At 43.2% G+C, this 57,671-nt stretch carries 48 protein-coding genes (1 of these 48 running past the window's edge); 29 read left to right on the top strand and 19 right to left on the bottom strand.

Annotated elements, in window-relative coordinates; all coding sequences use genetic code 11:
• Positions 1-1,221 carry the 5' portion of an ATP-binding cassette domain-containing protein gene (locus tag JMX50_RS10960; RefSeq protein ID WP_201629545.1) on the bottom strand. The gene continues 807 nt to the left of window position 1, outside the view, so only the first 1,221 of its 2,028 coding nucleotides appear in the window; it begins with the start codon at positions 1,219-1,221; its stop codon lies off the left edge, out of view.
• 567 nt (positions 1,222-1,788) lie between these two features.
• On the opposite strand from JMX50_RS10960, the gene erpA reads away from it, so the two are divergent.
• The 8 genes from erpA to JMX50_RS10920 all read left to right on the top strand — a co-directional run bounded on the left by erpA (position 1,789) and on the right by JMX50_RS10920 (position 10,408).
• Positions 1,789-2,169 (top strand): iron-sulfur cluster insertion protein ErpA, encoded by a 381-nt coding sequence (gene erpA / locus JMX50_RS10955; protein ID WP_201564242.1) that lies wholly within the window; start codon positions 1,789-1,791, stop codon positions 2,167-2,169.
• A 391-nt stretch (positions 2,170-2,560) separates the two neighbouring features.
• On the top strand, positions 2,561-4,135 hold the full coding sequence (gshA, locus tag JMX50_RS10950; protein ID WP_201629544.1) for a glutamate--cysteine ligase: 1,575 nt from the start codon (positions 2,561-2,563) through the stop codon (positions 4,133-4,135).
• Positions 4,136-4,188: 53 nt separating this feature from the next.
• Complete coding sequence (locus JMX50_RS10945) at positions 4,189-4,701, top strand: disulfide bond formation protein B (protein WP_201629543.1); 513 nt, start codon at positions 4,189-4,191, stop codon at positions 4,699-4,701.
• Positions 4,702-5,169: 468 nt separating this feature from the next.
• Positions 5,170-5,793: a copper resistance protein NlpE N-terminal domain-containing protein gene (locus JMX50_RS10940; protein ID WP_201629542.1), complete on the top strand. Its 624-nt coding sequence runs from the start codon at positions 5,170-5,172 to the stop codon at positions 5,791-5,793.
• A gap of 181 nt (positions 5,794-5,974) precedes the next feature.
• Entirely contained in the window at positions 5,975-7,462 is a 1,488-nt protein-coding gene (gene mpl / locus JMX50_RS10935; RefSeq protein ID WP_201629541.1) for a UDP-N-acetylmuramate:L-alanyl-gamma-D-glutamyl-meso-diaminopimelate ligase, read from the top strand.
• A gap of 449 nt (positions 7,463-7,911) precedes the next feature.
• The gene (locus JMX50_RS10930; protein ID WP_201564232.1) at positions 7,912-8,166 is read left to right on the top strand and encodes a GlsB/YeaQ/YmgE family stress response membrane protein; all 255 of its coding nucleotides are present in this window, start codon (positions 7,912-7,914) and stop codon (positions 8,164-8,166) included.
• 313 nt (positions 8,167-8,479) lie between these two features.
• Complete coding sequence (gene def / locus JMX50_RS10925) at positions 8,480-9,034, top strand: peptide deformylase (protein WP_201629540.1); 555 nt, start codon at positions 8,480-8,482, stop codon at positions 9,032-9,034.
• Between the two features lie 198 nt (positions 9,035-9,232).
• A complete protein-coding gene (locus tag JMX50_RS10920; protein WP_201620081.1) occupies positions 9,233-10,408 on the top strand; it encodes a type III PLP-dependent enzyme in 1,176 nt (391 codons plus the stop codon).
• A gap of 109 nt (positions 10,409-10,517) precedes the next feature.
• Here the strand turns inward: JMX50_RS10920 and JMX50_RS10915 are convergent, their stop codons facing one another.
• From JMX50_RS10915 to dnaJ, 3 genes are all read right to left on the bottom strand, one after another.
• Entirely contained in the window at positions 10,518-11,453 is a 936-nt protein-coding gene (locus JMX50_RS10915; RefSeq protein WP_201629539.1) for a hypothetical protein, read from the bottom strand.
• 116 nt (positions 11,454-11,569) lie between these two features.
• Positions 11,570-12,400, bottom strand: a complete 831-nt coding sequence (dapB, locus tag JMX50_RS10910) for a 4-hydroxy-tetrahydrodipicolinate reductase (protein WP_201629538.1) — start codon at positions 12,398-12,400, stop codon at positions 11,570-11,572.
• 166 nt (positions 12,401-12,566) lie between these two features.
• Positions 12,567-13,697: a molecular chaperone DnaJ gene (gene dnaJ / locus JMX50_RS10905; protein ID WP_149490309.1), complete on the bottom strand. Its 1,131-nt coding sequence runs from the start codon at positions 13,695-13,697 to the stop codon at positions 12,567-12,569.
• Positions 13,698-14,128: 431 nt separating this feature from the next.
• Here dnaJ and JMX50_RS10900 point away from each other — a divergent pair, with 431 nt between their 5' ends.
• A complete protein-coding gene (locus JMX50_RS10900) occupies positions 14,129-14,782 on the top strand; it encodes a DUF2939 domain-containing protein (protein ID WP_201629537.1) in 654 nt (217 codons plus the stop codon).
• Positions 14,783-14,923: 141 nt separating this feature from the next.
• On the opposite strand, the gene JMX50_RS10895 is transcribed toward JMX50_RS10900, so the two are convergent.
• Positions 14,924-15,988 carry a disulfide isomerase DsbC N-terminal domain-containing protein gene (locus JMX50_RS10895; RefSeq protein WP_201629536.1) on the bottom strand — a complete coding sequence of 355 codons (1,065 nt, stop codon included), beginning with the start codon at positions 15,986-15,988 and terminating at the stop codon, positions 14,924-14,926.
• Between the two features lie 524 nt (positions 15,989-16,512).
• A complete protein-coding gene (locus JMX50_RS10890) occupies positions 16,513-17,217 on the bottom strand; it encodes a pseudouridine synthase (RefSeq protein WP_201629535.1) in 705 nt (234 codons plus the stop codon).
• A 196-nt stretch (positions 17,218-17,413) separates the two neighbouring features.
• Here JMX50_RS10890 and JMX50_RS10885 point away from each other — a divergent pair, with 196 nt between their 5' ends.
• The 4 genes from JMX50_RS10885 (at position 17,414) to JMX50_RS10870 (ending at position 20,493) form a co-directional block, all read left to right on the top strand.
• Positions 17,414-18,010 carry a YigZ family protein gene (locus JMX50_RS10885; protein ID WP_201629534.1) on the top strand — a complete coding sequence of 199 codons (597 nt, stop codon included), beginning with the start codon at positions 17,414-17,416 and terminating at the stop codon, positions 18,008-18,010.
• Between the two features lie 168 nt (positions 18,011-18,178).
• On the top strand, positions 18,179-19,312 hold the full coding sequence (locus JMX50_RS10880; RefSeq protein ID WP_201629533.1) for a YheT family hydrolase: 1,134 nt from the start codon (positions 18,179-18,181) through the stop codon (positions 19,310-19,312).
• 55 nt (positions 19,313-19,367) lie between these two features.
• Positions 19,368-19,910: an acyl-CoA thioesterase gene (locus JMX50_RS10875; protein ID WP_201564213.1), complete on the top strand. Its 543-nt coding sequence runs from the start codon at positions 19,368-19,370 to the stop codon at positions 19,908-19,910.
• Between the two features lie 205 nt (positions 19,911-20,115).
• Positions 20,116-20,493: a DsrE family protein gene (locus JMX50_RS10870; RefSeq protein ID WP_201629532.1), complete on the top strand. Its 378-nt coding sequence runs from the start codon at positions 20,116-20,118 to the stop codon at positions 20,491-20,493.
• Positions 20,494-20,630: 137 nt separating this feature from the next.
• On the opposite strand, the gene JMX50_RS10865 is transcribed toward JMX50_RS10870, so the two are convergent.
• The gene (locus JMX50_RS10865; RefSeq protein WP_201629531.1) at positions 20,631-21,386 is read right to left on the bottom strand and encodes an HNH endonuclease; all 756 of its coding nucleotides are present in this window, start codon (positions 21,384-21,386) and stop codon (positions 20,631-20,633) included.
• 204 nt (positions 21,387-21,590) lie between these two features.
• On the opposite strand from JMX50_RS10865, the gene JMX50_RS10860 reads away from it, so the two are divergent.
• Positions 21,591-22,634 carry an NAD(P)H-dependent flavin oxidoreductase gene (locus tag JMX50_RS10860; RefSeq protein ID WP_201629530.1) on the top strand — a complete coding sequence of 348 codons (1,044 nt, stop codon included), beginning with the start codon at positions 21,591-21,593 and terminating at the stop codon, positions 22,632-22,634.
• A gap of 69 nt (positions 22,635-22,703) precedes the next feature.
• Here JMX50_RS10860 and JMX50_RS10855 read toward each other — a convergent pair whose 3' ends face one another.
• The gene (locus JMX50_RS10855; protein ID WP_201629529.1) at positions 22,704-23,651 is read right to left on the bottom strand and encodes an alpha/beta fold hydrolase; all 948 of its coding nucleotides are present in this window, start codon (positions 23,649-23,651) and stop codon (positions 22,704-22,706) included.
• A 261-nt stretch (positions 23,652-23,912) separates the two neighbouring features.
• Between JMX50_RS10855 and JMX50_RS10850 the strand changes: the two genes are divergently transcribed.
• Positions 23,913-25,493, top strand: coding sequence for an MATE family efflux transporter (locus JMX50_RS10850; RefSeq protein WP_201629528.1), 1,581 nt, complete (start codon positions 23,913-23,915; stop codon positions 25,491-25,493).
• A gap of 39 nt (positions 25,494-25,532) precedes the next feature.
• Here the strand turns inward: JMX50_RS10850 and JMX50_RS10845 are convergent, their stop codons facing one another.
• Entirely contained in the window at positions 25,533-26,240 is a 708-nt protein-coding gene (locus JMX50_RS10845) for an aspartate/glutamate racemase family protein (protein ID WP_201629527.1), read from the bottom strand.
• Positions 26,241-26,522: 282 nt separating this feature from the next.
• Here JMX50_RS10845 and JMX50_RS10840 point away from each other — a divergent pair, with 282 nt between their 5' ends.
• The 7 genes from JMX50_RS10840 to JMX50_RS10810 all read left to right on the top strand — a co-directional run bounded on the left by JMX50_RS10840 (position 26,523) and on the right by JMX50_RS10810 (position 33,507).
• A complete protein-coding gene (locus JMX50_RS10840) occupies positions 26,523-26,777 on the top strand; it encodes a DUF2798 domain-containing protein (protein ID WP_201629526.1) in 255 nt (84 codons plus the stop codon).
• Positions 26,778-26,892: 115 nt separating this feature from the next.
• A complete protein-coding gene (locus tag JMX50_RS10835; RefSeq protein WP_201629525.1) occupies positions 26,893-28,050 on the top strand; it encodes a DUF2157 domain-containing protein in 1,158 nt (385 codons plus the stop codon).
• Positions 28,040-29,221 carry a DUF4401 domain-containing protein gene (locus tag JMX50_RS10830; RefSeq protein ID WP_201629524.1) on the top strand — a complete coding sequence of 394 codons (1,182 nt, stop codon included), beginning with the start codon at positions 28,040-28,042 and terminating at the stop codon, positions 29,219-29,221. The genes JMX50_RS10835 and JMX50_RS10830 overlap by 11 nt, the downstream gene beginning before the upstream one ends.
• Positions 29,218-29,805, top strand: a complete 588-nt coding sequence (locus JMX50_RS10825) for a GDYXXLXY domain-containing protein (RefSeq protein ID WP_201629523.1) — start codon at positions 29,218-29,220, stop codon at positions 29,803-29,805. Before JMX50_RS10830 ends, JMX50_RS10825 begins: the two co-directional genes overlap by 4 nt.
• Positions 29,806-30,195: 390 nt before the next feature.
• Positions 30,196-31,173 carry a zinc-binding dehydrogenase gene (locus JMX50_RS10820; protein WP_201629522.1) on the top strand — a complete coding sequence of 326 codons (978 nt, stop codon included), beginning with the start codon at positions 30,196-30,198 and terminating at the stop codon, positions 31,171-31,173.
• 293 nt (positions 31,174-31,466) lie between these two features.
• Positions 31,467-32,447 carry a zinc-binding dehydrogenase gene (locus JMX50_RS10815; protein ID WP_201629521.1) on the top strand — a complete coding sequence of 327 codons (981 nt, stop codon included), beginning with the start codon at positions 31,467-31,469 and terminating at the stop codon, positions 32,445-32,447.
• Positions 32,448-32,502: 55 nt separating this feature from the next.
• Positions 32,503-33,507, top strand: a complete 1,005-nt coding sequence (locus JMX50_RS10810; protein ID WP_201629520.1) for a YhdH/YhfP family quinone oxidoreductase — start codon at positions 32,503-32,505, stop codon at positions 33,505-33,507.
• Between the two features lie 77 nt (positions 33,508-33,584).
• Here JMX50_RS10810 and JMX50_RS10805 read toward each other — a convergent pair whose 3' ends face one another.
• Positions 33,585-34,577: a hypothetical protein gene (locus JMX50_RS10805; protein ID WP_201629519.1), complete on the bottom strand. Its 993-nt coding sequence runs from the start codon at positions 34,575-34,577 to the stop codon at positions 33,585-33,587.
• A gap of 134 nt (positions 34,578-34,711) precedes the next feature.
• Positions 34,712-36,304: a glutamine-hydrolyzing GMP synthase gene (gene guaA, locus JMX50_RS10800; protein ID WP_227671035.1), complete on the bottom strand. Its 1,593-nt coding sequence runs from the start codon at positions 36,302-36,304 to the stop codon at positions 34,712-34,714.
• 627 nt (positions 36,305-36,931) lie between these two features.
• Between guaA and JMX50_RS10795 the strand changes: the two genes are divergently transcribed.
• The 4 genes from JMX50_RS10795 (at position 36,932) to JMX50_RS10780 (ending at position 42,644) form a co-directional block, all read left to right on the top strand.
• On the top strand, positions 36,932-38,695 hold the full coding sequence (locus JMX50_RS10795) for an FAD-binding oxidoreductase (RefSeq protein WP_201629517.1): 1,764 nt from the start codon (positions 36,932-36,934) through the stop codon (positions 38,693-38,695).
• An 80-nt stretch (positions 38,696-38,775) separates the two neighbouring features.
• A complete protein-coding gene (locus JMX50_RS10790) occupies positions 38,776-40,455 on the top strand; it encodes a glycerol-3-phosphate dehydrogenase/oxidase (RefSeq protein ID WP_201629516.1) in 1,680 nt (559 codons plus the stop codon).
• Between the two features lie 51 nt (positions 40,456-40,506).
• A complete protein-coding gene (locus tag JMX50_RS10785; protein WP_201629515.1) occupies positions 40,507-42,075 on the top strand; it encodes an FGGY-family carbohydrate kinase in 1,569 nt (522 codons plus the stop codon).
• Between the two features lie 71 nt (positions 42,076-42,146).
• Complete coding sequence (locus JMX50_RS10780) at positions 42,147-42,644, top strand: cupin domain-containing protein (RefSeq protein WP_201629514.1); 498 nt, start codon at positions 42,147-42,149, stop codon at positions 42,642-42,644.
• A gap of 35 nt (positions 42,645-42,679) precedes the next feature.
• Here the strand turns inward: JMX50_RS10780 and JMX50_RS10775 are convergent, their stop codons facing one another.
• The 3 genes from JMX50_RS10775 to JMX50_RS10765 all read right to left on the bottom strand — a co-directional run bounded on the left by JMX50_RS10775 (position 42,680) and on the right by JMX50_RS10765 (position 46,866).
• Positions 42,680-43,837, bottom strand: coding sequence for a MalY/PatB family protein (locus JMX50_RS10775; protein WP_201629513.1), 1,158 nt, complete (start codon positions 43,835-43,837; stop codon positions 42,680-42,682).
• A gap of 348 nt (positions 43,838-44,185) precedes the next feature.
• On the bottom strand, positions 44,186-45,973 hold the full coding sequence (locus JMX50_RS10770; protein ID WP_201629512.1) for an NACHT domain-containing protein: 1,788 nt from the start codon (positions 45,971-45,973) through the stop codon (positions 44,186-44,188).
• Between the two features lie 80 nt (positions 45,974-46,053).
• Positions 46,054-46,866, bottom strand: coding sequence for a crotonase/enoyl-CoA hydratase family protein (locus JMX50_RS10765; protein WP_201629511.1), 813 nt, complete (start codon positions 46,864-46,866; stop codon positions 46,054-46,056).
• Between the two features lie 242 nt (positions 46,867-47,108).
• Between JMX50_RS10765 and rlmF the strand changes: the two genes are divergently transcribed.
• Positions 47,109-48,161 carry a 23S rRNA (adenine(1618)-N(6))-methyltransferase RlmF gene (rlmF, locus tag JMX50_RS10760; RefSeq protein ID WP_201629510.1) on the top strand — a complete coding sequence of 351 codons (1,053 nt, stop codon included), beginning with the start codon at positions 47,109-47,111 and terminating at the stop codon, positions 48,159-48,161.
• 118 nt (positions 48,162-48,279) lie between these two features.
• On the opposite strand, the gene JMX50_RS10755 is transcribed toward rlmF, so the two are convergent.
• The 5 genes from JMX50_RS10755 to dnaA all read right to left on the bottom strand — a co-directional run bounded on the left by JMX50_RS10755 (position 48,280) and on the right by dnaA (position 56,367).
• Positions 48,280-48,888: a manganese efflux pump MntP family protein gene (locus JMX50_RS10755; protein ID WP_201629509.1), complete on the bottom strand. Its 609-nt coding sequence runs from the start codon at positions 48,886-48,888 to the stop codon at positions 48,280-48,282.
• 140 nt (positions 48,889-49,028) lie between these two features.
• A complete protein-coding gene (gyrB, locus tag JMX50_RS10750) occupies positions 49,029-51,614 on the bottom strand; it encodes a DNA topoisomerase (ATP-hydrolyzing) subunit B (RefSeq protein WP_201629566.1) in 2,586 nt (861 codons plus the stop codon).
• A gap of 608 nt (positions 51,615-52,222) precedes the next feature.
• Entirely contained in the window at positions 52,223-53,473 is a 1,251-nt protein-coding gene (recF, locus tag JMX50_RS10745) for a DNA replication/repair protein RecF (RefSeq protein WP_201629508.1), read from the bottom strand.
• Positions 53,474-53,554: 81 nt separating this feature from the next.
• Positions 53,555-54,730: a DNA polymerase III subunit beta gene (dnaN, locus tag JMX50_RS10740; protein WP_201629507.1), complete on the bottom strand. Its 1,176-nt coding sequence runs from the start codon at positions 54,728-54,730 to the stop codon at positions 53,555-53,557.
• Positions 54,731-54,921: 191 nt separating this feature from the next.
• Positions 54,922-56,367 carry a chromosomal replication initiator protein DnaA gene (dnaA, locus tag JMX50_RS10735; RefSeq protein ID WP_201563823.1) on the bottom strand — a complete coding sequence of 482 codons (1,446 nt, stop codon included), beginning with the start codon at positions 56,365-56,367 and terminating at the stop codon, positions 54,922-54,924.
• A gap of 621 nt (positions 56,368-56,988) precedes the next feature.
• Here dnaA and rpmH point away from each other — a divergent pair.
• Both rpmH and rnpA read left to right on the top strand, forming a co-directional pair.
• A complete protein-coding gene (gene rpmH / locus JMX50_RS10730) occupies positions 56,989-57,123 on the top strand; it encodes a 50S ribosomal protein L34 (RefSeq protein WP_007394757.1) in 135 nt (44 codons plus the stop codon).
• Between the two features lie 200 nt (positions 57,124-57,323).
• Positions 57,324-57,671: ribonuclease P protein component (rnpA, locus tag JMX50_RS10725; protein WP_201629506.1), on the top strand; the 348-nt coding region annotated here is incomplete at its 3' end.

Here is a 57,671-nt window from a genome sequence, read left to right as displayed (position 1 = left end):
TAGGCGGCGTAGCATTTGCATCGGCGTCGCTGCCGCATCCAAAGCATCCATTTGATGCTGGTTAAAATAACCGAGCTTTAGGGTATCAGAAACGCGATAGCTGCCTGATAAAATACCAAGCTCGCCGACCAAGGCTTTAATCAAGGTCGATTTACCAGCGCCATTCATCCCAAGCAAGCCAATACGCGTATCCGGCGTCACTTGGATATTGGCATTATGCAGTAGCGCGGTATCGGTATAACCAATATCGGCATTGCTCAGCTCAATTAAGGGCGAGCTCATATTTGCCGGCTCATAAAAGCGGAACGAGAACGGATTGTCCGCCATCATCGGTGACAGCTCTGCCATACGCTCAAGCTGCTTAATACGGCTTTGCGCCTGTTTGGCTTTACTGGCCTTGGCACGGAAGCGACGAATAAAGTCATCCAAATGCGCTTTGGTCGCTTGCTGCTTTTCAAACGCTTGCTGCTGCTGCGCCATGCGCTCATGACGGGTGCGAATAAACTGCTGATAGTTACCGGTATAAAGGGTGATTTTTTGTTGCTCGACGTGCAGAATATGACCGACGGTGGCGTCCAAAAACGCTTGGTCATGCGAGATGACGATAACCAAACCGCTAAAGGCATTAATCCACGTTTCAAGCCAAAGAATGGCATCCAAATCCAAATGGTTGGTTGGCTCATCAAGGAGCATTAAATCTGCGCGGCTCATCAAGGTCTTGGCAAGGTTTAAACGCATACGCCAACCACCGGAAAAGCCTTCGACGGGCAGCTCATGCTGGCTGGTATTAAAACCAAGACCCGCCATGATTTGTGCCGCTTTGGTCGGGGTACGATAGCCATCAATCTCATCAAACTGCTGATGTAATACGCCAATTTGGTCGTCACTGACACTGCTCAAATCATTTAACGCCGCATTAATCTCATACCACTGCTCATCGCCACTTAAGACGTAATCAATCGCCGTTTGGGTACTGGCGCCCACTTCCTGCGCCATATGCGCCACATGCCAGCTGTCAGGAATACTGATTTCGCCTTTATCAAGCGTCACTTCGGTATCACCGGTGCCCATACGTGTCAATAATAAGGCAAACAAGGTCGATTTGCCTGTGCCGTTATTGCCCGTTAAGCCAACTTTATGGCCCGGATGTAGCTGGAAGCTTGCCCCTGCAAACAACTCACGACCATCACGGCGAACACCAACGTCTTTAAATTCGATCATATAATTTCTTCATCTCAACAATAATGTAAAACTTAAGGCAATAAAAAACACACGTCTGGCATGTTTACTGGCGGCTATTATTTCAAACGCTTGCCGCATAGGCAAACAATTAAATAAGTATTTTAAATTCAAACCTTTATACTGCTAAAAACCGCTTATTATGATAATGAGGCGTAGACTATTTAAAAGTTTGCAGTTTCAATCACTTTTTTAGTCGTGAACGCTGTTGTTACCCTTGACAAATCAATCATTAGCCCAATTATGCTATACTAGTAAAACACTATTGACATCATGCAGTTAAGTGCTAATAGCCATGATAGTATGGGCTTCAGCGTATGCCACCATGACAGCTCGATATGAGCGTCTAAAGTCTTAAGCCAAATATGCATACCCCAAACTATGAGTGTCTATATGAATGTCTAAATGTCAAATAGTGACCCAATCTCATTAATGTTACCGTAGCCTATGCGTATCAGCCGCTACGGATCAGTCGCCCTATCCTGTATAAATAGACGACCTCGCATCAATAAAAAACAATATCATTTGATTTTAGCAACTGAGGTAGATATGAACGAATCAACCAACCAATTTAACCCAAGCGCCAGCCAGCCCGTCGACCCAACTGCCTTGAGCTTAACTGACAGTGCGGCTCAAAAAGTACGTCGTCTGCGTGAAGAAGAAGGTGACAGCGAGCTTATGCTACGCGTCTATGTGACCGGCGGCGGCTGTTCTGGTTTCTCTTACGGATTTAGATTTGACAGCGACTTAGGCGAAGACGACGCCAACTTCGATAATGGCGATGTGACCTTAGTGGTCGATTCGCTGAGCTATCAGTATCTACAAGGCTCTACGGTTGACTATACCGAAGGCTTAGAAGGTGCGCGCTTTGTGGTTGCCAACCCCAATGCCACCACTTCTTGTGGTTGTGGTTCATCGTTTTCTATCTAAATCACTGTTTTTTAAATCAATGATTTTTCTTCATTTTATTAAGGCACCTATCTTATCGTTAGGTGCTTTTTAGTCTACGCTTTATGAGTAATAGATAATATTAGATAGTTTGATATTGATAAAGCGGTCATGACGCACCATACAAGCTATAAGAAAGTAAAGCCCAAGAAGTACAACCGACCCTCTTTATCTTAGGTTTTTGCGGCTATTTTATCGCCAGTTTTTGCATTAAAACTGCTCGAATTGAACACCGGAAAAGCTTACTGTATTTGTAATTGCACGTGGTTTTTAGGGTCGCTTTGGGCTAAACTGACCTGATTCTCTAACCCCTTTTTGCGGTCGGACCGCCTGTGTTTCGACCGAACATAACTAATAACAACAGATGACTATTATGAGTAATATTGCGAGCAGCTTTGTCGATTTTGAAATTCCAAACTGGTTTGACAGTCAGCACCTAGCGGGTATGCTCCGCGGTATCGAAAAAGAAGGGCTGCGTGTTAAACCTGATGGTTATTTGGCGCAAACGCCGCATCCGACTAAGCTTGGCTCCAAGCTTACCCATCCGTTTATCACCACGGATTATTCAGAAAGCCTGCTTGAGCTTATCACTGACCCCAAGACCTCGCCAAAAGAAACCTTAAACATGCTGCGCCAACTGCATTTATTGGTCTATCAAGGTATGCCTGAATGTGAGTTGATGTGGCCATTATCCATGCCGTGTATGCTGTCGTCCAATGATGAAGATATCCCACTGGCCGATTATGGCAGCTCTAATACCGGTAAGTTGAAAACGCTATATCGTAGTGGACTTGGCATCCGTTATGGTCGCCGTATGCAGACGATTGCTGGTTTACATTATAACCTATCGTTTGGCGATGATTTATTTGCCGCGTGGCAAGCGCAAACGCCAACCGCACAAGACCTGACCCTGACAGAATTTAGAAACGATAAGTATTTGGGACTGATTCGTAACTTTAAACGTCTGACCAGTTTAGTGCTGTATTTATTGGGCGCAAGTCCCAGTGTTTGCCCTTGCTTTGTGTCAGGGGTTGAGCATGACCTTGAGCTGCTCAATGATTCGACCTATTATAAGCCGACTGCGACCAGCCTGCGCATGGGCAAGCTTGGTTATACCAACAGCGTACAAGAACATCTCGATATCCGCTATAACAATTTACCCGAGTATATCAAGGGGCTACGCCGCGCGATTCAAACCCCGCATGCAAGCTTTGAGAAACTGGGTTTAAATGATGCCGATGGCAACCCGATTCAAATCAATGATCATATTCTACAAATAGAAAATGAATACTATAGCCCTATCCGTCCAAAACAAATCGCCGAAAGTGGCGAGAGCCCAACCGAAGCGCTTGAGCGTCGCGGCATTGCTTACGTTGAGTTTCGCGCCATTGACCTTGACCCTTATAGCGATATTGGTATTCGCTTATCTAGCGCCTGCTTTTTAGAAGTGATGGCGCTATATTGCTTGCTGAGTGATTCGCCAGAGCTGCTGCCTGCAGAAGAAGAAGCGTTGGCTGTTAATCTTGAGCGCGTGGTCAACGAAGGTCGCCGTGAAAACTTACAGATTATTAATAACGGCGCTGAGCAAACTCTAGAAAGCTGGATGCTCACCCATTTAAGCCGGATGCAACCATTGGCAGCACTACTTGATGCACATTATGGTGGTAATGACTATCGTGCGGCGGTTGCCTTGATGCAAGGTAAAGCAGGACATTCTGAGTCAACCATCTCAGCGCAAGTTAACTCTGATAGTAAGCGTTTGGGCAGTTTATGGCAGCTTGGCTTTACTTTAGCGCAGCAGCATCGTGAATCGTTATTACAGCAGACTTTGAGTCCAAACACGCAAGCCAAATATGAAGTACTTGCCGAAAAATCTATCCTACAGCAAGCTGAACTTGAAGCCGCTGAAACCGAAGATTTTATGGATTTCTTACAGCAATATCGCTAAATTTTTATAATTTTACCCTTCATCAATAACCACTTTATAAGAGTATGCGCCCCATGCGACAGCTGACCACTTACCGTAATCTGCAAGTGTTTTTAGTGATAATGACCGTAATAGGCATGAGTTTTGCGTTGTTTTTTTTGCAGCGTTATATGGGGTTTTCGCCTTGTCCGCTGTGTATCTTTCAGCGTATTGGGCTGATGGTGATGGGCGGCTTTGCGCTCATCGCGGCGGTATTTAATCCAAAATCAATGGTGACACGCTTGCTACTATGGCTGGGTAGCTTGGCAGGTATTGGCTGGGCCGCGACAGTAGCAGGGCGTCATGTCTGGCTACAGCATCTACCGGCTGACCAAGTACCGTCATGTGGCCCAGGTTTAGATTATTGGCTCGATACCCTCCCTATGCAGCAGGTATTAAAAGAAGTGTTTGCCGGTTCTGGTGAATGTGCTTCTATCGACTGGACGTTTATGGGGCTGAGTATTCCCGAGCAATCATTAATTCTATTTAGTATTTTGATATTAACGCATGTGCTTATATTGTGGCGTATCATTCGTCCTGCGCGCTAGCGTGCTTTTATAAGCCGTTTCGCTTTAATGAATAACCAACTAAAACCGTTATGCTTAATCACGCTGACGGTTTTTTTGCGCTTATTTTGTATCTTATTTTGCAGCTGATAAAGGTGTTTATTCGCCCTTATGATTATAGAGTTTACCTAAAGAGCCTCCTTAGTCACTTTTACACTTTGATATCTTTGCAGGGTTTATTTACCCTATTGGAATAAGAGACGGCTTTATAACGCTTTAATCGTATATAGAAAGCGTTGTAATGCGAGTGTTTATAGTGCTGGAACGCGCTACTATTTATTTACCCGCTTACTCTTCTCACATAAATTAACGAAGTCAAGGTCGCACACTTTAGCTATTGCCGTTAAGCTTGTTTTTCTTATCTTCTTTGATTTCTCTCAAAGCTTTAGCTCATTTATTATACTGATAGCGTCTGACCATACTATTTAAAAAACTGTTTTTGGTAATACTATGATAACTTTTTGGTCTACTTCCCTCTCTACTATTACGGCTATCAGACGCTGTATGCGCCCATTATTGGCGTTACCCGTCTGTTTGCTGCTGATGAGCTGTGACAGTGCGTCCTCATCTACCAATAATAAAACGACGCAAGGTGCGCCGATTAACGGTACGCAGCAAGCTGAGGTGCCAAACGATGAGTCTCAAAAGAGCAGTGCTAACAAGGTAGCAGATAAGGCAAATAGCGAAGAAGGCACCTCGCTTATTGCGGCGGCCAATATAAATGATAATGCTCGTCGTACGCCGATGATTTCTGCATCAAATAACGAAAGCACGCTACAGGCAACCTTAATGGGTGATTATGGCGGCATCGTGCCATGCGAATCTTGCGCTAATATCGCTATTACCCTAAACCTATTTTCTGATGGCTCCGTACTAAAAACCAGTATATTTAATCACGCAGAGCCTGCGCGCGCGCCTTTGCTAGAATCTGGCGTCTATCGCCAAGATGACGATATGATTACGATTGTCTATGAGAGAAAAAATATCGAAACCTACCATATCAAAGACAACCTTTTGATTAGGTTGGACGCAGATAAAAATCCTGATGATGACTATAGCTTGGCGCGCAAATAAACGCGTCAATGGATAAGCACATAACGCCTACTTGCTAGGCGTTTTTTATTGGTCATCTTCTAGTGTTTACTTTACAATAAGCCTTTGTCTATTGAGCTGTCTACCGAACTGTCTGCTGCACTAATATGTGTTGCCTGATATTCAAGCTCAATCCCCTTTTTTAAGCTCGTACGGAACGTCTATGCATATTCATATTCTTGGTATTTGTGGTACTTTTATGGGCTCGCTGGCATTATTGGCGCGCGCGCTCGGGCATACGGTCACGGGTTCAGACGCCAATGTTTATCCGCCGATGTCCACCCAACTTGAAAATGCAGGCGTCACGATTGCCGAAGGCTATTTGGTCGAACATTTGCAGCCAGCGCCTGATTTGGTGGTGGTTGGCAATGCGATGAAACGTGGTATGGGTGTCATCGAGTATATGCTAGATAGCGGCCTGCGCTACACCTCAGGCCCACAATTTTTATCTGAGCAAGTGCTGCAATCGCGCCACGTCATCGCGGTGGCAGGTACGCATGGTAAGACCACAACGACGACCATGCTGGCATGGATACTACATTATGCAGGTATTGATGCAGGGTTCTTGATTGGCGGCGTACCACTGGTCGATACCACTGATGAGCATTTACAGCAAGTCTTTGCCCATAGCAGCTACTTGGGCGCTGAAAAAAATAATGATGACGCAGAAAAAACAGGCTACTTTGTTATCGAAGCCGATGAATACGATTCGGCGTTTTTTGATAAGCGCTCAAAGTTCGTCCATTATCGTCCGCGTACGGCGATTTTAAACAACCTTGAGTTTGACCATGCCGATATTTTCGCCGACCTAAATGCCATCCAAACCCAGTTTCACCATATGGTGCGCATGATTCCAAGCACGGGCAAAATTATCATGCCAGCGGCGACTATCAGTTTAGAAGACACCTTGGCAAAAGGCGTTTGGACACCGATTTGGCGTACTGCCGTGCTGGATTCAGCGGCAGATAACACCAATAAAGAAGAGCAGGCGTTAAAAAATAACAGCGACTGGCAAGCTGAACTTATCAGCGCCGATGGCGGTCAATTCAATATTAGTTTCACGGCTGATAAAGAAGCTAAAGCGCTCGTCAATTGGTCAATGAGCGGCATTCATAATGTCAATAATGCCTTGGTTGCGGTCGCCGCCGCTTATAACGTTGGTGTCGACGTCAAAACCGCCTGCGCCGCATTGTCAGCCTTTGCCGGTATCAAACGCCGTATGGAGCTGATTGGCGATATAAATGACATCTTGGTGTTTGATGATTTTGCCCATCATCCGACCGCCATTACCACCACCTTAGATGGTGCAAAAAAGAAACTGGCAGACAGACGCGTTTGGGCGATTATTGAGCCGCGTAGCAACACTATGAAAATGGGCATTCATCAAGACAGCTTGGCTGAGTCCGCTGCCCTCGCCGACCATACGTTATGGTATGAGCCTACCGGACTTGAATGGGGCTTAAGAGAAGTGATTGAAAATGCCAATATGGTAAATCCAAATATGGGTAACCAACAGGTACTTTCTAGCGTCGATACTATTATCGAGCATATCAGTACCCATGCTAAAGCGGGTGATGCTATTGTGATTATGTCCAATGGCGGTTTTGAGGGCATCCATCAGCGTCTATTGACAGCTCTACGCACCCAATAAGACTTTGTTAAAAAACAAAAGGCATTGAAAATGCTTTTTAAAAGCGCGGTTCGTTAAACGAGCGGCGCTTTTTTTATGTCTGATTATCTCCAATAAAAATCCTACCTCGTTTCTATCACTTCTATCACTTCTATCGATTAATTTCCCCTAACTTATCCCCCTAACTGGCCTATGTTACTGCGTTCCATTAAATAAAACCTCCCTCTTAGAACGCTGTACATTAGCACTACTAACTATTAATTCTGTTAGCGACTTTACTACCTTTGTAACCTACTGTTTACCTATCTCATCTGCTTAATAGCAAATATGGCTTTTTCCTCACATAGCCCGTACACAGATAACATTTTGTCCTTACTTTTTGGTTTCAGGAATGACTACAATGAATCCATTAAAAGAAAGCAATATAAATAAGTAACACATTATAAATGGCAACATATTAGGAGAATAAAATGAGCTTTATTTGGATGATTATTGTAGGTCTGGTCGCAGGTTTATTGGCACGTGCTATCAAGCCAGGTAGCGACCCTATGGGTTGGATTATGACCATCGTTTTGGGTATCGTTGGTGCGATGCTGGGTGGTTTTGTTGCAGGCTTAATCGGTATCAATGCTGATGGCGGCTTTATCGGTCTTATCTTCTCAGTAATCGGTGCGATTATCTTACTGTTTATCTATGAGATGATTATGAGTAAGCGTAACGTATAATATTATTTTAGTTTTGATGTATTTCAATTTAAATGGATTTTAATTTAGATGTCAGCTGACTTAGCTACCAATTTAATTGAGCATTTAACAAGCTACATCGTAAAGAAATAATAAACAAAAGGTCTTGCTCGATGCAGGACCTTTTTTATGGCGCGGTTTTTATTTTTTACATTCTGTCTTAACGATTAATTATAAGTTTTGCTTATGTTATCAAATAAGGATATAAAGCGTCGTGTATTGATAAGCATTACTTTTGTCCCCATTTATCTTATAATATCAGACCTATTTTATCTTTATCATTGAGGTAAGCCCTATGGCGTTACTCCCTATTTTAAGTTATCCCGACCCGCGCTTGCGCACGATTGCCAAGCCTGTCAAGGAAGTCACGGCTGAAATCAAAACCTTAATCGCCGATATGATTGAGACGATGTATGATGCCCAAGGTATTGGTTTGGCAGCAAGCCAAGTCGATCGCCATATTCAGCTAATCGTGATGGATTTATCTGAAGATAAAGACAGCCCAAGGGTATTTATTAATCCTAAAGTCACGCCATTGGTAGAAGAAAAGCAGCCATACGAAGAGGGTTGTTTGTCGGTACCTGAAGTCTATGATAAGGTTGAGCGTCCGAATAAAGTGCGTATCGAAGCCTTAGATGAGAATGGCAATAAGATTGATGAAGAAGTCGAAGGCTTACTTGCCGTTTGCATTCAGCATGAGATGGACCACTTAAATGGGGTCATCTTCGTCGATTATTTATCGCGTCTTAAGCAAACTCGTGCGCGTGATAAAGTCCGTAAAGTGCTTAAAATACGCGAAAAACAGGGTGAACAAATCGCGGATAAACAGCCGCAAACGACCAGCTCTTAATTTATTCATTTTTTAAGCCGTGTTTGCTGTTATTTTATTATCATTAAGAAATATCGTTAATAAAGTACGATTGTTATTAAGCTTTATTAATAACAAGACTTATGATGATAAGCTTATGACGTTGATATTGGCTTTTACTCTCTGACGTTTTTATCCTCTGACATCTACTGTCTTCATTAAAGGTTTCCAACCATGACCATGATCAAAATTGACCAATATTTTGACCCTGCCGGCTGGCAGAAATTCACCAAAGCTGCCGAAGGTCGCGAAACCCCGTTTTTGGTCGTCGACCTTAGCCGTATTAAAACCAAATATGCGGAAATGGTCGGTTTTTTCCCAAAGGCGAAAATTCATTATGCAATGAAGGCAAGCCCTGCGGTTGAAGTCATTAACTTGCTTGCTGAGCTTGGTTCAAACTTTGACTGTGCGTCAATCTACGAGCTTGACCGTGTGCTCGATTGCGGCGTTGAGCCGTCACGTATCTCTTATGGCAATACCATTAAAAAAGCGCAGCATGTGAAGTATGCTTTTGAGAAAGGTATTGATTTATATGCGACTGACTCAGAAGCGGATTTAAAAAATATCGCTAAGCACGCGCCTGGTTCAAGAATCTTTGTACGCATCTTAGTACAAGGGTCTGAAACCGCTGAATGGCCGCTATCACGTAAATTTGGTTGCCATCCAAATATGGCCATTGACCTATTGATTCAAGCGCGCGATTTAGGCTTGGTGCCGTATGGCATCTCGTTCCACGTCGGCAGCCAGCAAAAAGACGTTGCTGCTTGGGATGATGCGCTTGCCAAGGTCAAATATATGTTTGACTGGATGAAAAATGAAGAAGGCATTAAGCTGCAAATGATTAATTTGGGTGGCGGCTTTCCAGCGAACTATATCAGCGAAGTCAATCCGGTAAAAGTCTACGCGGAAGAGATTACCCGTTATCTGACCGATGATTATAATGAAGATGAAATGCCTGATATTATTTTAGAACCCGGTCGCTCATTGGTTGGTGGTTCGGGTGTATTGGTCAGTGATGTGGTACTTATCTCACGTAAATCAGATACGGATTTGACGCGCTGGGTCTATACCGATGTGGGCTTATTCCAAGGCTTAATCGAGACTTTGGGTGAAGCCATTAAATACCCTGTTTATACGCCTAAAATGGAAACATCAACCAGCGAAGGCACGGTTGTATTAGCCGGTCCAACTTGCGACTCAACCGATATCATGTATGAAGAAGCCGGTTATCAGTTGCCAGAAGAGCTTGAGATTGGCGATAAAATTTTTTGGTTAACCACGGGTGCGTATACCAACTCGTATTCGTCGGTCGAGTTCAATGGTTTCCCGCCGTTAGAAGTGATTTATATTGATTAGTTTTTAAACAATCAATGTCAATAAAAAAGCGCGGTACTGTGATAAACAGTGCTGCGCTTTTTTATGTCTATTTTAATATGTTCAGTGAGGTGGCGTTAGTAAATACTAGCTACTGCACTAAGAGCGAGATAGGCACACTATTGCTGCTAATAACTCGATTACTGCCATAACCCGAGCTTTGGCTTTGATGATTTTGTGAGATTTGTCCAATATTAACCCACTGTCCGCGTGGCACGATAATGGTGCTATGCAATCTTTGCCCTTGCACGCTATTATTATAACCATAGCGATTATAAGAAGGATTAGCGCGCACGAGCTGTTCTTCAACTTGGGTTAATGTTACTTCTACTTGCCCATTTGGCAATAGCCTTGGCGTAACGGCAATCCCTTGGGTCGTTGGCAACAACACTTGCTGCTGAATAACAATTTGTCCTGACGGGCCATGATAAATCGGATAATTTGGATAACTATTAGCAATATAGGTTTGGTTTAGTGAGTACAGCGTGCCTGTGCTAATGCTTGCTGCACTGCCAGACAACGTTTGTACTTGATATAAATTATTGCCTTGTTGCTGACTGCTACGTTGGTTAATCATTCCTGTGCCCTGAATACCGCGATTGCTAATAACTACCTGACCTTGCTGGATATTACCTTGGGATTGACTATTATTACCGACACGTACTGCAACGGTCAACGCTTGTGGTTGACCATCAATCTGGCTTAGTAACTGTTGTATGGTTTGATAGTTAGCCGCAGTGGTATGCAATACTAATTTATCTTGATAAGTCGATACCGTGCCGCCGTCGCGACTGGCATTTAACTGCTGACGAACGGCTGGTAATAACGCCTCACCGCCATAGGTATGAATGACATAGGTTTGATAAACAGCAGCTTGCACGACTATTGGCACTACGGTCAAACTTAAGGTAAATGCTATCGGGCGCGCATAACTTGTGGTTTTGGCAGTTTTTATATTTTTAATAGTATTAAGTATAGCCACCGTGCGACCAAAACGCGCTATTAGATTTTCACTAAACTTATTCATAACTGACCTCTAGCAATAGTTAAACGCTATTAAAAGCCATATCAAGTAGCCATTAAGCAACAAGCAAAAAAACTTAGTAATTCAAATCTTTCTTGTTTGAAACCTACATTTAGAAACTAGTCATTTAATCCTAAAACATCTTGCATATTATATTGACCAACTTCCTGCTTAATAACCCAAGTTGCCGCACGTACCGCACCAGCGGCAAAGGTCATACGTGCACGCGCACGATGGGTAATTTCAACGACTTCACCATCAGCGATAAACATCACAGTATGATCGCCGATGATTTCACCGCCACGTATCGCATGAATACCAATGCTGCCGGCTTTACGCTCGCCCGTTTGTCCCTCGCGGCCATAAACGGCAACGTCCTTTAGGTTTTGCCCACGCGCCTCTGCGACCGCTTCTGCCATCATATAAGCGGTACCCGATGGCGCATCGATTTTATGCTTATGATGGGCTTCGATGACTTCTACATCAGCATCATTACCAAAGGCTTTCGCTGCCATACCGAGCAATTTTAAGGACAGATTGACGCCTGTTGAATAGTTACCGGCGTAGACGAAAGCGATTTGCTTACTTGCTTCTGCCAGCACCTGCTCTTGCTGCTCATTAAAGCCTGTGGTGCCAATCACCATCGCAACCTTATTCGCCGCGCAAATTTGCATATTTTGTTCGGTCGCATCAGGCAAGCTAAAATCAATCAGCACATCAATGTCATTAATAACGGCTTTTAAATCATCGACAATCTGCACATCTAGACGACCAATCGCTGCGACTTCGCCCGCATCGGCACCGACAAGGCTTGAACCTTGACGTTCAATCGCCGCATTTAGTGTTGTTTGCGGGTTTTCCTGTACCGCTTCGATAAGCATACGCCCCATACGACCACCAGCACCAATAACACCGACGTTAATACTTTGTTTATTTTCTTGCTGACTCATATAACTACCCTAGATATTTTATTTTTGATAGGTTGGTTTTGAAATTTATGAGGTTAAGTTTAACAAATATAATGTATAAATGGTTTTTTATAGCATCAACAAAAAGGCCTATTGTTTCACGTGAAACAATAGGCCTTAAAATTACGTAAACAGTCAAGCTTAGCTATCAATCAAATAAATCGCCAATCTTTTTAAAGAATGATTTTTTATGTGGTGACTGCTGATGCTTGCTGTCGCCATCAAGTGTATCTTGGAATTGACGCAACAGGTCTTTTTGCTCGCGCGTTAGGTTCACTGGGGTTTCGATGACCACACGGCAAATCAAATCACCTTTCATCGTCGTACGTACTGGCGTCACCCCTTTACCGCGTACACGCAACAATTTACCACTTTGCGTGCCTTCTGCAACCTTGATTTTGACTTTGCCATCTAGGGTTGGAATTTCAACTTCTTTACCGAGTGCCGCATCAGTGATACTCACTGGCACGTCCATATAGAGGTCGGCGCCTTGACGGGTAAAGACATCGTGCGGTTTTACGCGTACTTCGACGTATAAATCGCCGTTCTGTACACCAGCGCCACCTGCCTCGCCTTCACCTGCTAGACGGACGCGGTCACCATCATCGACGCCCGCTGGAATAGACACTTCAAGCGTACGTGATTTGTCTTTAACGCCATTACCATGACAGTCAGAGCAAGGATTTTTAATCTGTTTACCAGAGCCGCCACACTGTGGGCACGCTTGCTGTACGGCAAAGAAGCCTTGCTGCATACGTACTTGGCCTTGACCATGACAGGTCTGACAAGTGACAATGTCAGAGGCATCTTTGGCGCCTTTACCATCACAAGTATCGCAAGGCGCAGGAGCCGTAAAGCTGATTTCTTTTTTGCAGCCACGTACCGCTTCTTCTAGCGTCAGCTCAATGACATAACGCAGGTCTGAGCCGCGACGTGAACGTCCACCGCCGCCACGCGACTGACCAAAGATATCGCCAAAGTTGCCAAAGATATCGCCAAAGATATCTTGGAAATTGCCACCGCCGCCGCCGAAACCGCCGCCGCCCATGCCGTTTTCAAACGCAGCATGACCCATACGGTCATAAGCTGAGCGTTTTTCTTCGTTGCTCAGTACTTCATAAGCCATCGATGCTTCTTTGAATTTATCTTCAGCATCAGGATCTTCAGAGTTACGGTCTGGATGGTATTTCATGGCCAGCTTGCGGTAGGCTCGCTTAATTTCCTTGCTATCAGCAGTCTTACTGACACCTAATACTTCATAAAAATCGCGCTTACTCATGGGCTCTCCTATCGTCTTCACAGTCCACCGGTCGGTCGATTCATCAACCCGAGTCAATCACCCTACTTATCATTCTACCTACACTCGCACTAAAAGGTTTCACATGAAACACAGCGAAATACGTGGCGGTAAAAAGGATGATTTATGAATCTTGCAAGCGAATACGGCGGGATGCTGCTTAGCCAAATCAATTTATTAAAAGTTTGCGCTATTTATGGAGATGCCAACATGATTTATCAAGCGCTTGGATGATGAAATTCTGACTTATGAGGTTTTAAGCCTGCTAAAAAAGGTTTTATTAAGAATTGAGCAAAGGTTTTTATACCTTTATAAAGGCTGGCCATGCTAATATTTAGCGCCATATTGATGGGGTTTCAAATCCCATTTTTGAGATTTACCGCCATTGCGTTTGCGCTAAGGTAGCAATTTTTATGAAAAAGCTGATTGTTTTATTGATTGTCATTGCAGTCGCTGTCTATGGCGGCTCGCCTTACTATAGCGCCTATCAGCTGAAAAATGCCTATGATGCAAAAGATGGCGCGACTATCGCGGCGGCGATTGACTATGAACAGGTACGTCCAAGTATCCAAAATCAGCTGACCGGCCAGTTTGCGCTAACCATGACCAAATATCCATTGGTTGCAGAACTGGGCGGCGCGCCATTAACGGAAGCGGCCAATGGTTTTATTATCCAAGCAGTCGATGGTGCTATTACGCCGCAAAATATCGAAAAACTGATTAATACCCAAGGTCAGGCCAATACCGCGACCAAGGAGCTTGCCGCCGCATGGGCAATCGCCAGTAATCAAGTCGATTTAAAGAACCTGATTCAAAACTTAATCATCAATCGCGGCGACGTCAATGCAGTCGTCAAAAACCAGATGCAGCAAATCATGCAAAAGCAAGCGGCGGAACTGGAACAACAAGCAGCGCAAGGTACGGATAGCGATAAGCCAGCACTGAGCTATTGCGGTATTAATTGCTTTACTATCAGCGGTCAGGTTAAAGGTTATCCGCTTACTATCGAGATGCAGCGAGATGGTTTGATAAATTGGAAAATCGTCGATATCGTCTTGCCGCGATAGCTGTTGCTGCAATAGACTTATAGAATCAACTGTTAAGCGCAATAAAAAAACTGCCCTATGAGCTAAGCTCATAAGGCAGTTTTTTTATGAGTTATTTTTATTAAAGACTTTATCTCATAGACTTAAAATAGTTAACACTAACTACTCTACACCCAAAAACTCTAAAAACTCAGGGCTCTCAAAGCTTGCTTGATACAGCACACCATCTTCACGATAAATAGCAGGCGTTGCCATTACCGCAAGCCCTGCCGCTTTTTCACGGTTAGGAGTCACATAATCGACGTTACAACTTGCTGGTGCAGGGGTCATCTCTCCCTTTAACATTGCCTTATCAAAAGCGCTGCGACGACTGTCTTCATTGCTCTGACACCAGATAGCGCGCATTTGCTTAGGTGACTGCTCATATATTGGATAACCGATGGTTTTCACCGTCACACCTTTGGCATTAAGCATGGGCAGCTGTTGATGCAAGCGGCGGCAGTAAGGACAATTGACGTCATTGGCCACATAAATGACCGCTTTTTCAGGGCCGGTCGCTGGATAATTAATCAGCTGGTTTTCATCTAATGTCGCAAATACCGATTGATTTTTACGCTTTTCAAACTCTTGATCGAGCCCAATAAACTGACCGTTTTCAATCACGGATATCTCGCCATCGGTAATATACTGCGCATCATCTGATAATAAAAAAGGCACGCCCTCCAGCGTTGCGCCCCAAATGACACCCGGTACGGCGGTATAAAAGAACGGCGTCTTGGCACTCATGTTTTTTAGCGCATCCATATTGGCGAGGATGGCAGATTTGACGCTGGCACTAACCGGTTTACCAACTTGTGCACTGCTGCTACGTGCTGGAGTCTTAGTCACTACGCGTTTGCTTGGGTTCTTTTGCAGCTCGCCTTGAATGACATATTTGCCATCTCCGGTAATATGTAGCGGCGGCTGTCCTGCCAAATTCACCTGATACATATTGGGCAGTTTAGATACTACGATAGAGGTAACTTCCGTTTTGATACCAGCTTTAGTCAGCAGTTGGCGTAATTGACTATCGACAGCTTTGGTTATGCTGCCAGCCGCTTGGGCGGTCTGAGGCGCTTGGCTGGTATTTTTCTTGATAGCGTCAGTGGCGCTTGGCTGCGCACAAGCGGTGGTCGTCAGCAATATGGCACTGATTAAGCTGGCAGATTTTAATACAGGTAATTTCACAGAGACAGTCCTATTGGTTTTTAATAATAGTTGCGTAGTAATCTAAAAAGAAGAACCGCTATATTTAATAATAAGGATTTTCAAATTCACCTTATTAATAAAGACAACCATATTATGTAAAAACATAGATTAAAAATAATAAACAGACTGTAGCACATGGGATGATTTTGCAAAGCCTTAAGCTGTCAATTTTGCAAAACTGCTACTGAGCTTTAAGAGATAGGCAACACAGACAGCTGACAGAAATAACCACGGCAAACGATAAGCAGCAAAAAGCAGCACACTTTTCAGTGGCTGCTGATTTTGGAAAAATATGTTAATAGCTTATTCTAGGGCGTGTCTTCAATTCAATCGATAGACATCTAAATGGTCTAAAAATGGCTAAATTTTGCCAAACTTCGTCAAATAGCTTGGTAATATCCCGATATTAACTGCACTATTTTCCTTGTTTGGCTACAATTTATCTCATTTTTATCACCATTTTTAAAATGAGGACACGCCCTAAGGTTTAGCAAAGCTTAAATTTAGAATTTAGCCACTTCTTCTGGTGTTAGGAAACGACTGTCGCCTTTATCCAAACCGTCTAAAGTGATATGACCAATACTGGCACGATGCAGCTCGGTGACTCTGTTGCCAAAGTAACCCATCATACGTTTTACTTGGTGATATTTACCCTGCTCTAAGGTTAAACACGCATGGGTTTCATCGATGAATTCAAGAATCGCAGGCTTGGTTTCTTCGTGCTCGCCTTCTAACAAGATACCTTCAGCCACTTCTTTAACAGCATTGGCTTGAGCGTCGCTATCCATTGCTTCAGCTAAGGTCAGCTCATAAATTTTGGCATGCTCATGTTTGGGGCTGGTGACACGGTGCAACCATTTGCCATCATCACTGATAAGCAACGCACCCGTGGTATCGACATCGAGGCGACCCGCAATACGTAAGCTACCAAGCTCTGGTACGGCAATCAGCTCAGTGACGATAGGATGTTCTTTAACCTTTAAGGTACATTCAAAGCCTTCAGGCTTATGCAGGAGGATATAACGATTGCCAGCCGCAACTGACAATGGCTCGCCTGCCCACATCACTTCGTCGCTGACGATATCGACGTGTAACCCAGGGTCTTTGACCACAGTATCATTTACCGTCACTTCACCGGCGTGCAGAATCTTTTTTGATTCTTTACGCGACAGCTCAGTGGCTTTACTAAGAAATTTATCTAGACGCATACTATTTACTACCATCCGTTTTATGTGACCCACCCTAAATCAGAAGCCAACGTCATTAGCATTCAAGCGTGACCTGCTCGTTATCTTCACTGGTTAGAAATGGTACTATAATAAAAAATTAATGAACACTGTGCCAAATACGGACAACAGTGAAAGTCAGACCAGTTTACCATATCCAACCTAAGCCTGATGAAATATGAGCTATCAAACGCTAAAACATGCCGTCACTACTCGTTTGGAAATTAAAAAATCCGACTTTATTACTTATGCTTATCCTGTGACCTCGCGTGAGCAGGCGATGTTTCACGTGGAACAACTACGTCAAAAATATGCCGATGCCCGCCATCACTGCTGGGCGTATATCATCGGTGACCCTAATAATACCACCAGCGCTGGCTTTGACGACGATGGCGAACCAAACGGCACCGCAGGACGGCCAATATTAAATGTCTTGCAGCATAAATCTATCGGCAACGTCATTATCATCGTAGTGCGTTATTTTGGTGGTATCAAACTCGGTGCCGGCGGTCTCACCCGTGCTTATGCTGGCTCAGCGCAAGCGGCCGTCGATGAGATGGTTTTGCTGCCTTATGTGCCGATGACACAAGTACAAATATTGGCTGAATTTGCCACCGAAGCCCAATGCCGCTATGTAGTAGAAAGTTTAAATGGCAGTATCGATGATGTGACTTATAGTAAGCAAGTGACATTGACCGTAACGCTCGCTGAGGCAGATATCGACAGCTTAAAAGAGCGGCTGGCGATGGATGGGCGTGTCTTGGATAAGCCATAAGATATGCGTATTTTTGATTAGCTGTTTTTAACGAACTATTTTGAGTAGCATTGTTTTGATTAACATTGTTTTGAGTAACCATGCGTTCACTGAAAATCATTGGTTTTAACCTTGGCAGTCGGTATGATAAGTCACTGTTTTTTATAACAACTCATATAAGACTGACCTATGCCAACTTCAAAACCAACCAAACCTTTCTCGCCCGCGCCGTTTAAACCGCCCTTTTGGCTGAGCAACCCGCATTTGCAAAGCATCTTGCCGAAGTTTTTTGCGCCTAAGACGCCAAGCTACCGCCGTGTGATTAAGCAAGATTCATTGTGTGAAACTGATATCGCTTATGACTTTTACGATGCCCATCCTGTCCATTATTCAGAAGCTTCAGAAAACGGCAAACTTGAGCAAACACCATTAATCGTGTTATTTCATGGCATGGAAGGCAGCAGCGACAGCCATTATGCCCGCGCCTTGGCGTATCAGATGCACGCGCAAGGCTGGCATTTTGTCGTGGCGCACTTTCGTAGTTGTGGCGGCATTCCTGCTAACGGGCGCGTGTTTTATAACGCTGGTGACACGGGCGAGGTGCATCATATGTTAGAAAACTTGCGCGAAAATTACGCGCATATTTATGCGGTAGGCGTGTCACTTGGTGGCAATGCGTTGGCAAAATATATGGGCGAATATGGCGATAAAGCGCTATGCGATGGCGCAGTCGTGATTTCTGCGCCGGTCGATATGTCGTCCGCTGCGATTACCATGCATAGCTTTTTAAGCCACCGAATTTATACACCGTATTTGCTCAATCCAATTATTAAAAAAGCACTGGCTAATGATTTAAGCCAAGATGAGATTAACTCTATCAAAGCGGCCAATCGTATCAGTGACTTCGATGATATTTTCACCGCTCCGCGTCATGGCTATCGCTCTAAAAACGACTATTATCACTCATCCTCTGCCTTGCCATACCTAAGGGATGTCACGCGCCCGCTACTACTCATTAGCGCCAAAGATGACCCCTTTATTGGTTTTACCGCCACGCCAAACGATGTCTCGGACAGTGTCACTATTTTAGATACCGAACACGGTGGTCATATCGGTTATTTGCGTTATCGTTCAGACAGTCAGGCAAAAAACGCCCAATCGACTAACGCCCAATCAACTAATGATAATGCTAAAACCAAGCAAGCGGGCAACAATGGTAAAAAAGCAAAAACCTCAAAATTCGATATCAATTGGATACCCGAAACCGTCAGTGCTTATTTTAAGCATATTGGTGTAGCCTCTAAGACTTATAATAACGATTGATAATCTGGCAAACCGCAATTCTATTATTTAAACTTTAACCCTTTGAGACTGTGCTATGTATCCATTTATCCGTTATGCCAGCACCATCGCCCATGCCGCGCTGCAAGTAAAAAAAGGCAATACCTTAACGTTTAAAGATACCAGCGAGATTACCTTTCGCTGTCGTTTGACGGACATTGATAATTTTTTAGAGATGAATAATGGACGCGTGCTGACCCTTTATGATTTAGGGCGTACCGACTTTGCAGTACGGAGCGGGCTTGGTAGCCAACTGCTTAAGCAGCGTTGGGGTTTGGTCGTCGCTGGTAGCACCATCCAATATCGCAAACGCATTCGCGCCTTTGATAAAGTAACGATGAAAACTCATATCGTCGGTTTCGATGAGCGCTGGATATATATCGAGCAGTCGATGTGGGTAAAGGGCAAGCCTTGCTCATCTGCCCTACTGCGTACCGGCGTCACTGAAGGCGGCAAAGTCATCGAGACCTCGCGTATCTTAGCAGCGTTAGATCAAGCGGATTGGCAGCTACCGCCGAGCGGCTATGTGGCAGAATGGATAGTCAGTGATGCCGACCGCCCGTGGCCGCCGCAAGCTTAAAGCCAATTATTCAACGGTATTGGTAAGTCACAAGCAGACATTCACAACTACGTAACCTTATAACTACTGTATAGCTACTATTTTCTAACAAGACATTATATAAATACATATAGTAAATGTTAGGATAGTAGTGAGTTCCCTACTCAACTGAATACTCTTTAATTAACAACAAGCTAATTAAAAACAGTCTAATAAGGAAAATAACATGGTTAATAATACGGATTATGTCGGAACATTATTTGATAATAGTGACTCAAACCCAAGTAAAATCACCTTAGCCTTTACCATGGCAGGTGTCGCGCTTAAAAAAGGTCACTCTGCCTCAGTGATATTGATGGTAGATGCGGTACATTTGGCATTACCGAACGCTTTAGATAACGTCAATATTGGCGCGCCATTTGAACCTGCGGGCGAGTTGCTAGAAGCTTTTATTGAAAAAGGTGGTCAAGTATTGGTCTGCGGCGCCTGTATGAAACACAATGGCGTAGAAGAATCAGCCATTGATAAGCGCTTCACCGTCATCAGTGGTGATGATGTGGTTGAGCTGCTGATGAACGCGAAAGGCTCTTTGCAGTTGAATTAGTAATAAAATTTATGTGAAATAATTTTTATTCTTAAAAGGAAGTCTTTATCTGAGACTTCCTTTTAAAGTTTAATTTTTTGAAAATAAGCTAACAGATGATCCTTACTTTAATATCAGTACTTCTTGTCACAATAGTATTACCACCATGAAAAGTACCTTTCTGAAGTGGTGACCTCTATATTACTTTTAGACTTATTACAGGTTTCACAAGTCAGTTGAATATTACAAGGATCATTAACCCCATACATATCTAGAGGGACAATATGATCAAAATTACTTTTCTTATAGTTGTTAATTAAGTTTGTTAGATCTGTATTGCAAAATACACATCTGCCTTTATCTCTGTGAAAAACTGCCTTTTTCACCCAGACTGGTATATGACACCTCTTTATTGTTCCTTTTTCAGTAATATACTCACTAGGATAAATTAAATTCTCTTCAGAAATATGAGTAGAAACTATCTCATTGAATTTCAGAAGAAGCTTTCTATTATTAAATAAGACATAAAAAGCCTCTTCAGACATCTCAGAGAACAAATCACAAAACTTATCCTCATTTTCTAAGAACCATTCATATGCACCTGAATTTTCTTTATCATTATCTTCCACTATTTTTGGAATATTAATATTATAAGTATCAAACTTCTCATACCAATCCAATAGATTTTCATCGTCATAGTAGTATCCATTTTTTCTGAAATCATGGCTATAAAAATTTAAAGCTGTAATTACAATGTACTGGTGCAACAAAGTGTCTTTACTAAATTTAGCTGAATGCTCTATAAAATAATCTTCGTTATAGTTCCAGAACCCCGTCTCTAGGTTTATATGTTCTTCAACAAGATTAATTAGATCGTAAATGCCATGAAAACTATATTTCTGTAGCTTACTCATTTTTCTGACCCAATCATTGTTCAATGAATATATTATAACTTTAAGTCAAATCGGATTGTTATTATTTACTTAACTACAAAATCGTAGCCAAAACCTTACTGCTTTTATCGAATAACTAAATACACATTATCTAACACGCACGCCATTCAGCTTTGCTAAAGTAAGTCATGCCAACTTTCTCATAAAACAACAAGGACGCCGGTCATGACCTTACTAAATACCTTTGATTTAACCTATCCTATCGTGCAAGCACCGATGGCAGGTGCCACCACGCCTGAGCTGGCAGCAACAGTCAGTAACTTTGGTGGACTAGGGTCATTAGGAAGTGGCACGACGGCGCCCGATATTTTAAATGACCATATTAATACTCTCAAATCGCTCACCAACCGCCCTTTTATGATTAATCTGATGGTGTTATCCGAGCATGACTCTAATACCTTGGATAGTGAAATTCCTGCTTGGCTAACTAAGTATTATCAAGAAAACAATATCGAAATGGCGTTACCTAAACGTCCTGCGCTAAGTTTTGCAGAGCAGCTACAAGTGCTGTATGACAATCCAGTTCCTGTCGCTAGCTTCACCTTTGGTATTATCAGCGCCGAGCAAGTTCAGCGTTTAAAAGATTTGGGTACGCGCGTCATCGGTACTGCCAATCATCCATTGGAAGCAAAAGCATGGGCGGAGATTGGCGTCGATGCGGTATGTGTACAAGGCATAGAAGCTGGCGGCCATCGCGGTGGCTGGTTGCCACAAAGCGCAAACGATCCAATGGGATTATTGACGCTGATTAGTCAAACGCGGGCTTGTACTGATATTCCTTTGATTGCAGCAGGCGGGATTATGACGGGGCAAGCTATCAAGGCGATTCAAACAGCCGGCGCTGAACTTGCGCAAATAGGCACAGCATTTTTGACTACTGATACATGCGGTATTAATGATACGTATAAACAGGCGCTACTCGATGCCAGTCAAAATAAGCGCAGTAGCGAGACACGTTTAACAAGACTGTTTTCAGGTAAGCAGGCACGCGGATTGTTAAATGACTATTTGGGCGATTTTGGTCAATACGAAAGCGCGCATGAGCTACCGCCCTACCCACAATTAAATGCCATGACCAAAGACTTGCGTGCTCATGCGAAAAACAACTTTGATGCAGAACATCAATCTTTATGGGCAGGACAAGGGGTAGCTTTGGTCAGACAAGAGAGCACGATTGAATTGCTAGAGCGCTTAGTAAAAGATTTATAGTTTAATTAAGGTAGGTTAAGTTTTTAACCCAGCCTACCTTAATTAAACCAACTTATTCAATCGAGATTATTACTTATTAAGCTTTTCACGAAATGCTTTATAGTCATCCGCAGTCTTCTCAAGTGCTTCGACCATCGGTACATGACCGACTTCTGGCATCATAATGACTTCTGATTGCGGGATAATTTCTTTTATCAGATTGACCGTTTCAGGCTTGATGATCTGATCTTTCTCGCCCCACACCACTAGCGTCGGAATCTTATATTGTGCGATGATTTTGGCGCGTTCTTCGACATTATCGGTGACGATTTGCTCGAGGATTTTGGCGTGCAGCTCTTTATTAGCGATACGTTCTTGGGCAAATACCGCTTTGATCGATTTTGGCAAATATGGCGGCTTATACATGACAAAATCGTACATTTTGTAGAAGTCTTCATTACTATTAATCAATAGCGGATTGTTCTCTAACGTTGCGCCTGCAAGTGCTTCGTGAATACCTGCTGACCAAAACCCTGCGCTATCGACCAACCATAAGCTTTTGACCTCTTTTGGATATTTCGCGGCGTAAGCCACACTGATAGCGCCGCCCATCGAGTTGCCACCGACGTGAATGTTGGCTGCTAAGCCTTTAGCTTGTAGCAGCTCATGCAAGCGCGTTGCTTGCGCCTCCGAGCGATAATCGGTGCTCATCGGTTTGCTCGACGCACCAAAACCAAGCAGATCAGGAATGATCAGATGATAGCCTTCTAACTGACGCGCGATACGGGTAAAGTTGTCTTTATTACCGCCGAAGCCATGAATCAGTAATAAAGGCTCGCCAGCGACATTGCCGTTTTCTGCATAGACCATCTTATCGCCAGAGGCTAGCGTTAGCGATTTGATTTCTAAATCAGACTTTGAGCGCTCATATTGAATAATCTTTTGGGTGGTATTGACCGCTAACGTATTGGGCGCGGTGGTACAACCGACGACTGAAAGACTAAAAAGCGCGGCAAGGGCTAGGCGTTTTAATAGCATCGAAACATCCTTGTTAATAGCTGCCAAAATGAATTAAAAAGCATAATCCTAGCACAAGCTTATTTTAAGTTTAAGCAATCATAGCAATTATCCTCATCTCTAAACTGTATGACAATCATATAAAAAATGACAGTTAAATAATCATAGAGTTTGCCGAGAGTTTACAGCTCTCATACAGCTCTAGTAAAGAAGGCACAAGCTTTCTGGTTTATGATAAGCATTTTCGTTCAGTCAGCCCTAAATAACGCAAAAGGATCAACATTGAGTAAAACAAATACCTCCACTGGTAAACAGCGCGACCTCACCGAAGGGTCAATTGCCAAAACGATGCTGCTGTTTGCCTTGCCAACACTTGGATCATCAGCCCTCCAGTCGTTAAACGGCTCGATTAATGCCGTCTGGGTGGGCCGGTTTTTAGGTGAAGAGGCGTTGGCTGCGACGGCGAACGGCAATATCTTGATGTTTATCCTGATCTCCTTCGTTTTTGGTTTTGGTATGGCCTCTACTATTTTGATTGGGCAGGCCATGGGCAGTCGTGACGATGCCATCGTCAAGAAAACCATGGGAACGGCGCTGGGTAGCATTATTCCGATAAGTATATTGGTGTCGGCAGGAGGGTGGATATTTGCCCCGCTGCTACTTGATCTGCTTGGTACGCCGCCAAGTGCGCTAGACCTTGCCCTGACCTATCTGCGGATGATTTTCATCGCGATGCCCGTCACCCTGACCTTTACGCTGATCATGATGGCACTGCGCGGGACGGGCGATTCTACGACGCCGCTTTGGTTTATCATTATATCGGTGATTATTGACCTGATTTTGACGCCGGTACTGATTTTGGGTATAGGACCCTTTCCCGAATGGGGTATATTCGGCTCGGCCTTTGCAACCGCTGTCGCCAACACGCTAGCGCTGATTGGCATGGTCGTTACTATGTACCTGCGGGGCTCTGTGCTGACACTTAAGTTGCCAGAGCTGCGCTTTTTGCGTGTAGACCGAGATATCTTAAAGTCGATGTTTTCAAAGGGTTTGCCGATGGGTTTGCAGATGATTGTCATCTCATCAGCAGCGTTGACGATGCTATCACTGATCAACCGCGAAGGCGTGCAAACGACGGCGGCTTATAGCGCGACCCAGCAGCTTTGGACCTACGTGCAGATGCCAGCAATGGCGCTAAGTGCCGCGGCCAGTGCGATGGTCGCACAGAACATCGGTGCCAATCAATGGCATAGGGTTGCAGGTATCACGCGTTGGGGGCTTATTTTTAACGTGATATTGACGGGCGCTATGATTGGGGTGCTGAGCATTTTTGATGAAACTATATTGGGGCTTTTCCTCGGTAGTGACAGCGAAGCGGTGCCGATTGGGCGACATATCCAATTAATGGCGACATGGGGCTTTGTCTTTTTTGGCATAGCGCAAGTGCTGTTCGGTACCATGCGTGCCAATGGCTATGTGATTTGGCCGCTGATCGTTATGGTGATTTCGATGTATCCGGTGCGTCTTGGCTTTGCGTTCGGGCTTTATCCCCTACTCGGCACCGATGCGCTTTGGCTATCATTTCCAGCAGGCATGGTAGCGACCGCTGTGATGGGAGCAGGACTATATCTGTACGGCGGCTGGCGCAAAGGCAAACACTTGGCCGCAGAGGAAGCCGCGCAAAGGTCTGAGGAGTTTCGCGCACATACCGGCACCAGTGCATCGTTTCGTGATATTTTACCGACGACTGTGTGGAAACTGGCACCTATACGCCGTATCACAAGGTTGCATCGTCGGCTACAAAAACGCCTGAAAAAACACCGTATGAGAAGAAAGCATAAACGCTCATCGCGTGGTTTATAGATAGTAAATTCAATTGGTTTAAGCTCAAGTGTTTTAAAATCAATGACTGAGTAAAAAATCCACCGCTGCCGCTGCATGAATAGCGGTGGTATCAAATACGGCTATTGGGCTGTCTGCTTGCTGAATAAGTAGTCCAATTTCGGTACAGCCTAAAATGACGCCTTCTGCACCTTTATTGGCTAAGTCTTTAATGACTTGGCTATAATACTGGCGTGAGCTATCAAGAAATTGCCCTTGGCACAGCTCATCATAGATAATCCGATGCACCTCTGCCCGAGCATCATTTTCCGGTATCAAAACTTGTAAACCAGCGTCAATAAGGCGCTGCTTATAAAAGTCTTGCGTCATCGTAAACTGCGTACCCAAGAGCGCAATCTTAGTCAAACCTTGTGCTTGAATAGCTTTAGCTGTGGCATCTGCAATATGAATAATCGGCAGATTGGTCGCGGCTTGGACGTCATCGATGACTTTATGCATGGTGTTAGTGGCAATTAATAAGCCTTGCGCGCCAGCTGCTTGCAGACGTTTGCCACTATGGGCTAATATCTCGCCCATCTCATCCCACGCGCCTTGTGCTTGCAGCTCGCCAATCGGCGCAAAGTCGACGCTATGAATCAGCAAATCCGCTGAATGCAGGTTACCCAGCTCAGCCTTAATGCCCTCATTAATCAGTCGATAATAGCTTTCAGTGCTCTCCCAACTCATCCCGCCGATGATACCTAAGGTTCGCTGTTTTTTAGCTGCCATTTCATTGTCCCCTTTATTTTTTAATCTTATTTAGCGTAGCAAAACCAAACCTCTTTAGTCTGCTATTTTTCGGATATTATTCTTTTTAAAAACAGCAGAGTCGTCGTTAAGATATAACGAATCTTATTATTCATAATAACCATTTTACCTCGCCCCCATCACGCGATATTATAGTCGCTGACAAGCACTAGCAATGCTGCATTTCATCCTTTCTCATCGCAACACATCACGTTTACAATACCATTTAAGCGTGGCTCTCATCATGCAGGACAACAGAACGTTATGGCAAAATTCCCGACCGTCAGAATACGCACACGGCGCAAATACTATCGGCTGATTTTCACCTTTTTAATGGCGCTGATGATGTCGACGATTATCTCGACGGCGTTGCTGGTGATTAACGTAGGGTTTGTCGAAGGTTTCTTTACTACGTTGTTTCATTCATGGAAGTATGCCTTTATGGTTGCTTGGCCGAGCGCTTATATTTGTGCCTACTTAATCCAAGAGCACCTGCTAAGCCGCATTGAGTTTTATTAACGCCTTTATAAAGGTTAGTAAGTTATAAAAGATGCTAAGTTATAAACTTTAGTACACTATGCCGGCGTAAAAACAGCTAAGATAAGCGACAAACTGTTTTTATTCAGAGGCGACTATGAGCCAAGCACGGCGTACTATCGAGCAGTTACTATATCAAGGTCTTCTTCCTCTTAAAAATACCGAGGCGGCAGCAACGCACCTAGAAATCTATCCTAGCAAACGCACTTGGCTGATGTTTTTTGATAAAGCGCTGCTGATTATTGGGACGGTAGCGCTGGTACTATCCCTTGTGTTTTTTATCGCCTATAACTGGCAAAACATTGGCAAGATGGGTAAATTTGCGTTGGTTGAAGGGGCGCTGGTGATTACCATCGCGCTTTACGTAGCACTGTCTTTTAGGCAACTTAGACAACGGTTTCAGCTGATTCGGCAGTTATTATTGCTCATTGCTAGCATTATCACCGGTAGCTTATTGGCGCTATTTGGGCAAGTTTATCAAACGGGCGCTGATACCTGGCAGCTGTTTTTTGGCTGGGCGCTATTGATTACGCCTTGGGTTATGATTGCACGTTTCTCTGCGCTTTGGCTGCTGTGGTTAGGCTTAATCAATGCCTGCTTGCTACTCTATTTGGATGTCGAAAATCTGCAATTTATCAACCATCGCCTGCAAAACGTCTCTCAAGTAGCCATCCTTGCGCTATTTAATTTTATTGCCTTTTATAGTTGGCTTATTAGCTATGATAATAAAAAACCTTTCTCTGCTAGCAAGTTCTTCAATCGTATTAATCCTAAAAAGTCCACTGCTGATATAACCGATAATGACCTTAAACACCCTCTAAATAACTCTAAAATAAACAGCTCACAAACCAAATCCAGTTTGCACTGGAGCACTTATGTCGTCGGTTTATTAAGTACGTTTTTTATGACGTATCTGGCGATTGTCACGGTCTTTGATAATGGCAATATCTGGGCAACACTTATCGCTATCATAGTATGGTTAGGTTGGTGCGGCTTTATGTTTTGGCAATTTTATCAGCGCCGTATTGATTTACTGATGCTGACTTATTTGTCATTTTCTATCATTACTGTGGTGATGTTTTGGGTCGGTAAATGGCTGTTGGATGGTTTTGACGCAGGTGGGTTTTTGATATTAGCCTTGCTACTTATTGGCATGAGCTCGTCGGCAGTTATATGGCTACGCAAAGTTGCCCGTATCAAGAACGATGACACTGCTCCTCATACTGTAATCAAGGAGGACAGCGATGAACAATGAGATGAACAATAATATCAACCATAACGAGCAAAATCGTGACCTTTTGCTATTGCAACAGCAGGGATTGATCGACGCGCAAAATGTCAGTGATAAGCTTTTAAATAGTGCAGCATCTGAAGCGCCTAGCCCTTGGTTTACAAGCTTACTTTTTGGTATGAGTGGTATTTTAGCCAGTCTATTTTTTATCGGGTTTTTGACCTTATTATTAGATAACACCGGTTTGCTGGATAGTACGCTAGCGGTATTTATTATTGGCGGCATATTAAGCGGCATTGGCGGGTTTCTATTTTATAACGCGCGCAGTCGCCATAGCCCTTTTTGGAATAGCTTAGCCTTTGCAATTACGCTAGCAGGTCAAGGTTATATTGCCTATGCTTTACTGGCGAGTGAGATTGCAGAGCCACTCAATATAGGGCTATTGCTCCTTGTGCAACTGTTGATGACTGTTGTAATAGCCAATTTTATCTATCGTTTATTGAGCGCAACCTTAGCCTTAAGCTGCCTGTTTTACTTATTAAATTATTATCACTTATCCGAAGTCAGTTTAGGATTATTGGCATTAATTACTAGCGTGACTCATTTACAACGCTATAGGCTAGCTGCATTTATCCCGACCAAATGGCGAATGGACGCTCTAGAAATTACCAATGCTATTGGCTATGCGAGCGCCTATGTTTTGCTCAGTGTTTCCGTCTATTTTATCGCTGCTGAATATGGCAATAGCTTTGATAGCCTTGATAGTTACGGTGAAGCCTTTAGCTATAACTATTATCTGGCCCAAGGGCTACTAACGCTTGCCAGCCTTTATGCCGCTTATTTCATTCTAAAGCGCTATCACATCAAACTACTATCAGCAGCAGGACTACTCATTAGCGCTGCGATTGTACTACTTGGGATAATGTCTATTTATGTCTCAGGCTTATTGGCCACCAGTTTGATTATCATTATCGCCACTGCCAATAGCCAACGCGTGCTATTAGGACTGGGCATTATTGCCTTGGTCGGTTATATATTTTGGTATTACTATCAGCTCGATACTTCTTTATTGGTCAAATCCGCTTCCATGCTGGTCATCGGTATCGCGCTATTACTGCTGCACTGGGTGCTTATCAAAGGCTATTTTGCGAATATAAAACCGAATGCTAACGACAATCAGGAGCGGCTGTCATGAACAATAAAATTTTGACCAAGCGCTTAATTAAGGAAGCATCAAAGACGCATTGGCTACAAAAACCGGCAGTTACGATTATTATTGCCCTTCTTGGATTGGCGCTCGTATTGGTGGTGATGACGAGGAATATTATTAAATATGAAGCCCATCTTACGACTGGCGATACTGTCTTATTAGCGCTTGCACCCGTTGATCCACGCGGCTTTATGCAGGGCGACTATATGACGCTTAGCTATGCGCTAGAGCGTGACGTATTTGCCGCCTTAAATAGAGACCCCGGTAGCTATCCTACTAATGAAGATGGCTATGTCATTGTTGCCTTAGATAATAATAAAGTCGCACAGTTTTTGCGCTTAGCGGCTAATCAGCCTAAAAATCTAGCGACTAATGAGATGGCGATTCACTATCGTATCCGTAATGGCGCAATGCAGCTTGCGACCAATGCTTTTTTCTTCCAAGAAGGTCATGGCGAAGCATTTGAGGCGGCAGAATATGGGCTATTTCGGGTCAATGATAAAGGGGAGCCGCTACTGACCAATCTGGTCGACGACGATTTTGCAGTGATTAGTCCAAAAAATGATTAACCCAAAAAGGGATTGGTCCAAAGTAACCTAATATAGTTGATTCAAGTCAAAAAGAATACAGGGCTGTTGGGATAAATTTTGCGAAGCCTCTGGAATGCGAAGCGCACAGCAAGCAAGAAAAATTTATCCCAGCAGCAGGCTATTTTTAACGTGCCTTTTTTATATTGAACTAACTATACAGCGCAAACTGCTAATAACTCAAAATCAATGCTGCTGTAAATGCTACCGATTGTCGCGCTAAAACCTTTATAACTGTCAATCGATGACAACCCTGCTTTACCAAAGTGATATTGCGATAAGTCAGCAGGGTTTGTTACTGTTGATGGCTGCAAATTCACTAGCTCGTTAAAAAACATTTTAAAAAACTTAAAAATTAAAAAAGGATTTATCATGCGTAGTGCAACTTATAACGAATTTGGCAAACCAACTGAAGTATTAAGCCTCGGCGACCGCCCTATCCCAGAGCCCAAGGCTAATGAAGTCCGTGTCAAAACCATTCTCGCCTCCATTCATAACCATGATCTGCTTACCATTCGCGGTAAATATGGCTTTAAGCCAGAGATGCCGGCTATCGGCGGTAGCGAAGCGTTGGGTATCATCGATGCCGTTGGTAGTGATGTTAAGGACTTAAAAGTCGGACAGCGCGTGGCTGCTGCCAGTGTACAAGCAACGTGGGCAGAGTATTTTGTCGCATCCGCCGATATGGTGTTTGCTGTCCCTGATAGTTTAAAAGATGAAATGGCCGCGCAGTTAATTGCCATGCCGCTCAGTGCTTTAATGCTGCTGGAATTCTTAGAAGTAGAAAGCGGTCAATGGGTTATCCATAATGCCGCCAATGGTGCCGTTGGTAAATCACTTGCGATGCTGGCTGCCGCGCGCGGCGTTAATACCATTAATCTGGTACGCAGTAGCGATGCGATTAAAGAGTTAGACGCCCTTGGTATCAAAAACAACATCAATACCGAAGATGACGATTGGAAAGAACAAGTCCGACAAATCATCGGCGATGATAGCATCAGCGCAGCGGTCGACTCTGTCGGCGGGGAAGCAAGCGGTGACTTATTATCGCTACTCGGTCATGGTGGCACTTTGGCATCTTTTGGCATCATGTCAGGTCAGCCAATGGTGCTTAATCCGACGCATCTAATCTTTAAACAAGCCATCGTGAAAGGATTTTGGGGCAGTAAAATTAGCCAAGAGATGAGTGTCGAGAATAAACAGCGCTTAATCGATGAGCTTATCGAACGGGCAACCAGTGATAAATTGCATTTGCCTGTCGAAGCCGTATTTGATTTAGCTGATATTAATAAAGCTGTCGATGGCAAATTGCAGTCAGGCAAAAAAGGTAAGGTATTGCTAAAGCCTTAAACTATCATTAATTTATCATCTAGCTAGCCTTCGTTTTATTGATAATGGTAGCGTTCTTTCTAATAAGAGCGCTGCCATTTTTTATGGCTTATTTTGCGGTTATAACTCTGCACCTTATTCAGCTTGCACCTTTTTATAACACTTTACCGTTCTAAACAGCGGGCAACGTTCATTTACCAAAGTCAGGTTGCGAGTATCAAGCCCTACTTGTTAAGGTTGATGGGTGATTAATCATCATCGTTTCAAAATGAACAATCAACGATATTTATCTAACAATAAAAAAGGATATAAATATGCGCAGCGTAACCTATAACGAATTTGGCAAACCTTCAGACGTACTCACCATCACTGACAGCCCGATGCCAGAGCCAAAGGACAACGAAGTCCGTATCAAAACCATTTTATCTTCTATCCATAACCACGACCTCATCACTATCCAAGGCCAATATGGCACCAAGCCAAAACTGCCCGCACTCGCTGGTAGCGAAGCCGTGGGTACTATTGAGGCTATCGGCGCTGGCGTCAAAGGTATGCAAGCGAGTCAGCGTGTGGTGGTCACCGGTGTCGAAGGTACGTGGGCCGAGTACTTCACCGCCCCTGCTAGCAGCGTCATCCCGATACCGGATGCCATCGACGATGAAATGGCCGCGCAACTTATCGCCATGCCGATGAGCGCCTTGATGCTCATTGAGTTTTTAGAATTAGAAAAAGGTCAATGGGTCATCCAAAACGCCGCCAATGGCGCAGTTGGCGAATCGCTTGCGATGTTGGCTTCTGAGCGCGGCATCCATACCATCAACGTCGTGCGTAGTAAAGAGTCAGCAAACGAGCTGACCGAAATTGGTATCACCGAAAACAACGTGGTGAGCGATGATGACGACTGGAAAGATCAAGTCCGTCAAATTATCGGTGATGCGAAAATCAGCGGCGCAGTCGACTCTGTCGGCGGTCAATCTGGCGGCGACTTACTAAGCTTGCTCGGTCATGGCGGTATCATGGCAGCGGTGGGTGCGATGTCTGGTCAGCCGCTCGCGCTGAATCCGACTCATCTCATCTTTAAGCAAGCGACACTCAAAGGATTTTGGGGCGGTGCGATGATGCAAAAGATGGATGCGGATAATAAAAGCCGTTTAATAAAAGAGCTTATCGAGCGCGCTGCCAGTGGTAAATTAAAGCTATCAACAGGCGGCATCTATACGCTGGATAATATTAAAGAAGCGGTATCTGGTAAGGTGCAATCTGGCAAAAAAGGCAAAGTATTGTTAAAACCTTAATATAGTTCGTTATAAATCCACTCAAATAAAAGAGCAATACAAAAGGATTCAGACAATGTCGAATAACAAAACCTTTAAAGCCTTAATAGTCGAAGAAACCAGCGACGGTACGTTCGATAAAAGCATTCAAACGCGTAATGTTAGCGATTTACCTAAAAATGATTTATTAATCGAAGTGCATTACTCATCATTAAACTTCAAAGATGCCATGTCAGCATCAGGTAATAAAAGAATCACCAAAAATTATCCGCACACTCCTGGTATTGATGCCGCAGGCGTGGTGGTAAGCGACAAGTCTGGCACGTTTTCTGAAGGCCAAAAAGTCGTGGTCTTTGGCTATGATTTGGGCATGGATACCGATGGCGGTCTCAGTCAGATGATATCTATCCCTGCCGATTGGGCGGTCGAATGTCCGTCTTCTTTAACGCTAAAAGAAGCGATGATTTATGGAACTGGCGGCTTAACCGCAGCCTTAAGCGTGCAAAAGTTAGAGAAAATGGGCGCAAAACCTGAAGACGGTCCAGTCGCGGTCACGGGTGCAACGGGTGGCGTCGGTAGTATCAGTATCGCCATATTAAGTCAGCTTGGCTATGAGGTCATCGCCTTTTCTGGCAAGCCGGAGCAAAGTGGCTATCTAAAGGAGCTTGGTGCAAACGAAGTCCGTCATCGCGATACCATTAACGAGGCCGGTGATAAACCTGTCGGTCGTGAGCTATGGGCAAACGCTATTGATACCATCGGTGGCGATTATCTAGCCAACTTGCTAAAACAAACCAAAGCAGGCGGCGCGGTTACCTCTTGCGGCTTGGCGGGCGGTGCTGAGTTTACGATGACGGTATTGCCGTTTATCACCCGCGCAGTGTCCCTACTCGGTATAGATTCGGTCTATATTCCACTGGCTGATAAAAAGGCTATTTGGCAGCGTGTCGCCACTGATATGAAATTGCCTAACTTAGAGAATTACTGCGAAGAGATTACGCTTGAGCAAACACCCGAATACTTAGATCGCTTTATGGCGAGTCAAACGGTTGGGCGTTATGTGGTAAATGTGCGGGGTTAGGGTTTTGGTTTAGAAGATAGGTTTTGTAGATAACGGCAGTGCTCTTTTGGGGTGCTGCTTTTTCAGATCTGGATAATTTATAAAGATACCGTCACACCTTCGTATTCTTTGCTTGCACCAAATACGTGTTCATGACAGAAAGACACTGTATGTTTATTATAAATTTCTAGTACAGCTAGGTCGTTATGCATACTCTCAACACTGATAGATTTAGGCATCGATTTGAAAAAATCTATAGTTTCCTTTGTTATAAACTCTGGTATATACGCATCTACATCCTCAAAAACATATCTTATAAATGCATAAGAACATAAATTAAACTCCCACACCATCTCACTATTTTCCCCTACATACGTATTATATCCGCGGTCAGAAAGAAGGCACTTTTCGTCATCGTAGGTATACACACACACTCGAACTAAGAGATTCGGGTTCTCATAAATACTCTTTATAAGTCGATCTAAAAAGTTTGGTTGATCCGCTCTCATAGAATTCAATAGAAAAAAGATAGTCGCAAGCCAATATTCATAATCATTCTTTGTTATACCTAATTGTTCGCATAAATGATCCTGCTGTGGCTTATTTCCATTTAGCACACGATTGAAGTTTGCAAGATGTATAGGATCAGTTGGAATCACACCCTTAAGCTCAGAGAAGGTATTCAAAATCTTTTTTATAGAATAAGGATTTCTAATGAAGTTTAGAAATTTAGACCTGAAGATATTAAAAATTTCTAATTTGACATCAGTTTTAGGTGAATGTATTTTAGATAGCAAGCTTTCAGTATTAGCCTTTATTATTACTTCATAGGAATGGAACAGTTTTTCGAAATTGTACTTACTAGCTTCTTTTCCTAATACCTCAAAGCTAAATAAATCATTCAAGCTTAGATTTTTGCAAATACTAACACCTATTTCTGAGTCTATGCTGACAGTGCATGAATCACGATCTTGTATGCTAAACGAGTAAATCTTTTGATTTTTACTTTTAGCTTGAGGATTAATTGCATTAAGTCTTTGCTCTACTTGAGGTAAAAAATGCTGATTTTTAGTTACATCACGCAAATCCATTTTTAACTCTCTATTAGGTTATATTTCATCATTCTAGCTTATCTAAAAAACTATGGAAATTTTACATTCAAACCAAAAAAAACACTCAACCAAGTTGAGTGTTTTTTTTATTTCAGCTAAAAACTAAGTAGAGGTTATTCCCACTCAATCGTCGCAGGCGGCTTGCTCGACACATCATAAGTGACGCGTGAAACTTCAGCGATTTCATTCATTATGCGGTTCGATACCGTCTCAATCAAATCATATGGCAAATGGGCAAAGCGCGCGGTCATAAAGTCTACAGTCTCAACCGCACGTAGCGCAATCACCCACGCATAGCGGCGACCATCGCCAACCACGCCGACTGATTTGATTGGTTGGAATACCGCAAATGCTTGCGCAGTCTTATCATACCAGCCTGATTTTTCTAATTCTGCCATAAAGATCGCATCGGCTTGACGTAAGATATCGGCATATTCTTTTTTCACTTCACCCAAGATACGCACGCCCAAACCTGGACCTGGGAACGGATGACGATAAATCATTTTTGCTGGTAAACCCAAGGTGATACCGAGTTTACGCACTTCGTCTTTGAACAAATCGCGTAATGGCTCGACCAACTCAAACGCCAAATCATCTGGCAGACCGCCGACGTTATGATGGCTCTTAATCACGTGTGCCTTGCCTTGATGCGACTTGGCTGATTCGATGACATCAGGATAAATCGTACCTTGTGCTAAGAACTCGATGACTTTACCATCGCTTTGCTCGCTGATTTCACGGGCGCTATTGGCAAAGACATCGATAAAGGTTTTACCGATGATTTTACGTTTGGCTTCTGGATCAGACTCGCCTGCTAAGGCGTTTAAGAATAAATCTTCGGCATCGACACGGATGACTTTTACACCCATGTTTTCAGCAAAGATTTGCATCACTTGATCGCCTTCATGCAGACGCAGCAGACCATTATCAACGAACACACACGTTAGCTGATCACCAATCGCCTTATGCAATAGCGCGGCAACCACTGAGCTATCAACGCCGCCTGATAGACCAAGCAATACTTGCTTGTCACCGATTTGCTCTTTTAACTGTGCCACACGCATATCGACGATATTATCTGGCGTCCAATCACCCGCACAGTCGCAAATCTGATGTACGAAACGACCCAATAACGCTTGACCTTGTAAGGTATGCGTCACTTCAGGATGGAACTGTAGACCATAGTACTGCTTGGCATCATCGGCCATAATCGCAATCGGACAGCTTGGCGTACTGGCGATAATATCGAAACCTTGTGGCGCTTCAATGACCTTATCGCCATGACTCATCCACACATCTAGCTTGGCAGTGTTGCTGTCCGTCACGCTATCTTCAATACCATCAGTGAGCTGCGACTGACCATTAACTTCAATCGTCGCTGCGCCAAATTCATGGATATCACTGGCATGAACCTGCCCGCCAAAACGATCCGCCATTGCCTGCATACCGTAGCAAATACCCAATACCGGCACACCAAGCTCAAATACCGCATCGTTGATACGTGGGCTATTTTCAGCATGCACGCTCTCAGGACCACCCGATAGGATGACACCTTTGGCACCAAAATCATGGATACGCTGAGTGTCGATGTCGTAAGGGAACATCTCACAGAAAACGCCAGAATCGCGCACACGGCGAGCGATAAGCTGGCTGTACTGCGAGCCAAAATCGAGAATGAGGATGCGGTCTTCTTTGATAGTAGGCATAGTAGGTAATGCAGAAGTGGCAGCGGCAGTGGTCATAAATCGATGTCCATCAAGAAAAAATTAGTGCCCTATTTTAACAAGTTTGCGCCCATTAATGGCTATTAGATGGTTAATTATTCACGTTTTTTGCGAGATATTGATAGTTATGAATATTTATTGCTAATGAATGCCGAATATTGAGGATTATTTGAATGTTACCAAGGCAAGAGTTAAAAGAGATAAGTAATAATTTCAAGAATAAATAACAGACTTAACGAGAGGTTTTTTAACCCATTGGAATGTAACAACTATACAAACAGTATGAATTTTTATTATACAAATGACGAGTCTGTATAAATTTTTCGTTTATATTGTGCTATGCTCGAAGGATAAGCAATTTGGCTTTAATACGATAGATTTAGCATGGTTAGCTCAAGCTAATTATTACTGTTAAGCTGTCGTTAAATTGCCCCTAATTATGAAAACCAGACCTAAATCTCACCCTAAATAAAAGTGATAGTCGGTTCATGATAATTTGGATACAGGGAATACGAGTGAAATGACTACAGGATAGTAGACTGCGCGCGCCTGACCCGTGTCCGATTTATATAGAGTTTGACTGTATAATAAATTGACAGGTATGTCCCTATGAGCAAAATAAAATCCCTTTTTGGTAAAAAATCCACCCCTACCGCAGAAACCATCAATGATGCTGACAGCCTCGTTTTAGATACCCCTGCAAAAGATAACATCCCTAGCAATGCATCCAATAGCATGTCCGGCAATACCCCTATTGAGCAGACGCGTTGGAACGGTTGGGGTAATGTCAGTATCAATAAAAAAGTCTCGCCGCATGGCGCAAAGCTGATCAAATCACATATTGGCAAAACAAAAAAGCTCTCCTCTGTTAGCTTACAACAGGTACTCAAAACCGTGCCAAAATCGCGCCTGCCTGCTGCGATGACTAAGCTTGCAACGGTATCTATCGATAAAGAAGTGAGACTCAGACACGCACGCGGGCAAAGTTTCCCAGATTGGATAGCCATGCACAGCGGCGCTTTTGAGGTGTTCCCTGACGGTGTTGCTTTTCCCGAATCGACCGCTGATGTCGAAAATTTATTAATGCTCGCCAGTGAGCATGACCTAATTGTCATTCCGTTTGGTGGCGGCACCTCAGTCGTTGGACATATCAATCCGCAAAAGGGCTCACGCCCGGTACTCACCATTGCCATGAGCAAGATGGATCAGCTTATCGACTTAGATACCGAGAGCCAAATTGCTACCTTTGGCGCGGGTACACAAGGGCCAGCGGTTGAAGCACAATTGGACGCACAGGGTTACCGCTTAGGGCATTATCCGCAGTCTTGGGAGCTATCAACGCTTGGCGGTTGGATTGCCGCGCGCTCTAGTGGTCAGCAGTCATTGGGCTACGGGCGTATCGAGCAGATGTTTGCGGGCGGTACGTTGGTCACCCCGCAAGGCGTACTTAATATCGCTGATATTCCGGCATCATCAGCAGGGCCAGATTTGCGCGAGATGATGATGGGTACCGAAGGTCGTGCTGGTATTTTTACCGAAGTCAAAATGCGTGTACAACCGCAGCCTGAGGAAGAGCTATTTAAAGTGGCTTTCCTACCCAATTGGGAAGCTGGTAAAGAAGTGCTTAGACAAGCTGTGCAAAAAAATATTCGCTTGTCTATGCTACGTTTAAGTAATGCTGTCGAAACTGATGCGCATCTACATTTAGGCACGTCACCGAGCCAGTTTTTAGCCATTAGCACTTATCTAAAAGCTCGCGGGCTGAGCTCAGATAAGGTTATGCTCACTTACGGCGTATCAGGCGATAAGGCGCAGAATAAATTGGCGCTAACGCAGTTTAATAAGCTGTTGAAGCAGCACGGTAGTGTCACTGGCAAAATCACCGATATCATGGGTAGCGTGTGGGCGCATGGACGCTTTAAATTTCCTTATTTGCGTGGCACTTTATGGGACAAAGGCATCATGGTCGATACCTTTGAAACGGCAACCAACTGGAACAACATCGACGAGCAAATGCAGCAGATGCAAGAAGCGGTGCAAAACGCTTTGGCAGATGAAGGCGAAAACGTAATGGCCTTTACTCATATCTCACACGTCTATAAGCAAGGCGCTAGTCTTTATACCACCTACTTCTTTCGCGCAGCTAAAGACCACGCCACAACCTTAAAACGCTGGCAAAAAATCAAAAAGGCAGCCAGTTTAAGTCTAGCGAATGGTACAGCGACGATATCGCATCAGCATGGCGTCGGTCGTGATCATGCGCCTTACCTAGCGGCTGAAAAGGGTAAGCTCGGCATTCAGGTGACTCATGATATGCTCAAAAGCCTAGACCCTGAACAGCGTATGAACCCGGGCGTTTTAATCGAAGATTAAAAGGTAGCCTTAGCGCCATTAATTGACTTACGCATTTTAAGTCATTGATTCATTTAAATGTCATGTGAGATAGACCGTTTATGAACCCTACTAAGCAACATCAGCAACGCCAGCAAGCACTAGCGCCTTTATCTCATCGCTCGTCTCAAGTAGAACCGTGGGATATGCTGATTATTGGTGGCGGCATTACGGGTGCTGGGATTGCTCGCGAAGCGGCACGGCGCGGCTTAGCAGTATTATTAATTGAGCAAAAAGACTTTGCTTGGGGCACGTCCAGCCGCTCTAGTAAAATGGTACATGGCGGATTGCGCTATATTGCCGCGGGTGATTATAAAACTACCTTGCTTAGCGTGCGTGAGCGTGAACGTATGCTCAGTGAAGCAAGTGGCCTTGTGAATGAGATGCACTATGTTATGCCGCATTATAAAGGCAAGTTTCCACCGCCATGGATATTCAATACCTTGCTACGAGTTTACGATAGGCTTGCGGGTAAGCGTTATTTTACCTACTTTAAAAGAGAAGCCTTTTTAAGCCTAAATCCGCATATCAAGCAAGATAAGTTTTTGGGAGCCAGTCAATTTAGCGATGCGGTGACCGATGACTCGCGGCTGGTGATGCGCGTACTTGATGAGGCAGTTAATGACGGCGCACAGGCGATTAATTACCTAAAAGCAGAATCGTTGATTACCAATGAACAAGGCTTGGTAGTGGGTGCAACACTCAAAGATACTTCTTCTGAAGACAATGCTCATAGTAATGCTCAAAGTTACGATGTTTACGCCAAAGTGGTGGTCAGTGCCACGGGCGCTTGGGCGGATACCTTACGTATGCAGGCCAGTAAGCAAACTGAGCAAAGCTTTCATAAGCAAATCCGTCCGTCACGCGGTAGCCACTTGGTCGTAAGCAAAGAGCGTTTGCCAATTAAACAAGCCTATACCTTTTTACATCCTGTCGATAAAAGAGCGGTATTTGTCTTCCCATGGGAAAATCGTACTGTCCTTGGCACCACCGATTTGGATCATCCACCCTTGGACGATAGTGAAGTTGGTATTACTAACGAAGAAGTCGATTATCTATTAACTGCGACTAACGATCTTTTTAGTGATGCCGACCTTAATCGAGAAGATGTCATCAGTACGTGGGCAGGCGTGCGACCGCTGATATCTGACGGCGGTGACGGTAAGCGCGTGAGCCCAAGTAAAGAAAAGCGCGACCATAGCGTGTGGTTGGATAATAATCTAGTAACCGTCAGCGGCGGCAAGCTAACGACCTTTCGTCTAATCGCCCTTGATGTGCTGAAGATTTGCCAACAGGTACTGGCATTTAATGAGGTTGACACCAAAAATCTTGGCTCATTTAACACTGAAGTCTTTAGTAATCAGCCGCCAACCAATCCCAAGTTTTCAACCCTAACGCCACCCTTGCAGCAACGCTTGCAAGGGTTTTACGGCTTACAGCTCGATACCTTACTTGAACTAGCGCATGACGAAGATTTGGCTTATGTCACCGACAGCAACACCATTTGGGCAGAGATTCGTTTTGCCGCGCGCCATGAGCAGGTCATTCATTTAGATGATTTATTACTGCGACGTACACGCTTGGGTTTAATCCTACCGCATGGCGCAATGACGCCGCTTATCAGCACAAGACTAAAGCAAATATGTCAGCAAGAGCTCGGCTGGGATGAGCAAAAATGGCAACAAGAAGTTGCTCGCTATCAGGACTTGTGGCAGCGCTACTACCATTTGCCTGCGGCTTGAGGTTTTCGACTTAAGGTTTTTATGATTATCCCCACATAGTTAAGGACGACTATGACTACTACCTTTGATGCACCTATTTATTTCTTAGCCATTGATAATGGTACGCAAAGTGTCAGAGCGCTTATCTTTGATCAGTTTGGCAATGAGATTGCCAAAGCCCGCGTCCCTATTGAACCCTATTTTTCTACTCAGCCCAATTTTGCCGAGCAGCACGCCGATTATTATTGGCAAAAGCTCAGTGAAGCTTGTCAGCAGTTGTGGCACACCAGCGCTATCACGCCCACGCAAATCGCAGGCGTCAGCCTCGCCACCCAGCGTTATACCATGATATGTCTGGATAAAGACAAGCAGCCACTGCGCCCTGCTATTGTATGGATGGATTTGCGTCGCGGCGAAAGCAACGATATTGGTTTTCTGAGCCCATTAACTAAAATTATCGGTATGGGCGAGCTGGTACAAGAGGCACAGCAAAAAGCCCGCTGTAATTGGCTTGCACACCATGAACCAGAGATGTGGGCAAAGACCGCTCATTACGTCAATCTATCTGCTTACCTGACATATCAGCTTACAGGAGAACTTGCCGACTCCACTGGTCACGCCCTAGGCTATTTGCCTTATGACTATAAAGCGCAAACATGGCTAAAATCCAAAGATTTAAAATGGCGTCTATTTAGCTGTCGACCTGAGCAAATGCCTAAGATTGTACCACCAGGTCAGCCACTTGGTCATATCAGCACCAAAGCAGCTAAAGCCACGGGGATTTTAGAAGGTACGCCGATGATTGCTGCTGCTAGTGATAAAGCTTGCGAAGCTTTGGGCTCTGCTGGTCTGGCAGCCGACACTGCTTGTTTAAGCTTTGGCACTACTGCGACTATTAACACCACCTCGAGCAATTACGTCGAAATCCTTAAGCATATGCCCGCCTACACTGCTGCCGCGCCAAACTACTACAATCATGAGTACATGATTTATCGCGGCTTTTGGATGGTTAGCTGGTTTAAAGAGCAGTTTGCCCACTATGAAGAGCAGCTAGCAAAGACCCAAGGCATCGATACCGAAAAACTCCTCGATCAGGCAGTCAAAGATATTCCGGCGGGTTGTATGGGGCTGATGATGCAGCCGTATTGGTCACCCGGCGTTCGTCATCCGGGACTTGAGGGCAAAGGCGCGCTCATTGGTTTTGGGGATGTGCATACGAGGGCGCACGTTTATCGCGCTATCTTGGAAGGACTGGCTTATGAGCTAAAACTGGGCTTTGATACCATTGAAAAGCGCACAGGCAAAACTATCAAGCACCTGCGTGTCTCTGGTGGCGGCTCCCAAAGTGACTCAGCGATGCAGCTTACTGCCGATATTTTTGGTATGCCTGCTTATCGCCCGCACACTTACGAGGCTTCAGGTTTAGGCGCTGCCATCAACTGCGCAGTCGGAATCGGCGTCTATCCCGATCATGCGGTTGCAAGTGAGGCAATGACCCATTTAGGCGATGAATTCTTACCTATTGAGGCCAATGTCCAACTCTACAAACGCCTTTATAATGAGGTTTATCTAAAAATGTATGAGCGCCTAAAACCTTTATATCAAAGCATACAAGATATTACTGGTTATCCTGCAAAGTGAATAAAGCCTCTAAGTTAACTTTATTACTTCTATAGACTCAAGCTTAAGATAATAATAACGAAGACTAAGCTATGACTACACCAAAGTCTGCACTCAAAAACACTCAGCATTACGTCCTAACCAAATCCAATATTGAAAACACCCCTACAACCAAACACGTCCATCAGTTTAACGACAATGCCATTCGCCATACGGTTTCATTAAGTGATATTGTCGGTCTTACCAAATTCGGTCTGCATCTCGTACGTGTTGAGTCGGGTGATGAAACCACGCAACACCACTATCATGAAAATTCAGACGAGTTCATTTATATGCTATCTGGCGAGCTTTCACTACATTATGGCGATGAAGTTTATCAACTACATGCAGGAGATTTTGTCGGTTTCCCCGCACACGGTGCAGCGCATTCTATGCGTAATAATAGTGATACGGACGCTACCTACTTAATGGGAGGCAACAGACCAGCGTTTGATATCTGTAATTATCCAGACATCAAACGCAGAATGTATACTATCCATGGCAAAAAGGAGTTTGTAGACTTAGAGAATTTAGGTCAAATAGAGCCTTGAGAACATTAAATCTCGTCTCGCTTTATAAAGCCTTATTAACCACTAAACGCCGCAGAAACTCGATTTAAACCCTCACGCAGTAGTGCCTCAGGACACGCCACATTCAGGCGCATTTTTAGATGTCCCTCAGTGCCGTATTTGATACCCGCATTGAGCTCGACTTTTGCTTCTCTTAACTTATCATAAAGCGCCTGATTGTCATCGCCATATGCCGAGCAATCTAACCATATCAAATACGAGGCTTCTGGGCGCATAATCTTAATATCGGGCAAATGCTGCTTTAAAAAGCTAATAGTTAAGTCAACATTGGCTTCGATATAATTAAGCGCCTGCTCCAACCACTCAACGCCCTCTTCATAAGCGCTACGAATGACCTCATAAGCAAATAAATTCAGCTCATACTCGTCATTTAACTGCTGCTGCTGACTGATTTTTTTTATTAACGCATCGTCTTTAGCAAAGATCATCGAGCCTTTAATACCTGCTACGTTAAAGGTTTTGGTCATTGAGGTCAGGCTGACGACTTTATGCTCGTAACCTTTTGCTAGGGTTAAAAGAGGTGTAAAAGTATAACCACTCAAGGTTAAATCTTGATGAATCTCATCACTGACAATCGCCACATCATGCTTTTTGCAAAGTGCCAGTAACGCTTCAAGCTCCTGCCTCGTCCACACGCGCCCGCCCGGATTGTGCGGATTGCATAATAAATATAGCTTAACCTTATGCTCGATTATCTTGGCTTCGATATCAGCCAAATCTAACTGATATTTACCGTCGAATTCTTTTAACGCTGACATCACAAGCGTGCGACCATTTTGCTCAACCTTAGTCATAAAAGGCGTATAAATGGGGTCATTAACCAGTACCGCATCGCCTACTTCAGTAAATACGTTCATCATCAGCGCTAAACTTGGCACAACACCGGGGGAAAACAAGATATTTTCTTTATTTAGCTGTAAATCATAACGACTGCCATGCCAGCCAATAATCGCCTCGTACAAAGCCTCAGTCGGCTTGGTATAGCCCAATATGCCATGCTGCGCGACTTGCTCAATCGCGTCTAAGATAGGCTGGGCGGCCTTAAAGTCCATGTCCGCCACCCACAGCGGGATGGTATCATCGCTATAATGCCATTTGACTGACCCCGTATCACGTCTATCTATTATTTCATCAAAATTGTATTGCACCATCATTCTCCTGAATTAGAAAAAATATTAGCTTAGAGTAGACGTGAATGTAGTCATCGCTAATTGCTTTATGACGTTTGCATAGATGTGCTATGAGATTAACGCTAGAAGATACTAGAAAGGTGGTTTAATGGTTTGATTAGAGTTGAGTGTATGAGTAGCCAATCCTGCCATCCGCTATTATCTGCTTATCTAGGCGTGGCGAGGCTATTTAAGTAGGATAGCCCTAAGAAACTCTTATTTAAGAGAGTTTCACTTGCAAGCCTAAAATTGCAGTGCAATTTTTTTACGGCTCTCATGTCAGGGCTAAAACTTGTCTTCGTAGCAACCCCTACAGAACAACTAAGGTTATATCTAATCAAAAATGAAATTTTCAATATCATCTAGAGAATCGTTTCTATTAGTCATAATTAAGCTCTTAATATATTCAATTAACTCAAAACTCCACTCTCCATAACGCGAACTACCCATACGACAAACTAAATTTTCCTCAAAATCGTTCAACTCTTCAAGCATTATAGCTTGCTTATCGTTTAAGACTAATTCAAAAAAATCTGTTTCTTCATAAGTAAAATCATGAGAGTGATATTTGTTATTCAAATAAATAATTTGACTGTGACAATCATATTTTTTGATTAAATAGTAGAGAAAATTAGAGTTTTCATTGTGTGTGAACCCTATTTCCTTTTTTCCTCTATCTTTGATCTCTTCAATTCGATTAAAGAACACTGATATTAACGTTATTTTGCGCTTTATAGTTGTAATATCCACCGGCTTTAATTCTAAAATTTTGTTAATCTTTGGAAGTATCCACTTGTCTTCTATTATGCTTTTATTCATAGAAAACGCCATATCAACAACATTATCTGAATAGTATCGTCCACATACACGTTCAAAAACTTGTTCTTTAACTGCATGATTTACTATGTAATATGCAGTAAAATATTCTTGAAATGAACGATGGGTAAAGCAATAATTTAAGCCGTCTCTCATTAATAAAGGCACATTATTTAATAGCTCTAACTTTAGATCCTTGTCGATAACCTCAGATTTTGAATGTACTAAGCATTTTTTCAAAAATGTGTGGATTTCATCTTCTGTCATCTCAAACATCTGTTTACTGTATGTAAATAAACTAAACAGAGCGAATATATCTCTTAACTCATACATATCTAGATTGGTTGAACTTTTTCTTAGAAAGCCCTGTTTTGATACGTCATGCTTATTAAATAGTGCATGATAAGCAAGATCATAAAATATATAGACTCTGTCAGGTATATCGCCAAACTGCTCATATGTCACTAACATAATTGTGAGCAACAAAGGATTACTAGAAAAACCTTCATGCTTACTAAAAAGTGTAGTCTCTAAAGCTAATATAAACCTCGCTCTTACCTCGCTATCGTAATCTAATTTCTTTATTACATCTATTGCTTGAGATAGGATCAGAGGTTGAATATGAGCGACGTTATATAGCGACCAATCAGAGAATAGATTATATTCTGGTCTTGATGAAACTAGGATGATAAGGTTTGGATACTTATCTGCTAAGTTATTAATCTCTCTCGTGAACCTATCTTTTAGATCATGGTTCACTTCGTCAAAACCATCTAGAAATACTATTGTCCCTTCTCTATCAAGTAAGTAGTTCAAATTATCTTTATTAAATTTTTCGTTATATATCGCTATATCTGTCCTGAGTGTTTCGAAAATAGAATCATTAGTCTCATTTACTTTTCTAAGTTCTAGGAATATAGGAAGTAGATTACTCTTATCTCTTATTACACTTATAAACATACTCTTCAAAAGACAGGATTTTCCTGAACCTGCTGTAGCACTAACTACCATTTTTTTATTTTGTAAGAGTAATTTAAAAAAACTTTCCTGTGAGCACAGTTTGTTTCCTAAGGAAATGAATTGCGGGACATAAATTTCGTCAAGTTCAACTACTTGTGAGGAAAAGAAAGCCATTTTGACTTTAGAAAGACTGCTTCGCTTAGCTTCTAAGTAGTCACTCAAAGCAAAGTTGTATTTGGTAGCAAACTTTTGATAGTCCTTACCAATAAAGCTAGTGACAAATTGACTAACCTCTACAAAGACATCTCTAATTTCTTTGACACTTCCTGTAGCTTCCATACCCATATTCATCGACCTATTTTAACTTTAACTAATTACCAAAATCTGTTTGTTCTTCTTAATATTTAATCTTATAAAACCTCACTTTAACGCCCCTTAAAATCAGCCTCCCTTCTCTCTACCATCGCCATCGCACCCTCTTTCGCATCTTCTGAATGAAATAAATGCGGCAAATAGCTATGAATATTAGCCAATGCGGCGGCAGTTCCACTACGACTGGCATCTTGCGCTGAAGACAGTAATCCTTGCACGCCAAGTGGGGCGGCTTTACAAATCTCTTGCGCAATAGTTAGCGCGCGCTCATATTCCTCGCCATTTTCAACTACTTCACTGACCAAATTTAGTCTATCAGCAATTTGCGCGTCAAAGGCTTTACCAGTCAGCAAATACGGCATGGCTTTTTGCCAACCTGCTGCCTGTATGAAACGTACCGTTGCACCGCCAAATGGCATGATACCGCGCTGCACCTCCATTTGTGCAAAGTTGCAGTTATCACTTGCGATGACCACATCACTATTCAGCATTAATTCAATGCCAGCGGTAAAGCACGTTCCTTGTACCGCAACGACGACTGGTTTGCTGCGTAATTTACCACCGATACCCCATGGGTCAATCTCATTATCATTATCATTAAACTCAAACGCGCCTTTATCCCATTTATCTTGTAGCTCCATTAAATCAAGCCCTGCGGTAAAGTGCTCTCCATGGGCAAATATTAAGGCACAGCGTAAGTTATCGTCATTTTCATAACGCGTCAGCGCTTCGGATAACTGCTTAATCATATGACTATCAAAGGCGTTGCGTTTATCGGCACGATTGAGCCCGATCAGGCAGATATAGCCGTCGGTTTCGTAGGTGATGCGGTTATCGATGCTGTGATTATTACTTTCCGTTGTCATATTTTTATCCTTTTAAATTATTATTGTCATCTGCTGCGCTTATAAAATAGCCGCTTTATGTTCATTTGGCTTAGTTTCAATATAGACACCCCTATGCTATAACGCAAGGACAGATATAAGCGCACAGGCAGATTGCTATTTTTTATTCGCTATAGGTAATTCGGTCGCAATGGATAAACAGATAGAGGGACGCGAAATCTGCTAAACTGGGTGATTATATTCAAACATTGCAGTCCGAAACTATGACCAGTAAGCCCATCACCAATACATCAAACGTCCGTAGAGCAAGTGCTAATAATCATCGCAACCGCTCACCTGAGACCGCCAAAAAACTCGGCAAGCTACATCCGCGCAATCCGCACCAAGGTCGCTATGACTTTGCGCTATTGACCCGTGCCCTGCCCGAATTGGCTAAGCACACCATCACCAACCCGAATGGCGAGCCGACCATTAACTTCTCTGATAGTGAAGCGGTACGCGTCCTGAATCAGGCGTTACTCGCTCATTATTATGGTGTTAAATTTTGGGATATTCCAGAAGGCTATCTCTGCCCGCCGATACCGGGTCGCGCAGATTACATCCATTATATTGCCGATTTACTCGCGCAAACCACGCACGTTAATGACGACAATACACCGCCGACTGGTAAAGAAATTCACGCCCTTGATATTGGTACCGGTGCCAGTGCCATTTATCCAATTATCGGTAGCCAGAGCTATGGCTGGCGTTTTACCGCGAGTGATATCGACCCTATTTCGGTCAATACCGCCGCGCTTATTTGCGAGTCTAACCCGAAGCTAAAAAGCGCCGTTAAAGTAAAACTGCAACCTGAGCCTAAATTTATCTTTAAAAACATCATCGGTCGTCAAGATTACTTTGATGTGGTTATTTGCAACCCTCCGTTTCATGCGTCATTAGAAGAAGCGATGCAAGCGAATACTCGCAAGCAGCATAATTTGCAACGACATCGCGGTAAGAATGAAAACGAGCAAATCAGCCGCCATTCAACCAAGGCTGGTAACGCTGCGCAAAATCTAAACTTTGGCGGTCAGCATAAAGAGCTGTGGAGTGAGGGCGGCGAGATTGCCTTTTTGACCAAAATGATGAAAGAAAGCCAAGATTTTGCCGAGCACGTTGGCTGGTTTACCAGTTTAGTGTCAAAGTCAGAGAACGTGAAACCATTACAACTATTATTAAAGCAGCTTGATGTCGCGCAAATGCGTATCATCGAGATGAGCCAAGGGCAAAAGAATACCCGTGTTTTAGCGTGGCGCTTTAATACTGACGACGCGTAATTAATAAAAAATAACTGTCTGAAAAACATCTATTTAAAGTTTCACGTGAAACAAAAAAACACCGCTTTGGTTATCAAGGCGGTGTTTTTTTATAGCGTAAAAGGTAAAGGTTAATAAGTTAGCTAAAGAACATCACCCTTAAGCCAATAAGTATAAGCACTAATCCACCTAGCGCTTCCGCCTTATCTTCAAGATACGTCCCTGATTTCTTACCCAAATACACACCAAAAACGCTAAAAATAGCAGTGATAATAGCGATGATTAAACAAGCCAACCACGCATTAAGCGCCAACAAATTCAGCGTAAAGCCAGCTGCCATGGCATCAATACTGGTGGCAATCGCAAGGGTAAACATGGTGCGATGATTGATATTTTTCTTTAGGCTGTCATTTACAGACACTGCCTCACTATTTATATGCAGCGCTTTATCTACCGCCTCTTCTCCATCTCCTAAAAACACTTCATAAAGCATTTTGCTACCAAGACCGATAAGAATAAATCCACCAATCCAAGGTGCAGCAGCAGCCAACCAGCCTAATAAAGCTGCGCCCAATAAATAACCAATCAGTGGCATCACGCCCTGCGCAATACCAAAATACAAACCCGCATAAATCGCCAAACGCAGCACATAATGACGATGCTGTTTTTGTGATTTCGCCCCTAGCCCAATCGCAACAGCAAACGCATCCATCGCAAGAGCAATGGCAAGTAATATAACTTCAATCATTTTATTATTCGCTTCTTTTTGCTTATTGTCATAAGTTTCACGTGAAACAACTCTAACATTAAAAAACCACCGCCTTGATTGCCAAGGCGGTGGTTTTTATTAATCAATTAATAGTCATTAAGCAACTTTTTATAGCCTATTTAGATATCTAAATTAGATACTGTCAACGCATTCTCTTCAATAAAAATACGACGTGGCTCGACATGATCACCCATCAGACAGGTAAACATATGGTCAGCAGCAATCGCATCTTCAATCGTAACGCGTAACATACGACGGTTTTCAGGATCCATCGTGGTATCCCACAGCTGATCAGCATTCATCTCACCCAGCCCTTTATAGCGCTGAATCGCAAGACCACGACGCGCATCAAGCATCATCTGTTGCCAGAGATAATCAAAGTCACGTACTGGGATGTCTTTAGTGGTACCTGCGGTGGCTTCACGGCGGATAAAGGCATCTTCTGCAAGTAACGTATTCCACTCAGCTGATAAGCGTAGCAGCTTGGTATACTCGCCTGAATTGATAAAGCTGGCATCGAGCAGATAATGATGCGCCAATTGATGCACATAAACGGTGATACGTGGCAACCATTGGGCTTTAGCAGGCTGTGCTTCACCGTCACTATCTAACGTAGCGCCCGCTTCAGGCTCGATGACAGGTTTCATACCCAATAAATCAGCAGCAGCGGCATCCATGTTTTTTGGTTGCGGCGCATGGATATTGACCAGTTCAATCTCAGGATTTAAATCACTGCCGAAGTGCTCAAGCTGCGTCTGTAAAGACGCCTTCCACGCTTCCATCGCCGACTTATCATAGGTCATATCGGTGCTAAGCTTTGGCGTATGAGTCAACGCATCCAATAACACCGCAGGATAACGAATCTGTAAACGCGCTTTGATAAGCTGGGTTTGGTTATAGTCGTTTAACAACGTCTCTAACGCATGACCAGTAATAGCAGGCGCATCGGCACTGATATGCAGTCTGGTATTATCAATCGTTGATGATAATAAATACGCTTTTAAGGCTTCATCGTCTTTTAGATACAGCTCTTGACGACCTTTTTTCACCTTGTAAAGTGGTGGCTGAGCGATATAAATATAACCACGCTCAATCAACTCAGGCGTTTGACGGAAGAAGAAGGTTAACAGCAACGTACGAATGTGTGATCCATCAACGTCCGCATCGGTCATGATGATAATTTTATGATAGCGTACTTTGTCAGGATTATATTCATCCGGACCAATGCCGCAACCAAGCGCGGTAATCAAGTTACCAACTTCCGCAGAAGACAGCATTTTGTCAAAACGAGCGCGCTCAACGTTAAGAATCTTACCTTTTAGTGGCAAAATTGCTTGGGTCTTACGGCTACGACCTTGCTTTGCTGAACCACCTGCAGAGTCCCCTTCCACAATATAAAGCTCTGACAATGCGGGATCTTTTTCTTGGCAATCTGCCAATTTACCCGGTAAACCTGCGATATCTAAGGTGGTTTTACGACGGGTCATTTCACGGGCTTTACGCGCCGCATCACGGGCACGGGCGGCATCGATAATCTTACTGGCGATTGCTTTACCAGTACTTGGATTTTCTAATAAATAATCGTTAAACTTATCGTGCATCGCTGATTCAACAGCGGATTTTACTTCGCTTGAAACCAGCTTATCTTTGGTCTGACTTGAAAACTTAGGATCAGGCACTTTCACAGAAACAATCGCCGTCAAACCTTCACGCGCATCATCACCAGTGGCAACGACTTTTTCTTTTTTAAATAAGTTTTCACGGTCCATATAGCTATTTAGACCACGCGTCAATGCTGAGCGGAAACCAGATAAATGCGTGCCACCATCGCGCTGCGGGATGTTATTGGTAAAACACAATACTTTTTCGTTATAAGTATCCGTCCACTGTAGCGCCACTTCGACACTGATGCCATCATCTTGCTCACTGACAAAATGAAAGACATCATTGATGCCATCTTTACCGGCATTGATGTAGCTGACAAATTCTGACAAACCGCCTTTATGTTCGAACTCATGACGCTTATCGATACGCTCATCGGTTAAGACAATGCGCACACCTGAGTTTAAGAAAGACAGCTCACGTAAGCGTTTGGCTAAAATATCGTACTCAAAGATAGTGCCGGTAAAGACATCATTACTTGGGTAAAAACGAATCTGGGTACCGGTTTTATCCGTCGCTTCCATCTGCTGGATATCGCCGTCTGGTACACCATCGGTATAAGTTTGATGATAATGATAACCTTCACGCCAGATATTCATCTCAAGCGTTTTAGATAAGGCGTTAACAACAGAAACACCGACGCCATGTAGGCCGCCTGATACTTTATAGCTGTTGTCATCGAATTTACCACCGGCGTGCAGTACGGTCATAATAACCTGTGCTGCCGACACCCCTTCTTCTGGATGGATATCCACAGGGACACCGCGACCGTTATCCATGACACTAACAGACTCATCTTCATGAATAATGATGTCAATTTGGTCACAATGACCGGCCAACGCCTCATCAATCGAGTTATCCACCACCTCAAAGACCATGTGGTGCAAGCCGGTACCATCGTCGGTATCACCGATATACATACCAGGACGTACGCGCACCGCTTCTAACCCGCGCAATACACGAATATCTTTGGAGCTATAATCAGAGGGTAATCCTTCAGGGGCGGCAGCGGGGGCAATAGTATCTAGAGCGTTGTCTGGCATCATTTGCTCGTGGTCGGTAGGTAATGAATCACTCATGTGCATTCCTTAATCTAGCCATCATCAGCTATTTGTCATCAGCTCACCACGACGGCGATACTGAATGACGTTATCTTAGAGTTAACGTTTAGGGTTAAAATATTTAGTTATAGTATTCGCTAAAACGTTATCAGGTATCCTTTAAAGGCTTATAAAACCGTGTTAAAAAAGCAGCTCTAAACATAGCCTGTTTTTCAATCACCGTTTTTCATATTCGCTTCTACTTTTTTTACCCATCATTAAAGTAGAGTAAAATTAAGCGTATAATTATCAAACACTTAGATTCTTATAAGTGTTGAGAAGTCTTTAAAAAATACTGATAAAAATTTGTAAGATAACTTGCTGAGAATAGGACAAAAATAAAGCTCTATTTTAGCATTTTTTCGGCGCTAAGTCACTGTTTACTGACAGTTTTATCGATATTGAGCAAGTATTTTGGGATGGTCATTACTTTGCTAAAAATATAAGCAATATAATGATAATTGAGGGGGAATATAAGTAACATGCGCTAAGAGTTAGGCGCAAATTCAGCTGATATTGGTCATTAAAAACGACTTTTTATCAATTGTTGTTTATAAAATTGTCAAACTTCCTTGTTTCACATGAAACATCTTAGGTTCTGACCAATACTCATGCACCAACGGTAAAATATCTTCGGTTAAGCTGGTCATAAATACCTGACATGGCAGCTGCGCTAACGTCGACAATAAAATATCTATCGCCCTATCATCTAGTTCTGCTGTGATATCGTCTAGCAGCACCACTGGCGTGGCTCTCGACTTGGTATGGCTGTTGAGCACGGTATCACTATTACCGTCTTTTCCTATAGCAAGCGGGGGCTTTTCATCATTAAGCAATAACGGCAATTGTGATAAACGTAAGGCGGTGATTAACAGCTTTTTCTCACCGCGAGACAATACATTGGCCGCTTGTTCTTTTAAAATTGGTAGTTTGGTATTGAGGTCTGTGTTTGCGGTGGGATTTGAATTAGCGTCCTTTTTATCGTCACTGGTCGTTTCTGATATATCACTAGAGCGCCAATGCACATGAATATCAGCACGGTGGTTACCGATACGGGTATAACCCAGTTGTAAATCTTGTTCTAAGCGCTCGTTAAGCTGCACCTCAAGCGCCACACTGGTGTCATAGCCGGCATTATAGCTCAGACTTAATTGCTCAGCGTAGGCAGGCAATAATTGCGCGATACTCTCAGCAAAATAAGGCTGCCATTCTGTAAAGATACGCTCACGATAATGATGAATAAGCGCAGCATGATTACTAAGCCCTTTATCCCATGATTTTAGCTCAGCAAGCTGTACTTGGGTTAAATGGCGATTCTTTTTTAGTAAACTATTGCGCTGTTTTAGCAGGCGTTGGTAAGCCACCCATTGGGGATGAAACCCTTGTTTCATGTGAAACACTAGCCAATCTAAGAGCTGCCGGCGACTGGCACTACCCTGCTCCAACATATCCATCGTCGAGGGATCTATCAGTAGCGTGGGTAGCTGTTCGGTTAAGATACTTTGGTTATAAACTGTGGTTTGATTCAGACGTAGAACCGTTGTCGCATCGGCTTGCTTTTGGATAGCTAAGGTACTGCTATCATTGAGCCTAGCATGCACTGTTGCTGCATTTTGATGGTGTTGGATATAGCGTTTAGGCTGATGATGACGAAAACTTTTACCTCTTGAGAGCAAAAATATCGCTTCAAGTAAAGAGGTTTTACCACTACCATTTGCGCCAATAATGACGTTACAGGCAGCGGACTGCAGACTCACTTGGGTTAGATTACGCAGGTGTGAGATTTGTAGACGTTCAATCATAACAGTGACAGCCGCCTATATTACCACCTACTAATTAGTAGGCAAAAGTTTATTAAAAAATAATTTTATAATAAAATCGCACTATATACGCATTGGCATAATGACGTACTGGTGGAACTCATCGTTGAGCTGATTAACCAGTACCGAGGCATTTGATTGGCTCATATGCATTTGCAAATCACCTTGAATCACACCTAAGACATCTTGCAGATACGCAGCATTAAAAGATAGCTCCATCGGCTCGCCTTGATACTTCGCTTGTATCATCTCGACTGCTTCATCTTGTTCAGCGTTATTGGCGCGTACTTCTACCATACCATCGCTAGCAAAGTTGAATACTACGCCGCGAGACTTTTCATTACTCAAAATCGCTACACGGCGCAGCACATCGGTCATTTTTTCTTGATTAAACAACGCCAATTTATCGGTATTACTTGGCATAACGCGGCGATAATCCGGGAATTTGCCATCGATAAGACGCGCGGTAAAGGTCACCATTAAGTTATCACTCACCTGCCCTGTACTATCGACATCACCAAATGGCAAGCTTACTTGCAAGAACTCACGACCGAAGCTTAGTGTGACTGCATTGTCTTTATCACCCAGCATCTTGCCAAGCTCAGAAGCCAAGCGCTCAAGCTCAATCACAGCTTTACGCGGTAAAATCGCCTGCATATTCAAATCAGCACTAACGTCAATAACGCTACGAGCTAACGCCAATCTATGGCCGTCGGTTGCAACCGTAGTCAGCTGCTGCTGTGAAACATCAAACAACATACCCGTTAGATAGTAACGAACATCTTGAATCGCCATTGCAAATTGGGTTTTATGAATCAAATCCGTCAAACGGCTACGGCTAATGGTTAAAGGTGTGATATTTTCAGGATTACCAAGACTTGGATAGTCTTCGCTAGGTAATGTCCCTAAAGTGAAACGACTTTTGCCACTGGTCAACAAGCAACGCTCGTTTTCTTGCGTGGTAAGATTGACTTGCGCTTGCGACGGCAGTGATTTGCAAATATCTTTAAGCTTAGTCGCAGGTAACGTCGTTGTACCGGATTCAATACAAGCACCGGCAGGCAATTTCAACTTCGATGTCAGCTCTACTTCTAAATCAGATGCGGTCAAAATCAGCGCTGATTCAGACAACTGTAGCTTAATATTACCCAGGATAACCATATTATGGCGCTTATCAGCAGCCTTGGCGATCAAGTTAATAGCTTTTAGTAACGACTCTCGATTAATCGATAATTGCATGCTTAGTTACTCTTGTTTATTAGTTGCTCTTATTAAAAGGATTTTTTATATGGTTTTAATTTATATAATTTTAAAATAATGGCTTAATAATACCCTGTCTACTAACGATAATCCATACAGCTTGTGTCTACTGCTACTCAAAGTATTATAAACCATATCTGCTTACGACAACATTGCGATACCACAAGCCGCTAACCCGCTTGCAGCATCAAAGCCAAGGTTTTGTAATCCTTATCAAACGCCGGATCGGCAGCGCGTAGCTCATTTACTTTATCACAAGCATGCATCACGGTCGTATGGTCACGGCCGCCAAATGACTGTCCAATCTCAGGAAAGCTCTCACTCGTTAGCTCACGTGACAATGCCATCGCAATTTGACGCGGCCTTGCGATACTGCGCGTACGTTTGCGTCCCATCATATCTTTGATTGTAATATCATAATATTCAGCAACCACTTTACGAATATTGTCCATATTTACGGCTTGCACGCGCATCGCAACGATATCTTTTAGCGCGTATTGCACCATCTCAAGCGTAATGGGCGCGCCCGTAAGGTTTGCATTGGCAAATACCTGATTGAGCGCACCTTCTAAACGCCTGACGTTAGAAACCACATTTTGAGCGATAAATAAGGCACATTCTTTAGGGAGACTCATTCCGTACGATGCGGCTTTTCTCTGTAAGATTTGTACACGTGTATCAATCTCAGGAGGATCAACCGCAACCGTCAAACCCCACGAAAAACGCGACCTAAAACGTTCATCAAACTCTGTCATCTGTGATGGATGGCGATCTGATGCCAAAATCAATTGCTTATCACCACTGGTAAAATCTGCAAATAAAGTTAAAAACTCATTACTACTTTTTGTCTTTCCTGCTAATACGTGAATATCATCTACAATTAATAAATCTACTTTTTTTATTTTCTTTTTAAAATCTTCTATTTTATTATTTCTTAATGAATAAACTAATTGATTAATAAATTTTTCAGAAGTGAAATAATAAAAACTTAGATTATTTTTTAAATAGCGATGTGCTACAGAATGCATTAAATGCGTTTTTCCCAAACCAGAAGGTCCGTATATAAATAAAGGATTGTGCCGATTTTTTGATTGGCGTTTTCCAAGCTCATAACAGGCCTTGTAAGCCAGGTTATTGGACTTACCAGTGACAAAGGTTTCAAAGGTGAAGTCAGGATTTAGATAGCTCAATGATTTGGCATCGGCAGACTCGATCAGTTCTGCATGACGCATATTGGCATCAATATCTGCTCTAGCAATATTATTATGCGTGGTTTGAAAACTGTGATCTGCCGGGGGAGGGGAGGGCTTATCGTCTTCAAACAATGAGCCTGACTGTGATTGATGGCTGTCATCCATGTCACGACCCGCATTATCAACACGAACAATCACCTCTTCGATACTACCTTGGCTATGTTTAGCGACTAGCTGTTGGATATCTTGCAGATGATTCTTTTTAATGTAGGTTACAAAGTAATCATTAGGAGCAAGAATAATCAAGCTATTGGCTTCTTGATGCGCCGATAATGGTCTTAACCACATCGTAAAGACGTTGTCTTTAACGTGATAACGTAAGTCATTTAGGCATTTATCCCAAATAGTTGCTGTATCAATCATGAAAAGTACTAACCCCATAGTCCAAAATAATTGGTCAAAAGAACAACTCTTTTATTGTTAAAATTACTGAATCTTTACCTATAGAGTGAATCGTTTCTTACCTAAGAGACTCTATGGTGAGATTACTTAAAACCATACATCAGCTAGGGGCTAATCTAACACAAACGGCCTGTGGATAACACCTTGTTTTTTGTGGATAAGGCTGTGGATAGTTTTGTGGATAAGTAAACAACACGAGTTATCCATATTTCACCCACAGGTTATCCACAACCTTACCCATAGTCTAATATTTTGATATTAAAGGAAAAAAATGAGTTAGCCACAGATAATACGGCTCCCAATAACAACAATACTTATATATATTAATAGTTAATTATTATAGAGACTGATAAAAATTGTGGATAACTTTTAAAATTCAATTATCAAAATAGATATTTTCAGTAGGTAGATTGGTATTAGAAATCAGTGTTTTTTAACAATGAATCATTGAAAAGACTATTTTCTCTGTTATAAAACTTATCTGTATAAACACAGACTTAATTAGTTTATTGACCAAGATACTATGCGGTGGTATAATCCTCCGTTATTACGAATTTAGTCCATTATTTTGATAGGTGAGTTATGAAACGTACATTCCAACCAAGCGTGATCAAGCGTAAACGTACTCACGGTTTCCGTGCTCGTATGGCAACTAAAAAAGGCCGTCAGGTCTTAGCTCGTCGCCGCGCTAAAGGACGTCATCGCCTTACTGTATAATCAGTAGATTGCGATAAGCATGGCTCATAGTGCTTGTTGTGTTTCTATTATTTATAGATTGCGATCGTCAATCATCACAACTGACACTTAGCCATATATTAAAAGCGCCCACATCGGCGCTTTTTTTGTCTCTATACTTTATGATTATTTCTACGCTACTATTTCTGCTATTGTTATCAGCTCTTATACTAGGTTGTACTATGTCTAATACTGTTTCAGCGCCACCTAATGCTCGCTTCACCAAAGCGCAGCGCTTACTCACGCCTGCAGCCTTTCGTGAGGTGTTTGATGCACCTGAGCGTAAGCTTCATCAGAGCCATCTAATGGCGTTTGTGCGTACCAATACCCATGAGCAGCCTCGAGTCGGTATGGCCATTACTAAACGTAAAGTGCCTACTGCTGTTGCGCGAAATTTAATTAAACGTCAAGTACGTGAACAGTTTCGCGTAAAAGCTAGTAACTTAGAAAATAAAGATATTGTTTTTATTGTTAAACAATCTATAAAAGGTTTAAGTAATAAAGAATTGATTAATGAGATTAATAATATA

Source organism: Psychrobacter maritimus, from assembly GCF_904846345.1.
Lineage (GTDB): Bacteria > Pseudomonadota > Gammaproteobacteria > Pseudomonadales > Moraxellaceae > Psychrobacter > Psychrobacter maritimus.
Note: the sequence above shows the minus strand (reverse complement) of the source record. Positions and strands in the feature narration are given on the sequence as shown.

What these genes read in the sequence shown, in the direction of transcription:
- erpA (WP_201564242.1), top strand. Translation starts at nt 1,789, where the DNA reads ATGAACGAATCAACCAACCAATTTAACCCAAGCGCCAGCCAGCCCGTC.
- gshA (WP_201629544.1), top strand. Translation starts at nt 2,561, where the DNA reads ATGAGTAATATTGCGAGCAGCTTTGTCGATTTTGAAATTCCAAACTGG.
- JMX50_RS10945 (WP_201629543.1), top strand. Translation starts at nt 4,189, where the DNA reads ATGCGACAGCTGACCACTTACCGTAATCTGCAAGTGTTTTTAGTGATA.
- JMX50_RS10940 (WP_201629542.1), top strand. Translation starts at nt 5,170, where the DNA reads ATGATAACTTTTTGGTCTACTTCCCTCTCTACTATTACGGCTATCAGA.
- mpl (WP_201629541.1), top strand. Translation starts at nt 5,975, where the DNA reads ATGCATATTCATATTCTTGGTATTTGTGGTACTTTTATGGGCTCGCTG.
- JMX50_RS10930 (WP_201564232.1), top strand. Translation starts at nt 7,912, where the DNA reads ATGAGCTTTATTTGGATGATTATTGTAGGTCTGGTCGCAGGTTTATTG.
- def (WP_201629540.1), top strand. Translation starts at nt 8,480, where the DNA reads ATGGCGTTACTCCCTATTTTAAGTTATCCCGACCCGCGCTTGCGCACG.
- JMX50_RS10920 (WP_201620081.1), top strand. Translation starts at nt 9,233, where the DNA reads ATGATCAAAATTGACCAATATTTTGACCCTGCCGGCTGGCAGAAATTC.
- JMX50_RS10915 (WP_201629539.1), bottom strand. Translation starts at nt 11,453, where the DNA reads ATGAATAAGTTTAGTGAAAATCTAATAGCGCGTTTTGGTCGCACGGTG.
- dapB (WP_201629538.1), bottom strand. Translation starts at nt 12,400, where the DNA reads ATGAGTCAGCAAGAAAATAAACAAAGTATTAACGTCGGTGTTATTGGT.
- dnaJ (WP_149490309.1), bottom strand. Translation starts at nt 13,697, where the DNA reads ATGAGTAAGCGCGATTTTTATGAAGTATTAGGTGTCAGTAAGACTGCT.
- JMX50_RS10900 (WP_201629537.1), top strand. Translation starts at nt 14,129, where the DNA reads ATGAAAAAGCTGATTGTTTTATTGATTGTCATTGCAGTCGCTGTCTAT.
- JMX50_RS10890 (WP_201629535.1), bottom strand. Translation starts at nt 17,217, where the DNA reads ATGCGTCTAGATAAATTTCTTAGTAAAGCCACTGAGCTGTCGCGTAAA.
- JMX50_RS10885 (WP_201629534.1), top strand. Translation starts at nt 17,414, where the DNA reads ATGAGCTATCAAACGCTAAAACATGCCGTCACTACTCGTTTGGAAATT.
- JMX50_RS10880 (WP_201629533.1), top strand. Translation starts at nt 18,179, where the DNA reads ATGCCAACTTCAAAACCAACCAAACCTTTCTCGCCCGCGCCGTTTAAA.
- JMX50_RS10875 (WP_201564213.1), top strand. Translation starts at nt 19,368, where the DNA reads ATGTATCCATTTATCCGTTATGCCAGCACCATCGCCCATGCCGCGCTG.
- JMX50_RS10870 (WP_201629532.1), top strand. Translation starts at nt 20,116, where the DNA reads ATGGTTAATAATACGGATTATGTCGGAACATTATTTGATAATAGTGAC.
- JMX50_RS10865 (WP_201629531.1), bottom strand. Translation starts at nt 21,386, where the DNA reads ATGAGTAAGCTACAGAAATATAGTTTTCATGGCATTTACGATCTAATT.
- JMX50_RS10860 (WP_201629530.1), top strand. Translation starts at nt 21,591, where the DNA reads ATGACCTTACTAAATACCTTTGATTTAACCTATCCTATCGTGCAAGCA.
- JMX50_RS10855 (WP_201629529.1), bottom strand. Translation starts at nt 23,651, where the DNA reads ATGCTATTAAAACGCCTAGCCCTTGCCGCGCTTTTTAGTCTTTCAGTC.
- JMX50_RS10845 (WP_201629527.1), bottom strand. Translation starts at nt 26,240, where the DNA reads ATGGCAGCTAAAAAACAGCGAACCTTAGGTATCATCGGCGGGATGAGT.
- JMX50_RS10840 (WP_201629526.1), top strand. Translation starts at nt 26,523, where the DNA reads ATGGCAAAATTCCCGACCGTCAGAATACGCACACGGCGCAAATACTAT.
- JMX50_RS10835 (WP_201629525.1), top strand. Translation starts at nt 26,893, where the DNA reads ATGAGCCAAGCACGGCGTACTATCGAGCAGTTACTATATCAAGGTCTT.
- JMX50_RS10830 (WP_201629524.1), top strand. Translation starts at nt 28,040, where the DNA reads ATGAACAATGAGATGAACAATAATATCAACCATAACGAGCAAAATCGT.
- JMX50_RS10825 (WP_201629523.1), top strand. Translation starts at nt 29,218, where the DNA reads ATGAACAATAAAATTTTGACCAAGCGCTTAATTAAGGAAGCATCAAAG.
- JMX50_RS10820 (WP_201629522.1), top strand. Translation starts at nt 30,196, where the DNA reads ATGCGTAGTGCAACTTATAACGAATTTGGCAAACCAACTGAAGTATTA.
- JMX50_RS10815 (WP_201629521.1), top strand. Translation starts at nt 31,467, where the DNA reads ATGCGCAGCGTAACCTATAACGAATTTGGCAAACCTTCAGACGTACTC.
- JMX50_RS10810 (WP_201629520.1), top strand. Translation starts at nt 32,503, where the DNA reads ATGTCGAATAACAAAACCTTTAAAGCCTTAATAGTCGAAGAAACCAGC.
- JMX50_RS10805 (WP_201629519.1), bottom strand. Translation starts at nt 34,577, where the DNA reads ATGGATTTGCGTGATGTAACTAAAAATCAGCATTTTTTACCTCAAGTA.
- guaA (WP_227671035.1), bottom strand. Translation starts at nt 36,304, where the DNA reads ATGCCTACTATCAAAGAAGACCGCATCCTCATTCTCGATTTTGGCTCG.
- JMX50_RS10795 (WP_201629517.1), top strand. Translation starts at nt 36,932, where the DNA reads ATGAGCAAAATAAAATCCCTTTTTGGTAAAAAATCCACCCCTACCGCA.
- JMX50_RS10790 (WP_201629516.1), top strand. Translation starts at nt 38,776, where the DNA reads ATGAACCCTACTAAGCAACATCAGCAACGCCAGCAAGCACTAGCGCCT.
- JMX50_RS10785 (WP_201629515.1), top strand. Translation starts at nt 40,507, where the DNA reads ATGACTACTACCTTTGATGCACCTATTTATTTCTTAGCCATTGATAAT.
- JMX50_RS10780 (WP_201629514.1), top strand. Translation starts at nt 42,147, where the DNA reads ATGACTACACCAAAGTCTGCACTCAAAAACACTCAGCATTACGTCCTA.
- JMX50_RS10775 (WP_201629513.1), bottom strand. Translation starts at nt 43,837, where the DNA reads ATGATGGTGCAATACAATTTTGATGAAATAATAGATAGACGTGATACG.
- JMX50_RS10770 (WP_201629512.1), bottom strand. Translation starts at nt 45,973, where the DNA reads ATGGGTATGGAAGCTACAGGAAGTGTCAAAGAAATTAGAGATGTCTTT.
- JMX50_RS10765 (WP_201629511.1), bottom strand. Translation starts at nt 46,866, where the DNA reads ATGACAACGGAAAGTAATAATCACAGCATCGATAACCGCATCACCTAC.
- rlmF (WP_201629510.1), top strand. Translation starts at nt 47,109, where the DNA reads ATGACCAGTAAGCCCATCACCAATACATCAAACGTCCGTAGAGCAAGT.
- JMX50_RS10755 (WP_201629509.1), bottom strand. Translation starts at nt 48,888, where the DNA reads ATGATTGAAGTTATATTACTTGCCATTGCTCTTGCGATGGATGCGTTT.
- gyrB (WP_201629566.1), bottom strand. Translation starts at nt 51,614, where the DNA reads ATGCCAGACAACGCTCTAGATACTATTGCCCCCGCTGCCGCCCCTGAA.
- recF (WP_201629508.1), bottom strand. Translation starts at nt 53,473, where the DNA reads ATGATTGAACGTCTACAAATCTCACACCTGCGTAATCTAACCCAAGTG.
- dnaN (WP_201629507.1), bottom strand. Translation starts at nt 54,730, where the DNA reads ATGCAATTATCGATTAATCGAGAGTCGTTACTAAAAGCTATTAACTTG.
- dnaA (WP_201563823.1), bottom strand. Translation starts at nt 56,367, where the DNA reads ATGATTGATACAGCAACTATTTGGGATAAATGCCTAAATGACTTACGT.
- rpmH (WP_007394757.1), top strand. Translation starts at nt 56,989, where the DNA reads ATGAAACGTACATTCCAACCAAGCGTGATCAAGCGTAAACGTACTCAC.